Raw genomic sequence first — 56792 nt, forward strand, 5'->3', positions numbered from 1 at the left:
TGAGATCGAGCAGGGGATTGCGCACGCGCAGGCAGTAGAAGGAGGCGGCCGTCAGGATGATGAGCGCCAGCGCAAGCTCGGCGGCGATCATGCTGCCGGCGGCGTCTTTCGCCGCGAGCGAGTCCATGCCGAAGACCAGCAGGACCATGCCGCCGCCGACCAGCACAAAGCCTGGAAAATCGAACCGCGTGCGCACCGGCTTGGTCATTGTCGGAAACAGTGAGGCGGCAAGAATAGCCGCCGCGAGCGCGAACGGCACGTTGATGAAGAAGATCCAGCGCCAGGAGATGTAGGTGGTCAATGCGCCGCCGACGAGCGGACCGACCAGCGGCCCGGACTGCCCGGCCAGTGAGATATACATGTTGATCTTCAAGGTCCGGCTTCGCGGGAAGGTCGACAGGATCACGACCTGGCCGAGCGTGCCCATCAGAGCGCCACCGAAGCCCTGCAGCGCGCGGGCGCCGACCAGCATCCAGATGTCGTTCGACAGCCCGCACAGGGCCGATGAAGCGGCAAACACCAGCAGGGCAAAGCAATAGACATTGCGCAGGCCGAAACGGTCGGCGGCCCAGCCGCCGAGCGGCATCGAGATGATCAGGCTGGCGACGTAGACGGTGATCAGCAGGCCGAGCTGGCTGGGCGGACGGCCAAGGCTTTCGCTGATGCCCGGCAGCGCCGTCACCACGACATTCTGGTCGAGGCTGGTCATGAACACGCCGCAGGCAACGGTCAGCGGCAGCAGGAGCAAGGCTCTGGCCGACACATCGGCGCGATCGGTGGCGCCGGCGGATAGTTCAGCGGTCATGGGGATGTTCGAACCAAATATGCCGACCCTGAGACGGGATTTTCATCCCCTTGGACCGGTTGAACGGGCCACGTTTTCCATCATGGGCGCCCGCGGCGGGATTCTCTAGCGGCAGAACCAGCCGGCGTTGAGGCCAGAGGTAGCGGCTCTAAGGTCGCACCGCCTACTGCACCTCATAGCCGACTTCCTCGCTGGCGTGGCAGAGCGCCTTCCAGAACGAGCGCGCGAAGGAGCGGAAGACATAGATGTCGAATTGGTCGGTGCCGGTACGCTGGATTTGGGCGAAGACATCGTGATGCGTTGTCGAGCGGCCGGCGCCGACCGGAAAAGCGGGCAGGGCGAAGTCGATGGCGAAGAATTTCGACAGCACCCATTCGGCTTTCGGCCCGGCGATGCGGATGGCGGTGCGGCCATGCGACAGGTCCGTCACCGTGCCGATGGCAGGCGTTACCGACTTGGCGAAGGCCGCGGCCAGTCCTTCGGCCTCATCGGTCACCGTGAACTTTCCCGGTGCGAAGCCGAACACCGATTTCACGCCGTCGCTCAAGCCGCCGCCAGCTCCGTCGGGCAGCGCAAGCCCGGTGACGCCGCGGATGGCCGCGATCAGTTTCTTCTCTTCGCCCGGCCATGCCGCGAGCTGCACGATCGAGCCCGGCCGGGTTTCGGTGAGCAGTATCTCGACGCCATGTTCGAAATTCCCGTGCGAGCCGACATGGAACTCCGGCTCGAGGGGCGATTGACGCTCAGCCATGCATGCGGGTCCCTTCCGGATCGTAGAAATGGTTGGAGACGATCTCCACGGGACCGAAGCGGTTGCGCAAGGGATCGGAGACATGGGCGCGCGTGCCGTGCCTGGCCTTGCCGCCCTTGACCAGCGCCAGCGCGATATGCTTGCCGAGCGCCGGCGAATAGCAGCAGGCGGTGATGTGCCCGACCGAGCCGTGCGGATTGGCTTCGTCGACCTCCTCGACAATGTGCGCGCCGCCATTGAGCGGCCGGTTGTCGAGCGCGATCAGGCCGACCAGTTCCAGCCGCTCGGACGCAACGAGACCTTCCCGGTCCATCATCGCCGAGCCGATGAAGCGCTTCTTCTTCGACAGCATCCAGTCGAGATGCAGGTCGCGCGCCGTTGTGCGGCCATCGATCTCGGCGCCGGTGACATGGCCCTTCTCGATGCGCATCGTACCCAGCGCCTCGAGCCCGTAGGTGACCAGCCCGAACGGCTTGCCGGCCTCGATCAACGCTTCCCAGACATGGCTGCCGTGGCCGGCGCCGCAATAGACCTCGAAGGCCATTTCACCGGAGAAGGATAGCCGGCAAATCATCACCGGCACAGCTGAAATCTCGCCGTGCACGATGCCCATGAAGGGCAGCGTCGCATTGTCGACGGCCGTGCCGGTGACACAGGCGGCCAGGATCTGCCTCGCTTTCGGCCCGCCGATCGCGGCTCCCGCCCATTCGTCGGTCACCGAGGTGACGTGGACCTTGAGTTCCGGCCAGATCACGTCGAGGAAATATTCCAGATGCTGCATCACCTTGCCGGCATTGGCCGTGGTGGTGGTCATCAGGTAATCCTGTTCGCCGAGCCGCCAGGTGGTGCCGTCGTCGAAAGCAAAACCGTCCTCGCGCAGCATCAGACCGTAGCGCGCCTTGCCGACGGCGAGGGTCGAGAACATGTTGGTGTAGACACGGTCGAGGAACGTGGCGGCGTCGGGGCCCTGCACAGCGATCTTGCCCAGCGTCGAGACATCGACGATGCCCGCACTTTCGCGCGTCGCCTTGGCTTCGCGCACATAGGCCTGTTCGATGGTTTCGCCTGAAAGCCGGTAGATCATCGGCCGGTACCAGAGGCCGGCCGAATACATGGTCGCGCCATTGGCGACATGCCAGTCATGCATCGGCGTCAGCCGTTCGGGCTTGAGGTCGCCGAAGCGTTCGGCTGCCAGCGAGCCGATCGACACCGGTGCGAAGGGTGGCCTGAAGCGCGTCGTGCCGACTTCCGGGATTGGTTTGCCGAGTGCTTCCGCCATGATGGCAAGGCCGGGGACGTTGGAGCTCTTGCCCTGGTCGGTGGCCATGCCGAGCGTGGTATAGCGCTTCAGGTGCTCGACGGAGACGAAGCCCTCGCGATGCGCCAGGCGGACATCCTCCGCCGTGACGTCGTGCTGGAAGTCGACAAAGCTCTTGCCGCTGCCCTTGATTTCGAACACGGGCGCGGGATCTGGATCTCCGGGGGTTGCCTCGACAGCGGGCAATGCCAATGGCGCGGCGGTTCCGCCAGCCGCGGCAAGGCCTGCGGCGCGCCCTTCGGCGATCGCCTCGACCGTCGAAAAGCTGCCGGTGAACGCGCCCGCGCCGATCCAGTTTTGTGTCGGCTTGGGCGGCAGGAAGGCCTGCCGGGCAGCGTTCCATTCCGCCCTGGCGCCGGCCTGGCTGGCCAGATGGATGGTCGGCGACCAGCCGCCCGACATCAGCAGGCAATCGGCATGGATGCTGCGCGCATCGCCGCTCAGCGCACCGGCGAACATGTCGAAACGCTGGACCTTGAGGCCGGACAACGACTTGCCGCCTTCCGTGGCGACCACCGCATGACCGGAAAGCAATTCCGCCTCGGCTTCGCCGGCCAGGGCGCTCATCTCGGCGGACGGTTGCTGGCGCACGTCGACAATGGCAACGATCGCCGCACCTGCCTGCTTCAGCGCCAGCGCCGACCGGTAGGCGCTGTCATTGTTGGTGAACACCACGACCCGCTGCCCCGGCAGCACGCCGAATTCGTTGGCGTAGCGCTCCGCCGCATGCGCCAGCATCACGCCGGGCCGGTCATTCCCGGGAAACACCAGCGGCCTTTCGAAGGCGCCGGTGGCCAGCACGACGGATCCCGCGCGGATCGCCCAGTAGCGATGGCGCGGCTCACCCTTGGCGGGCTGTGCCTTGTGGTCGCTGACCCGCTCGAGCGCGGCAAGCGTGTTGTTGTCGTAGTAGCCCCAGACCGTGGTGCGCGGCAGAAGCCGGACATTGTCTCGCCCTTCGAGCTGGGCGACGGTGCGCCGCACCCAATCAGCCGCCGGTGCGCCTTCGATGGTTTCGCCGGACCAGTTGGCCGAACCGCCGAAACGCGGCTCGAGATCGGCCAGCATGACGCGGGCACCTTGGTCCGCGGCGGCCTTGGCGGCCATCAGGCCGGCTGGGCCGGAGCCGACCACAAGCACGTCGCAGAAGGCGTTCATGCGCTCGTAGCGGGCCGGGTCCTTTGCCGATCCGGCGCTGCCGAGGCCGGCGGCGCGGCGGATGAAATGCTCGCAGAACATCCAGAAGCGTGTGCCTTTCAGCGGGCCGACAACCGGCCCCATGAAGGTCTTGTAGTAGAAGCCGGCCGACAGCAGCTTGCCACCGAGCTGGTTGACGGCATGGATATCCCAGGTGAGCGAGGGGAAACGGTTCTGGCTGACGGCAATCAGCCCGTCATGGATCTCGACCATGGTCGCAGGAATGTTGGGTTCCCGCACCTCGCCCTTCAGCACCGTTACCAGCGCGTTGGGCTCCTCGACGCCTGCGCTCAGCAGGCCGCGCGGGCGATGGTATTTGAAAGAACGCCCGAAAAGGGTGACGCCATTGGCCAGCAGCGCGGACGCCAGCGTGTCGCCGCCATGCCCGGTATAGGCAACGCCGTCGAACGTGAAGCGGATCGTCTTCAACCGGTCTATGCGGCCGCCGGTGACGGCGCGGCGCGGGCTCATGGCTTGTCCTCCGCCTTGCGGCGCGCGGCCGAGCTGTGATCGCCACGCACGAAGGCGACGCTGGAAATCTCATGCGTCAGCGTGTTGCGCACGACCCTCAGGTGAGCCCGGCAGCCGCCGGAATGCTGCCAGATCTCGTTGTGGTCGCCGGCCGGGTTCAGCCGGTCGTAGACGTAGGCGTTCCAGGCCTCGAAATTCTGCGAGGCAGGGTCGGGGCGTTCGCGGTTGCCGTCACCCTGATAGGTGAACTCGATGACGTCGCGCGGGCCGCAATAGGGGCAAGTGATCAGCACGGAATGTTCCTAATGAAGCCGCGGGTTCGCGCCCTGGCCCTTGTCGTCGATCACCAGGCCGCGATGAAAGCGGTCCAGCGTGAAAGGGGCGTTGAAATCGTGCGGCTGGTCCTTGGCGATGGTCCAGGCAAAGCACCACCCGGAAGCCGGCGTCGCCTTGAAGCCGCCATAGCACCAGCCGCAATTGAGATACATGCCAGGCAGGGGCCCAATGGTGATGATCGGCGAACCGTCCATCGACATGTCGCAGACGCCGCCCCAGGAGCGCAGCATGCGTACACGCGCTAGGCCCGGGAAAAGCGCCAGCATCTCGCTCATGACCTCATCTACGATGGGCAGGTTGCCGCGCTGGGCGTAGCTGTTGTAGCCGTCGATGTCGCCGCCATAGACAAGGCCGCCCTTGTCGGACTGCGACATGTAGAAATGGCCCATGCCGAAGGTCACGACGGTGTCGATGAAAGGTTTCAGGGATTCGGTGACGAAGGCCTGCAGCACATGGCTCTCGATCGGCATCGTCTCGACGCCGGCCAACTGCATGACGCGGCCGGTGCTGCCGGCCACCGCGACCGCTACCTTCTTGGCCCTGACATCGCCGCGCGATGTGGTAACGCCAGTGATGCGGTCGCCGTCGCGCAGGAAGCCGGTGACCTCGCAATTCTCGACGATGTCGACGCCGCGCCGGTCGGCGCCGCGCGCATAGCCCCAGGCGACCGCATCGTGCCGCGCGGTGCCGGCGCGCCGCTGCATCAGGCCGCCAACGACGGGAAAGCGTGCATCATTGGAGATATCGAGCGCCGGGATCAGGCGCTTGATCTCGGCTGGCGTCATCAGTTCCGCATCGACGCCGAGATGGCGCATGGCGTTGCCGCGTCTTGCGTAGTCGTCGAACTGAGCCGGCGTGTGCGCCAGGTTCAGGCAGCCGCGCTGCGAGAACATGACGTTGTAATTGAGTTCGTGCGACAGGTTCTCCCACAGCTTCATCGAATGTTCGTAGAAGCGGGTGTTGGCGGGCAGGAGATAGTTCGAGCGAACGGCCGTCGTGTTGCGGCCGACATTGCCGGAGCCCAGCCAGCCTTTCTCCAGCACCGCGACATTTGTGATGCCGTGTTCCTTGGCTAGATAGTAGGCGGTCGCCAGGCCGTGACCGCCGCCGCCGATGATGATGACGTCGTAGGATGCCTTCGGATCCGGCTTGCGCCAGGCCGGCTTCCAGTCCTTGTTTCCCTTGAACGCGTTCGCGAGCAGCGAAAGGGCCGAGTACTCTGCCATGTGTAAGGTGTCCGTTGCGGGCGATGCGGCAGACTATAGAGCAGGGGGCTGATAGAAAGCCAATATTGCGCCATCGCCTTTCGACTGGCCGACGCTTGATGTGTGCGATCGGTCGCGGTGACTTGCCCCATGATATGGCCGTCTTTATCAAGGACAGGCTTTTTGAATGCCTTTGCCGCCCGCGAGTCGCCGATCCATCATGTTTTTTCGATTGCTTCGCCTCATTCTGGTCCTGGCGCTTGTCGTTGCGGCGCCGCTGTCGTTCGAGGCGGCGGCGCAAGGCGTTGGCCAGGCGCCCGCCGGACTGGTCGCCGACCAGCAAAAGATCATCCAGGGCCTGACGACCAAGGCCGACAATTTCGAGAAGCAGACACAGCAGGATGGCGAGGACGACAGCAACCTCGTCGATATCCGCCTGCAGCTCGAGGAATTGTCGCGGCAATCGCTGACCAGCGCGCTGGCGTTCCGCACGCGCCTGGGCGAAATCAACAGCCGGCTCGAACAGCTCGGGCCGCCGCCTGCCGCCGGCCAACCGGCGGAGCCCGACATCGTCAGCGGCGAACGCCAGGCGCTGACGTCTGAAAAGGCGGAGATCAACGCGGTCATCGCGCAAGCACAGACCTTGTCGATCCGCATCAGCGGACTGATCGACAAGATCGGCAACATGCGCAGCGCGCTGTTCCGGAATCTGTTGACCAAGCGCTACGTGCTCTCGGACGCCTTGAGCCCGCAGGTGTTTTCCGATGCGCGCGACGAGTTCGGCAATTTCTACAAGGCGGTGTCGTCCTGGCTGAGCTTCGCCATCAAGTTCAAGTTCCAGGCCATCCTGGCGGCAACCTTCGTGGCGCTCGGCCTTGCGCTGGTGCTGCTGGTCGGCGGGCGGCGCCTGTTCGGGCGGGTGTTCGAGGCCGAATCCAGCAATGAGGACCCGTCCTATCTCAGCCGCCTTTCGGTGGCCTTCTGGTCGACCTTGCTGCCGACGCTGGCGGTTGCCGCCTTTCTCGGTTCGACTATTTTCTTTTTCAATTATTATAATGTGTTGCGCGGCGATATCGGGCTCTTCCTGAATGCGCTGGCGGCCGTCATCGGCGTGGTGTTTTGCGTCAATCGGCTGACCAATGCTGCGCTCGAGCCGCGCCTACCGAACTGGCGGCTCATTCCCGTCGAAACCGGCCCGGCGCGCTGGCTGGTGCGGCTAGCGACAGCCATGGCCGTGGTCATTGGCGCCAACTATTTCCTGTCGATCGTCAACGACAAGATGGGCTCGCCGCTGTCGCTGACCATCGCCCGCAGCTTCGGAGCCGCCATAACCGTCGGCGTCATCCTGATGCTGATGGCGATGCTGAGGCCGTTCAGGGCGCGTGACGGAAGCTGGCGACCATGGCCGGCATGGCTGCGCTATACATCGCTCGCCCTTGGCCTGTTCACCATCGTCGCGGCGCTGCTCGGTTATATCGGCCTTGCGCTGTTCGTCTCGCAACAGGTCGTGGTCACCGGCACCGCGCTGATAACAGCCTATATCGGCTTCCTGTCGGCGCAGGCGATCGGCGAGGAGGACGCTTTCGCCAACACGTCGGTCGGGCGCTGGCTGTCGGCCAATTCCAGCTACGAGGATACCGCACTCGACCAGCTCGGCCTTGTCGTCAGCATCGCCATCAACGTGATGATCGTGCTGGTGTTCCTGCCGCTGATCCTTTTGATGTGGGGCTTCCAGCCCGGCGATATCGAGGCGTGGGCGTACAAGCTCGCAACCGGGATCAATATCGGTTCGGTGACGATTTCGGTCACCGGTATCCTGTCGGGCATCGTCGTCTTCGTCATCGGCTATTTCCTGACGCGCTGGTTCCAGGGCTGGCTCGACGGCTCGGTCATGGCGCGCGGCAAGGTCGATACCGGGGTCCGCAACTCGATCCGGCTGGCGGTCGGCTATGCCGGTGTTGCTCTTGCGGCGCTGGTCGGTATTTCGGCGGCCGGCATCGACCTCTCCAGCCTGGCGCTCGTCGCCGGCGCTCTCTCCCTCGGTATCGGCTTTGGCCTACAGAATGTGGTGTCCAATTTCGTCTCCGGCCTGATCCTCTTGGCTGAGCGGCCGTTCAAGGTCGGCGACTGGATCGTGGCCGGCGACGTCAGCGGCACGGTCAAGAAGATCAGCGTGCGTGCCACCGAGATCGAGACTTTCCAGCGGCAGTCGGTGATCCTGCCCAATTCGAACCTGATCAACAATGCCGTCGGCAACTGGACGCACCGCAACAAGCTCGGCCGCATCGACATCAAGGTCGGCGTCGCCTATGGCAGCGACGTCAAGCATGTCCACGCCGTGCTGCTGGATATCGCGCGCAGCCATCCGCTGGTGCTGAAGAACCCCGAGCCGTTCGTGCTGTTTTCCAATTTCGGACCCGCCGCGCTCGAATTCGAGATTCGTCTGTTCCTGGCCGATGTGATGAACGGCAACATCGTGCAGAACGACATCCGCTTCACCGTGCTGGAGAAATTCGACGACCAGCACATCGAAATCCCTTCAACGCCTCGCGCGGTCGTCGAGGCCAAGAAGCACGTGGCATGGCCGACCGATGACGACAAGATCGAGGCCGATTTCGCCGAACAGCAAGAGGCCAAGGCGCAAGCCGAGGCCGAGGCGAAAAAGCTGCCTAGGCAGCGTAAGTCGAAGAAGCCCGATCCGGATTAGACTGAAATTTCAGGGTTGCACGTCGCCAAGACCAATTGCGGCATGAATGCGGCATTCAGTTGCGGTTCAGCTTCCATCTCATATAAGCTCCATGCAAAGGCGAAAATGCCTTGTGAAATGCAACAGAGGCGGTGGGAACACCGATATTGCAAATGTGGAAGTCTCTCGTCGCCGTCGTGGCTTTGCTCGCCGTGAGCGGCTCGGTCCATGCCGCAAGCGCGGTCAACAAGGACGCCGAGACGCGCACGCTGGTCGTGACCGAGGGCGGCAGCAAGACCGAGCTTGCGCTGGCCGGCGGCGAAACCGTCGAGTTCTGCCAAAACGGTTGCTTCGTCACCTTGCCCAATGGTGACCTCGAAGCCCTGACCGGTTCGGAAACCGTCGAGATTTCCGGCGGCGTCGCCCGCATCAAGTAATCTCGGTGGCATGATTGGAAAGGCCGGGCGTTTGCTCGGCCTTTTATCGTTTCCGGTAGCTGTCTAACAATGACGCTGAAAATCCCGCCGCTATCAGCTTGGCTTCCAGGCCGAGGACGTGTCGGCGTTTGCCTGATGGGTAGCTGTTTTCCCTGATTTGGGAAGGGTCGCGCCGCATCTTCGGCGTGTCGCAAACAGGCGGTAGCGCCGTGCCCGTCGCCTGCATATTGTGCGCCGATCAAACGGGCGTCGGCGCCGCCCGCAACAGCATTCTGGAGTCGCGGGCAATGGCAGAGTTTCCGAAAAAGGCGAAGGTCGTCATCATTGGCCTCGGCGGCATCGTCGGCGCATCGATCGCCCATCATCTGATAGAACGCGGCTGGGACGACATTGTCGGCATCGACAAGTCAGGCATCCCGACCGATATCGGCTCGACCGCGCATGCGTCGGACTTCTGTTACACCACGAGCCATGATTTTCTGTCCTGCTGGACGACGCTCTATTCCATCGATTTCTACGAGAAGATGGGCCATTACGCGCGCGTCGGCGGCCTTGAGGTCGCCCGTGTCGGCGACGACGGCCGCATGGATGAGATCAAGCGCAAGATCGCTTCGGCCAAGGCTTTCGGCACGCGCGCCCGTTTGATCGAGCCCGCCGAGATCAAGGAAAAATTCCCGCTGATCGAACAGGATCTGGTGCAGGGCGGCCTGTGGGATCCGGACGCCGGTCTCGTCATTCCGCGCTCGCAGACCGTTGCCGGCAAGCTGGTCGACCAGGCCGAAGCGTCCGGCAAGCTCAAATCTTTCGCCAACACGCCGGCGAAGTCGCTTGTCGTCAAGGATGGCCGCATCAGCGCCGTGGTGACGGACCGCGGCACGATCGAGGCCGACTACGTCATCGTCTGCGCCGGCATCTGGGGCCGGCTGATCGCCGAGATGGTGGGCGAAGACCTGCCGGTCATGCCGATCGACCATCCGCTGACCTTCTTTGGCCCGTACACCGAGTTCGCCGGCACCGGCAAGGAGATCGGCTGGCCGCTGCTGCGCGACCAGGGCAACTCGGCCTATATGCGTGACACTGGCGATCCCAAGACCGCCGAGGGCGGCCAGATCGAATGGGGCTATTACGAAGAGACCAATCCGCGCCTCTGCCACCCGCGCGACCTGCTGGAGAAGGACCAGGCGCGGCTGTCGCCGTCGCAGCGCGATCTCGACATGGAGCAGATCCTGGCGCCGCTCGAACGCGCCATGGAACTGACGCCGATCCTGGGTGAACTCGGCTATAACGAAAGCCATTCGTTCAATGGCCTGCTGCAGGTGACGGCCGATGGCGGCCCGTCGATGGGCGAAAGCCAGAAGGTGAGGGGGCTTTGGTATGCCGTCGCCATCTGGGTCAAGGACGGCCCGGGCATGGGCAAGCTGATCGCCGACTGGATGACGGACGGCCGCACCGAGATCGACCACCACGCGATCGACTATGCGCGCTTCTATCCGCACCAGACCAAGGAACAGTTCATCTGGGATCGCTGCACCGAGACGGCGATGAAGGTCTACAATCCGGCGGTGCATCCGCGCGAACCCTTCTCCAAGGCCCGCAACATCAGGCGTTCGCCGTTCTGGGAACGCGAGAAGGAACTCGGCGGCTATTTCATGGAACTCGGCGGCTGGGAGCGCGCGCACGGCTACGCCGCCAACGAGCATCTGCTTGAGAAGTATGGAAACCGTGTGCCGGTGCGCGAGAACGAATGGGACAACCGCCACTTCTGGCGCGTCTCCAACGCCGAGCATCTGGCGATGAGCGAGGATTGCGGCATCGTCAACCTCTCGCATTTCTCCATGTATGATATCGAAGGACCCGACCATGTCGCGCTGCTGGAATGGCTGTGCGCGGCCAAGATCGGCGGCGACAACAACGTCGGCAAGGGCATCTACACCCACTTCCTCGACGAGGAAGGCATGGTGCGCGCCGACTTCACCGTGATCCGCATGGCCGACCGCTGCCGGCTGATCGACGGCGCCGACGCGGGGCCGCGCGACTTCCAGTACATGCGCCGTACGGCGCAGGACAAAGGGTTCGACGTCACGATCACCGATGTGACCGAGAAGTACGTCACCATCGGCATCTGGGGGCCGAACGCGCGGGCGACGTTGCAAAAGGTGGTCGAGAAGCCGGATGGGCTTTCGCCGGAGAATTTTCCTTTCGCGGCGATCAAGCCGGTCAAGATCGGCGGCAAGGACATCACTGCGTTCCGCATCTCCTATGTCGGCGAGCAGGGCTGGGAACTGCATATGCGCTACGAGGATGGTCTGGCCGTCTGGGACGCGCTCCGCTCGACAGGCGTCATGCCGTTCGGCGTCGAGACCTACGCCAATACGCGCCGCATGGAGAAGAGCCTGCGGCTGCAGAACGCCGACCTCTTGACCGAGTATAATCTGCTCGAGGCCGACCTTGCCCGACCGAAGGTCAAGGAGAACGATTTCTGCGGCAAGGCCAAGCACGTGGAGTATCGCGAACGCGCGCACCAGCCCGCCATGCTGTGCACGCTGGTGATGACCGAGAACAAGGATTCCAGGGGTGTTGCCCGTTATCCCGTCGGCATCATGCCGGTGATGGACCCCGAGAGCGGGGATACACTGGTCGACGAACTCGGCCGCCGCTCCTTCACGACATCGGTCGCCTATGGCCCGACCATCGGCAAGAACATCGCGCTCGCCTATCTGCCCTGGGCCTATGCCCAGGAGGGCCGCACGCTCAAGGTCGAGTATTTCGGCGAGACTTATCCGGTTGAAGTCGCCAGCGTTGGCTATAAGCCGCTTTACGACCCGGAGAATCTCAAGCCGCGGAGCTGATCGCCCGCGGCCGGGCTCGCTATTGGATCAGCGCAGCCACGGCCGGGCTTTTCTCTTTTTCGGTGGGCGATTCTGGCTTAACCTTGCGCAATGTCTGGTTTGCCCTGCGCGAGACATCTGCTTTCCGCCGCTGCCGCACTGGCGCTGACGCTCTGGCTGGCGCCGAGATCCCACGCCGACGAGCCGGTCGATGTCGAGCTGGTGCTGGCGGTGGACGTTTCGCTGTCGATGTCGGCGGAGGAGCTGGAGATACAGCGCCATGGCTACGCGGCGGCGCTGACGCATGACAATGTGCTGCAGGCGATCGCCGATGGCGCCTATGGCAAGATCGCCGTCACCTATGTCGAATGGGCTGGCACCGGCTGGCAACACGTCATCGTACCGTGGACGGTGATCGCAAGCCGGCCCGACGCCGAGCGGGTGGTGGCGCAATTGTCGGCCCAGCCGCCCAACAGCGCACGGCGCACCTCGATCTCCGGTGCATTGGAGTTCGGCAGCGACCTTTTCGCCGAAAGCGGCTACCAGGGAACCAAGCGCGTCATCGACATTTCGGGCGACGGGCCAAACAACCAGGGCGCGCCGGTCAATCTCGTCCGCGACGGGGTGGTCAGCCAAGGCATCGTCATCAACGGCCTGCCGCTGATGACCCGGGGCGGCTTTTCCGGCGTCTATGACGTGAACGATCTCGACCGCTACTACAGCGACTGCGTCATCGGCGGCGCCGGCGCCTTCATGATCCCGGTCAATGACTGGACACAATTTCCCGAAGCCATCCGCCGCAAGCTTGTGCTTGAGCTTGCCGGTCCGGCGTCATCCTATTGGGTGGCGGAGGAGGCGGACCATCCGCCAGTGGAGCTGGCGCAGGACAAGCCCGCCGCCGACTGCCAGGTCGGCGAGAAAATGTGGCGCAACCGCAACTGGATGCCCGACAGCAGGTAGAGCAATTCCAAACCGGGTTGCCGGCTGCTTTATGCGCAAACACGTTCCTGTTGATTGACAAGCTCATCGGCCTCTGTGAACAATTTCCCCCAGAAAAACAAAAGGGGAACTGACATGAACAGGATAACCGTCTTTGCTGCGACATTGACGCTTGCCGCGGGGTTGGCCGCGCCGGCGATGGCCGCCACGTCACTCACCATCGGCATCAGCGGCTGGACCGGATTCGCGCCGCTGACACTCGCCAAGCAGGCAGGGCTGTTCGAGAAGCATGGCCTCGACGTGACCTTGAAGAAGGTGCCGCAGGCCAGCCGACCGCTCGCCATCGCCAGCGGCGACCTGCAATGCGCCGCCACCACGGTCGAGACCTGGCTGGTCTGGAACGCCAGCGGGGTGACCACCAAGCAAATCTTCCAGCTCGACAAATCCTATGGCGCCGACGGCATTGTCGTGCGCAACGACATCAAGACCGTCGCCGACCTCAAGGGCAAGAATGTAGCGTCCTCCGCGCCGGGAACGTCGCCCTATTTCATGCTGGCCTGGGTGCTGAACAAGAACGGCATGTCGACCAAGGACGTGACCGTCGTCAATCTCGAGCCTGACGCGGCGGCGCAAGCCTTCCTCGCCGGCCAGAATGACGCGGCCGTCACCTACGAGCCTTTCATCTCGGCCGTGCGCGACAAGGCCGACCAGGGTCATATCCTGGCGACCACGCTCGACTATCCCATGGTTCTCGACACGGTCGGCTGCACGCCCGAATTCCTCAAGACCAATCCCGACGCCGCCAAGGCGCTTGCCGACAGCTATTTCGACGCTCTCGACATGATCAAGAAAGATCCGCAGAAATCCTACGAGATCATGGGCGCCGACGTGAAACAGTCTGCCAAGGAATTCGAGGATTCGGCGAAGTACCTGAAATGGGCCGACAAAGCCGCGAACAAGCAGTTCTTCACCAAGGAATTCCAGGACTTTTCCAAGACCGCCGGCGACCTGCTGCTGCAGATGGGGCTGATCAAGGAGGCGCCCGACGTCGCCACGCTGGCCGACACCAGCGCCGTGGCGAATTGACGGTTCAATCCTCCGACACCGTGCGGCGGCGCGGTGCGCCGCCACTTTCCCGCTGACAAAGGATGAAGATGCGCCCCTTGCATCCTGTCTCACCGAGCCTGCGAACAGTGCTCGGTATTTCCTTCTTCGTGCTGTTCGTGGCCTTCTGGGCCTGGATCACACTTGGCGGCCACGTCAACCGCATCTTCCTCGCCGACCCGCTGTCGATGCTGCGGGACGGCTGGCGGCTGCTGGTCGAGGACCGTTTCTGGCTCGACATACTGATCACCATCTGGCGGGTCTTCGGCGGCTTTGTGCTGGCCTCGGTCGTCGCCGTGCCGCTCGGCATCGCCATGGGCGCCTGGAAGCCGGTGGAAGCGTTTCTGGAACCCTTCGTCTCCTTCGCCCGCTACCTGCCGGCCTCGGCTTTCATTCCGCTGCTCATCTTGTGGGCCGGCATTGGCGAGCTGGAGAAGCTTCTCGTCATCTTCGTCGGCTCGGTGTTCCAGGTCATCCTGATCATTGCCGTCAAGGTCGGTTCCACACGGCGCGACCTGGTCGAGGCCGCCTATACGCTGGGCTCGACCAACAATGGCATCGTCAGGCGGGTCATCATGCCGGCCAACGCGCCCGAGATCGCCGAGACGCTGCGGCTGGTGCTCGGCTGGGCTTGGACCTATGTCATCGTTGCCGAACTGATCGGCTCGTCGTCGGGCATCGGCTATATGATCATCAACAGCCAGTCGCGGCTGGCGACCGGGCAGATCATCTTCGGCATCATCGTCATCGGCCTGATCGGGCTGTTGTCCGATTTCGCTTTCAAGGCGTTCAACCGCTGGCTCTTTCCATGGAGCCTGGCGTGAGCAAGCTTCTCATCGAGGGCGTTGCGCGCACCTTTGCCGGCGTGCGCGGCGGAGAGCCGGTTAGGGCGCTGATGCCGGTGGATCTTGCAGTTGCGGCCAATGATTTCATCACCATCCTGGGGCCGTCGGGTTGCGGAAAGTCGACGCTGTTGAGGATCGTCGCCGGCCTGGAAGCGCCAAGCGAAGGCCGCGTTCTGCTCGACGGCAAGGCGGTGACGAGACCCGGGCCGGATCGCGGCATGGTCTTCCAATCCTATACGCTTTTCCCCTGGCTGACGGTCGCCGAAAACATCGCTTTCGGCCTGCGCGAACGCGGCATGGCCGAGGAGGAGAGGGACGGGATCGTTGCCTCCTATGTCGCTCTCGTCGGGCTGAAGGGGTTCGAGAACCATTGGCCGAAGCAGCTTTCCGGCGGCATGCAGCAGCGCACGGCGATAGCGCGGGCACTGGCCAACGATCCGGAAATCCTGCTGCTGGACGAGCCGTTCGGGGCCCTCGACAACCAGACGCGCGGGCTGATGCAGGAATTGCTGCTCGGCATATGGGAACGGCGCAAGAAAACGGTGCTGTTCGTCACCCACGACATCGAGGAGGCGATCTTCATGGCCTCGCGGGTCATCGTGATGACGGCGCGGCCCGGCCGCATCAAGTCGGATGTCGCCATCGACCTGCCGCATCCGCGGCACTACACGCTGAAGACCAGTCCGGAATTCTCGGCGTTGAAGGCACGGCTGACCGAGGACATCCGCGTCGAGGCGATGCGGACCGCAGAGGTGCACTAACCGCTCACGGCTCGGTCGTCTGCGCGTATGGTTGGGCTCAAGCCGCCAGCAACTGCTTGCGGTCTACGCGCTCCTGCTGCGGCGAGCGGGCGTAGAGCTCGCGGTAACATTTTGAGAAATGCGAGGCCGAGACGAAGCCGCAGGCGACCGCCACCTCGACCACCGGGAGCGACGACTGGATCAAGAGATGCCGGGCGCGGTCGAGGCGGATTTCGAGATAGTAGCGGGCTGGGGAGCGGCCCATCTCGGTGCGGAACAGCCGCTCGATCTGGCGGCGCGACAGGTCGACATGGTCGGCGATCTCGATCAGCGAAAGCGGCTCGGACAAATTGGCCTCCATCAGTTCGATGATGGTCAACACTTTCGAGTTCTGCACGCCAAGGCGGGCGCGCAGCGGCAGGCGCTGGCGGTCGGTGGGGCTGCGCACACGGTCGGTCAGCACCTGCTCGCACACGCGGTTGACGAGGTTCTCGTCGAAATCGTCGCCGATCAGCTTCAGCATCATGTCGAGCGCGGCGGTGCCGCCGGCGCAGGTGTAGATGTTCTGGTCGATCTCGAACAGGTCGGCAAAGACATTGGCCTTCGGGAAGGCCTCGGAAAAGCCCGGCAGGTTTTCCCAATGGATGGCGCAGCGCTTGTTCGACAACAGCCCGGCGGCGGCCAGGATATGCGCACCGGTGCACAGACCGCCGACGGCGACGCCGCGGTTGTATTCCTCGCGCAGCCAGGCAAAAGCCGACTTGTTCTGATAGCGCTCGACATTGGTGCCGCTGCAGACGATGGCCATGTTCGGGCGGTCCGGCCCGGCCATCTTCTTGCGTTCCTCCTCCAGCGAGGTGTTGACCGCACACTCCACGCCGTTGGAGGCGCGCACCGGCTTGCCGTCGATGCTGGCAAGGCGCCAGCGATAGGCCTCGTAGCCGAGCATCCGATTGGCGGAGCGCAACGGGTCCAGCGCGGTCGCAAAAGCGATCATGGTGAAATCGGGAACAAGGAAGAACACAAACGACCGCTTGATCGGATGCTTGACGGCGTTCACGGGGAACCTCATCTGGCCATGACGCGAACAGGATGTCGCGAATAGCATAGCGTCATCAGGAAAAACCATTCCTGTCAATCGGCTAGGCGGCTTTAGCAGGATTAAATTTGCGACATGGGTCGCAAATGGGCAATCGCCGCGCGGTGCTGCTCAAACCAGGCCACCGTCAGGTTGTGAAAAGGCGATGGAAGCGCAACAGATAAACGCCGCCTCGGCGGAACCGAAGCGGCGGCAGTCAACTCTGAAGCCGTGGCAGGGAGCGCGGCTGTGGAGGTATCAGGCGACGAAGCCGAGACGCGCCGCAGCCATGGCGCCGGTCTGGCCGGGCATGGTGTTGGCGAGGCGCTGACGCTCGAGAGCGGTGGTCAGGTTCATTTCGCGGCGGGCGAAGAGGCGGGCAAAAAGCTTCATGATCATCTCCAATCGGTTGCTCAGACGGGTCGCCTTCGCTTGATGGAGTGGGGCAGCTCGTTTGCTGACGGGGATATAGGCTTGTAGAAGCAGAAACTAAATCGCAAAAGCGAAGCGCTTGATATGAAAAGCGACACCGATTGCGACAGATTTGGGCAGGTTGCCGGTGTTGTGCCCAATATTTACGAACATTTACAGTTGGTTGGCTTCAAAAACGAGCTGCCATGCGGCTTGCTCATATGCGCCATGCAGCGGCAGCATGGCTGCTGAATTCGTTTGAATACAAATAAAATAGAGAAGGCCTGCCGGGCGGGTTGCGCGGCAGGCCTTCAGCACGGGGTACACACGATCTACTTTGCTCCAGCCCAGGATCCGACGCCATTGCGAATGCCGGTCTTGGTGTCGGAAGCTTCCGGCCAGCCGATATCCTTCTGCAACTCGATCGGCAGGGAACGGATGGCGCGTTCGGTCTGGTAGCGGGCGCGGGCGGCGTTGAATTCGGTCGCGATGCGGCCGAGGGACGACAGGATAGACATTTCGATCTCCTTTGCTGCGGCGCGGGAGGCGCCGGCAATGCATTACGTCAGGTCTGTTTTCAGCTTCATTACATGTCGAATGCAGGTCTGCGTCGTGGTCGTTTCGTGGCCGCTTTTGGCGGCATGCTGCTTCGATGGAGTTGACTATGCTCCTGATCTGATGTTCAATCAAACGAAATGGAATGATGCTTTGTATCAGAAAAATTGAAGGCCGATCGTCATGAACGCCCCACTCAATCACCCGCTGCCGCTGCTCGACCTCGACGTTTTGCGCACTTTCGTGGCGATTGCCGAGACGGGCAGCTTCACCACCGCGGCCAATGCCGTTTTCCGCACGCCGTCGGCCGTCTCCATGCAGATCAAGAAGCTGGAGGACATTCTCGGCCGCTCGGTGTTCGCGCGCGATGCGCGTTCGGTGACGCTGACCACGGACGGCGAAATGCTGCTCGGCTATGCCCGGCGGCTGTTGTCGATCAACCGCGAGGTGGTGTCGAAGTTCATTATCCCCGATATTGTCGGCGTGGTGCGGCTCGGCTCCCCGGATGATTATGGCGAGCGCGTGCTGCCGCATGTGCTGAAGCGTTTCGCGCAGTCGCATCCCTCGATCGCGGTCGACGTCACCATCGACCAGAGCAGCAATCTGCGCCGGCGCATGGACGACCGCGCGCTCGACATCACGCTGTTGACGAACTCCTATAAGACCAGCGCGCTTGGCGCCGAGGTGCTTTTGACCGAGCCGATCGTGTGGGCCGGCGCCAAGGGCGGCTGCGCGCATCTGCGCGAACCGCTGCCGGTCTCATTGTGGGAAGAAGGCTGTGCCTGGCGGGCCGGTGCGCTCGAGGCATTGGGCCGCGAGGGCCGCAACTATCGCGTCGCTTACATGAGCGCCCATACCGCAGGCCAGCGAGCCGCGATCATGGCAGACCTTGCGGTCGCGCCGCTGCCGCGATCGTTCCTCGGCAACGACATGGTCGAGCTCTGCCCGAAGGACGGCATGCCCGATATCGGCACTTACAATCTTGCCATGGTGGTGGCGCCGGACGCCAGCGCACCGGTCAAGGCCGTCGCCGACCACATCCGCGCGACTTTCGAAGTGTTCAGGGAAACCGGCAAGTTCTGATCATCCGGGATACTCGGACCGAAGGCGCTGCTCCGCCGCCTCTGCGGAGGCGGCGATCGGCGAAGGGCTCTGGCTCAGGAAAGCAACGATGTGTTGGCGCGCGCGCCGCGCTTCCGGCATATCAATCAGCGGCCAGACGTGGAACATGCCTTCCTCGTAAACCAACTCCACCTCGACACCGGCGGTGCGGGCTTTTTGTGCAAAGATCAGATTGTCGGGCGTGAGAAGATCGCGGGAGCCCGTCAGGAGCAATGTCTTCGGCAATACCGACAGATCGCCATAGACCGGGCTGATGCGCCAGTCGGTCGGATCCATACCGGCACTATAGAGCCGGATTGCCTCCCGCCCACCGGCAATACCCAACCATGGATCGTTCCGCTCCGCCTCGAATACTTCGGGGTTTGCGAGCGAGACGTCGAGCCCGGGTGAAATCAGCACATGACGCGAGGGTACGGACAAACCCTCTTCCGCCGCCATCATGGTCAGCACCACGGCCATGTTGCCGCCGGCGGAATCGCCCATGAAGATGATGTCTTCCGCTTCTGTCTCCTCGAGCATCCGGCGATAGACAGCGCCGACCATGCCGAACATGGCGTGGAAGTTGTGCTCGGGGGCGATGGGATAGATCGGCACGGTGATGCCGTAGCCCAGCCGGTCGGCCATATCGGCGATCAGATACCAGTGATAAGGCGTGATCTCAAAGACATAGGCGCCGCCATGCAGGTAGAGTATCTGCTTGTGCTCTCCGGCCCTGGGCGCGATTTCGTAGACCGGAAAGCCGTCCACGCTGCGCGTCTGGATATCGTAACGCTGCTGCAGCAAGGCCGGCGGACGGTGATCCTCGGTCTTGCGCGCGGCCGCTATCCAGCGCTGCAGGTTTTCCGGGCTGGAAAAGGCCTGCTTGCGGCTGTGCCTGAGCACGAAGGACACGACGTGGCTTTTCAAACTTGGCATGCGGATACACGGACTTCGGCGGCAGCCGACTAAGAGAATTCCCCTTCATTCTTGAAGATCGTGCCCTGGCCAAAGATGTCAAGATCAGCACCGTGTCCACACGCTGGTGTGATCAGTGGCGCGGCAGAAGTGCCGCGCGCAGCCGGTTGTTGGCGATCGGTGACGTACGAGGTCCCCGGCGAAGGCCGAGCAATTTGCATTTGTCGGTGAAGGTCATCAGCGCGTCGTACCCAGAAGCAGCGAGGCGAGCGTGGCCTGCGGATCGTTCGGCGGCGATGCCGGCCACCCGATGTCCTTCCGGACATGCGCCGGCAAGCTGTTCAGCGCGCGGATCGCCTTATTCCTGGCATGAGCTTGCCTGATGGTCACACCGAAGCGGCCGAGATTTTCGAGCATCGACATTTTCATCTCCCTTGAAGAACGGCGGTGGCCAAGGACTTCTTGGCCGCCGTTCGATGCGGGGTAAATGCGCCTGCCATGTATCGGATGGATATCGCGAAAATAGCGCGTTCGTTTCCAGATCGGCCTAATCTGGAAACATTGCATACAAATGAGTTTTCGAGGCGTCGAAGTCGTTTTCAGATCCCGATAAATTGGACGTCCTCGGGCGGTGGTGCGCTGCCACTCGAATAGAAAATGGTTGACAAGTCGCCCCGCAACTGCCTGTAATTGTGCAGCGCAGCAGCAGAAGTGTGCGTTGCAGCACAGCGCGGAAACCATGACCGGGGTCATCGTGCCGAGTATCCACAGCATTCAGTATCTGCGGGCGCTAGCTGCGAGTGCTGTGGTCTGCTTCCACGTCAGCGAGCAGTTCGACGGCCCGTTCTCTGTCGGTGCCGCAGGGGTCGACGTCTTCTTTGTGATCAGCGGTTTCATCATGTGGGTGACGACGGCGAGCCGCCCGGCGGATCCAGTGGGCTTCATCGGCCGCCGGATCACCCGCATCGTGCCGCTCTACTGGATCGTCACCTTCATGACTGCCGCAGCCATGCTGATCAAGCCACAGTTTTTTTACGATCAGTTGCTCAGCCCGCTGAGCCTCGGCCGCTCGCTGTTCTTCTTGCCGCTTCTGCAAGACGGCGCATTGCATCCCGTCGTCCTCCAGGGTTGGACGCTGAGCTACGAGATGATGTTCTATCTCGTTTTCGCCTTGACTCTTTTTCTGGGCGAACGACGGCGTCTGGGCGTGCTCGTCGGCAGTCTCACCATCATCGTCGCGCTGCATTTTGTCTTGCCCGACGGATATGCGCGTTCCTTCACCAGCCCAATCGTGCTCGAATTCGCTGCCGGCGTCATTCTCGGACGCCTGTGGCTCCAGGACGTTCGGCTCTCGTTGGTGCTGGCCCTGACGCTGCTTGGTGGTGGGTTTCTTCTGCTCGCCGTCATCCCGTTGGTCGACGCCGATATGCCGCGCGTATTGCGCTGGGGCATCCCGGCCATGCTGATCGTGGCGGGCGCGGTCTTTGCCGAACGCGCTCGGCCGTTCAGGCCCGTGGCGTTGTTCAGCTTCCTCGGCGAAGCCTCCTATTCGATCTATCTTTGGCACGCCCTGGTGGCCGTCGCGGTGACGGGCATCACCTTGCGGCTCGGCGTGCTGCCGGCATTGCAGCCGGCGCTGATCGTCGTTCTCAGCCTGGTGTTCTCGGCGATGCTTTATCTGGTCGTTGAAAAGCCGCTCATCCGGGCGCTGCACCCCTCACGCCCCAAAGGCATCAAGCGCGGAAAAGAGACCCCGCTTACCCAGGCCGCAGACACATGAATCCGATCGCAACGGCCTGAAGCGGTTTGTCAGTCGCGGCTGCGCCGTGCGGCGTGGCCTTCGCGCGAGCGCCTTCGCGGTGCTGAATCTCCGGCGATGCCATCCTCGCTGACCGTCTTGCGTGGCGGCAGTTTCACCGCCGCCGACAGTTTCGGGAACGGATCGACCTTGTTGGGCAGCGCCATGGCATAGACGAAATGCTCCTGGAATTTCGGCTCCAGCGCGGTCTCGATCTTCTCGATCTGGCTCACCGTCTGCTCGATCTCGCGACGATAGCCGCGATTGAGCAGCGCCATGCGGGCACCGGCGCCGGCGGCGTTGCCGACGGCCGAGACCTTGTCGAGATCGCAATCGGGGATAAGGCCGAGCACCATGGCGTATTTCGGATCGATGAAGGAGCCGAAGGCACCGGCGAAATGGATGCGGTCGACATGCTCGGTGTTCTGCTTTTCCATCAACAGCTTGGTGCCGGCATAGAGCGCCGCCTTGGCAAGCTGGATGGCGCGCACGTCGGTCTGGGTGATGGTGATCTTGGGTTCGCCTTCCTTCAGCACGTAGGAGAAGGTGCGGCCGTTGGCGACGACGCGCGGCGAGCGCGCGGCCAGCGAACCGTCGACGACACCATCCTCCGAGATGATGCCGGCGAGATACATTTCGGCGACGATCTCGATGATGCCGGAGCCGCAGATGCCGGTGACGCCGGTCGCCTGCACGCTATCGAGGAAGCCCGGTTCGTCGGACCACAATTCCGAGCCGATGACGCGGTATTTCGGCTCCAGCGTGTCGGGATCGATGCGCACGCGCTCGATGGCGCCGGGCGCGGCCCGCTGGCCACCGGAGATTTCGGCACCTTCGAAGGCCGGACCGGTGGGCGAGGAGGCAGCCACGACACGCGCGCGATTGCCGAGTACGATCTCGGCATTGGTGCCGACATCGACGATCAACATCATCTCGTCCTGGCGATGCGGACCTTCCGACAGCGTCACCGCCGCCGCATCGGCGCCGACATGGCCGGCAATGCAAGGCAGCATATAGAGGCGCGCGCCCTGGTTGAGCTTCAGCCCGATATCGGATGCCTTGATGCGCACGGCGCCCGAGACGGCAAGCGCGAAGGGGGCTCCGCCGAGCTCGGTCGGATCGATGCCGAGGAACAGGTGATGCATGATCGGATTGCCGACGAAGACGGAATCCAGGATGTCGTTGCGCTGGACATTGCCTTCCGCGCAGACCTTGTCGACGAGGCCGGAGATCGCCTCGCGCACGGCCACCGTCATGCCCTCGCGGCCATCCGGGTTCATCATCACATAGGAGACGCGGCTCATCAGATCCTCGCCAAAGCGGATCTGCGGGTTCGACGTTCCGGACGAGGCGGCGACGCGGCCCGACAGCAGCGATACCAGATGCATGGCGATGGTGGTCGAGCCGATGTCGCAGGCCAGCCCATAAGCCTCGTTCTTGAGGCCCGGCCACAGCGCGATGACGCGCGCGATGTCACTGTCGGCATCCTTGTGGATGGCAGCGGTGGCGGTCCAGTCGCCCTTGCGCAATATGCCTTGCACCTGCGGCAGCAGATAAAAGTCGAATTCGAGGTTTTTAAAGCCCCAGTCCTTCATCAGCGCGATCTTGAGCCGGTCGAGGTCGCCTGATGGGTTGTGCATGTCGGGTTCTTCGATCTCGACATAGCACATGCGGATCGCCGTATCGCGGGCGATCACCCTGGTGTCGGCATCCTTGCGGATAGTCTGCGCGTTGATGACGGTGTCCTGCGGCACGTCGATGACGAGATCGCCCAGGATCTGAGCCGAGCAGGAGAGGCGGCGCCTTTCGGGCAGGCCGCGCACGCGTTCGTAGCGCTCTTCCTTGGGACCCTTGGGCGAGATGTGGTCGTTTGAGGAGGTGATCTTGTGCTTGGCGAAATTGCCTTCCTGCACCTCGATCTGGCAGCGCCCGCAAGTGGCGCGTCCGCCGCATACGCTCTCGACATAGACGCCGAGCTGGCGCGCGGCGTCGAGCACCGGCGTGCCGACAGGGAACCGCCCGCGCTTGCCTGACGGCATGAACAGCACGAGCGGATCGGTAATGTTTGCAGGTGAATTCACGATTGCGCGCTTATCCCCGGCCCATCCGGGCTTCACGACCGCCGCGCCGGCGGCTGCCATTGCCGCCGCCTTCGCCCGGTGCATTGACCGCTGTCGGCGCCGCCACCGCGTGGCCGCCTTCGGCCGGCTTGTAATCCTTGTAGGTCTTGATCCATTTGGTGCAGTTCTCGTCGGTGCCGTTCAGCACGTTGGCGCCGCGCACGGCTTCCATTTCCTGCGGCCGTACTGGGTTCATGATCGCCGAAGTCATGCCGGCGCCGATCACCATCGGGATGAAGGCGGCGTTGATGCCGTGGCGGTGCGGCAGGCCGAACGAGATATTCGACAGGCCGCAAGTGGTGTTGACCTTGAGCTCTTCGCGCAGGCGACGCAGCAGCGCGAACACTTGGCGGCCGGCATCGCCAAGCGCCCCGATCGGCATGACCAGCGGGTCGACGACGACGTCGTGCGCCGGGATGCCGAAATCGGCGCAGCGCTGCACGATCTTCTTGGCGACGGCGAAGCGCACGTCCGGGTCCATCGAAATCCCGGTTTCGTCGTTGGAGATGGCGACGACGGGCACGTTGTATTTCTTGACCAGCGGCAGGATGGCTTCGAGTTTTTCCTCCTCGCCGGTGACGGAGTTGACCAGCGGCCGGCCCTTGGCGACCTTCAGCGCGGCCTCGATCGCGGCGCTGACGGAACTGTCGATCGACAGCGGCAGGTCGACCAGGCCCTGGACGATTTCCAGCGTCTGCACCAAAAGACCAGGTTCGGTTTCGTTCGGGTTGACCGAAGTGACGCCGGCATTGACGTCGAGCATGGTGGCGCCGCAGGCGGCCTGCTCCAGCGCGTCCTTGATGACGGTCTCGAAATTGCCGACCACCATCTCGGCGGCGAGCTTCTTGCGGCCGGTCGGGTTGATGCGTTCGCCGATCACGCAGAAAGGCTGGTCGAAACCGATGATGATTTCTCGTGTCGCCGAGGCAACGATGGTCCGGGTCATGAAATCTCTCCGTCGTGATATAAAGAGTTCTTTATATCGTTATCTCTTGTCGATCAAGCGAATGGTGGTCGTTCCGCGCGGGTCAATGCGCGGTCTTCACCATATCCACCTGGGTTTCGGTAATCTCGTCGTGCAGGATGTGGTCCAGCCGGTCGGCGACCATCTGGTCGTCGCGGCGGATTTCACGCTTCCATGGCTGGCGGCCCTTCAGCACACCCGATTCATCGACGATCTCGGCGACATATTCCTCCTGGCGATAGGCCATCACGTGGATGCCAGAGACGCCGGGAATTTCCTTCACCTCGTTGATGATGTCGGTGCAGAGCTGCTTGCCTTCCTTCTTCTGGTCCTGGGCGCCTTCCAGCCGCTTGATGATGGCGTCGGGGATATGGATGCCGGGCACGTTGGAGCGGATCCATTTTGCCGTCTTGGCCGAGGCCAAGGGGCCGACCCCGCACAGGATGAACACCTTTTCGGTATGGCCGAGATCGCGGGCCTTCTGCATGAAGGTCTTGAACATCGGCACGTCGAAGCAGTACTGCGTCTGCACGAACTGCGCGCCGGCGGCGATCTTCTTGCCGAGATGGATGGGGCGAAAGTCGAAGGGCGGCGCGAACGGATTGACGGCAGCGCCCAGGAACAACTGCGGAGGCGTCGTCAGCTTGCGGCCGGACAGAAACTTGCCGTTGTCACGCATGATGCGGCAGGTCTCCAGCAGCGACATGGAATCGAGATCGAACACCGGCTTGGCGCCCGGCTGGTCGCCGGCCTGCACGCCGTCGCCAGTCAGGCACAGCATGTTGGCGACGCCCATTGCAGCACCGCCCAGCACATCGCCCTGGATGGCGATACGGTTCTTGTCGCGGCACGCGATCTGCATGATCGGGGCGTAGCCCATGCGGGTCAGCAGTGCGCAGATGCCGACCGACGACATATGGCAATTGGCGCCGGACGCATCGACCGCGTTGATGGCATCGACCCAGCCGTCGAATATCTTCGCCCTGTTGTAGACATCCTCGGGGTCGGCGCTGTCGGGTGGGTTGAGCTCGGTGGTCACCGCGAATTCGCCGCGCCTGAGCACGCGCTCCAGCCGACCGCGCGAGGTGTGGCCGGGCAGGGGATCGAGCGGCAAATGGATGCCGGCCGGATTTTCATCGAGCTGGCGGCCGATCATGCGGAGGCTCCGGTCTTCGCGGCAGCGGCGGCTTCACGGGCTGCCGCGGCCTGCGCAGTCACCCGCAGCCAGGCCGAAGTTTCGCGCAACGACTGGTCTACCGGCTTCTGCACGGTGAGAATCCTGTCGGAGTTGACCATGTTCTGCGAACCTTCCCAGGCCTTGACCCAGACGCAGGGCATATCGGGCTCGACCTCGCAATTGCCGTTGGCGCGCACGCCTCCGCAGGGGCCGTTGCGCAACTGCTTGGGGCAATTCATCGGGCACGACATGCCGGTCGAGGACAGGATGCACTGGCCGCACATGCGGCAGTCGAACATGAAGCCCTTGACGCGCTTTTCAACGAATTTGATTGGAGCCTCGACACGGCCGTAGCCGATGCCCTTCCACAAGGGATGCAGCAGCAGGAACGTGTCGGCAAAACGGGCATAAAACCATTCGAGCAATCGCGAGTGACGAATGGACCATAGTCTCACCGCGAACGAGCGCTGCACGCGGCGCTGCGGCGACACGTCGGCTGGCTTGTAGTCGGATTTCGGCGCGGCCTTCTTGACCAGCGTGGCCTGGGTAACCGCCGGGTTCTCGTCAGACATTTTCTTTTCCGCCCGCCTTGACCAGAGCGACCAGCCGCTCGCGGTCGTATTTCGTGTCGAGCTCGTGGAATGCTTTTTCGACCTCGGCTTCGAGATCGTCACCGACCGGAACCGGTTCGGCCTTGCGCCATTCGGCGAGATAGTCGTCAGTGCCACCGGCGCCGGTGCGCATGGCACACATGTCGATCGCCTCGGTGAAGCGCAACGGCAATTCGCGCTTGGCGTTCTGCCGGCCTTTCCTAACGATGACCTGGGCAGGGATGTCGCGCCAGTAGACGACGATAAGATCGGCCATGAATTCTCGCTCCTCGATATTCCGAGCATTGCCGCAAGCGTCGTAAGGCTGCTTGTTATGGGACGACGCGCGCGCATTCAAAAGCGACGCATTTGGATGTCGTAAAATGAAAGGCGGGTTTATTCGTTTGCGACCCATGTCGCGACGGGGGCGATGCAGCAGTAATGGCGGCGGAGTTTGCGCTGTTCCCGACGCTGGATGCGTTACCAGATGCCGGTTCTCAGCCCTGTCCAGACGTAGAGCCAGATCGTTGGGTGGTACCATTGTTTCGATGGCAGCCCTGGATCGAACGTCGCGACGCTGCCCATTGATCTTGCCATGCTCCAAGGGCCGGCTGACGTGGCCGGACCTTAGGGCGGGCGGGTTAATCCTTGGTATGCCCGAAGCCTACCAGGGCATGAAGACCCCGGTCAGCGCTTGAACTCCATGATGTCGAGCTTCGATTCGTAGTAGGGCGCGGGGAATTCGATGCGCCATTCCTTGGCGCTGTTGCGGAAGGCGTAACCGACCTGGTCGGTTTGCGGACCGCTGCCATAGGGCTTTGCCCGGTCGTCGTTGACGGAGCCGGAGCCAAGATAGATCGAGCGCTTGTCGCCGTCGTCGAAGAAGCGGCCCTGGGTGCGCTGCGAACCGCTGATCTTTTCCAGCCGCCAACCGGAGCCATCATCGGTGACCCTGCATTTGAACCAGCCATAGATGACGAGCGGGCTCGGCCCGCCGACCTTGATGGTGCGGCACCGCCAATTGCCGGTGAGATCCTTGTCGGAGAAGGCGACCAGCGGCCTGGCCAGCAGCGCGTCAAGCTGCTTGAGCTCGGCGGATGCGCCCGCCTTTGCCTCGGTGAGCGCCGCCTTGCGGGTGTCGCCATATTTGTCGAGCCGCGCCTTGTCGGCGGCGGTGATCAGTTTCTGCAGCTGGCCGTCGGCAAGGGCGGGCAAAGTGCAGCAGAGCAGGCCGACAACGGCAAGCAAGGGGCGGAGGTTCATCAAAGGATTCCCTGTTTTTGTCTGGGGCATAACTTACCGGGTCGCTGGCGCCTGTCATCCGTGCTTAACAGCGTCACGGTCAAAATTCATGGTGTGACGAATGCGAATCTTGCTTACGGGGTCGTCGGGTTGGCTGGGAAGCGCGTTGGCGCCACTCCTGCGCGGGCTTGGACATGAGGTGATCGGGATCGATCCCGTTCCATCGGCCGAAACGCGGATCGTCGGTTCGATTGCCGACCGTGATCTCATCATGCGTGCCGTCGGGGAAAACCGGATAGAGGCCATCATTCACGGCGGTGCGCTGCACAAGCCCAACATAGAAAGCCACGCCAACAGCGATTTCATCGCGGCCAATGTGCAAGGCACGCTAAACCTGCTCGACGCGGCGGTGGCGGCCAATGTGCAACGCTTCGTCTTCACGTCAACGACGTCGCTGATGATCTCGCAGGCGATACGCGACGGCTTCAAGGGTGGTGCGCGCAAGGCGGCATGGCTGACGGAGGCGATGTCGCCCGAGCCGCGCAACATCTATGGGGTGACCAAGCTCTCCGCCGAGCATCTCTGCCGTCTCTACCACCTCCGGCACCGGCTGCCGGTGGTGGTGCTGCGCACGGCACGTTTCTTCCCCGAGCCCGATGGCGCATGCGATCGAGCAGTCGGACGCCAACACCAAGGCGAACGAACTGCTGTTTCGGCGGCTGACGGTGGACGATGCGGCGCGGGCGCATGTCGCGGCATTGGAGAAGGCACCGGAGCTCGGCTTCGACATCTTCATCGTCTGTGCGCAAACGCCGTTCCAGCCCGATGATTGCGCGGACTTGATCGCCGACGCTCCATCGGTGGTGGCGCGTTATTTTCCCGGATTTCCGGCACTTTATGCGCGCAAAGGCTGGACGATGTTTTCCTCGATCGACCGGGTCTATGACGCGTCACGGGCGAGGGACAGGCTGGGCTTTGCCTGCAGGACAAGTTTTGCCGACGTGCTGGCGGCGCTGGCGGCCGAAGACGGGGCCTGAGCCGTCAGGCGTTCGCGGCCGCCCGCGCCAGGCCTGGCGTCAGGTCGCCAAAACCGGTGGAGCGGCGCTCATAGGCAAGGCCAAGCAGGGCGGCGGCCTTTTCCGCGACCTTGTCGAGCTCCGGATCATCGGTCTGCGCGAGATAGATCAGCTTCTGGTAGTTGCCGAAATAGTCCTTGATCAACTCCGGGTGCTTGTCCAGGCCGAGCGGCTTCATGAAGAAGGCATCGAATTGACGGCACAGGAAGTCCGTCATGTAGAACGACATCATGTCGTCGTCGCCGACCTTGTCGTAGGCCTCCATGCCTTGATAGAAAGCGAAGCAATGCGGGCCGGCCATGCGCTCGACGCCATGCTTCTCCAACACACGGTCAAGCAGGCCGCCAGTGCCGCAATCGGCATAGCCGACGAAGATGTGCTCGTAACCCTCCGCCTTGGCCTTTTCGATCGCCTTGTCCATGGCCGGCGCGATGCGGTCGGGATAGAAATGAAATTCCGCCGGCAAACACGTCAATTCGAGGTGATCCAGCCCGAGCCGTTCCTTGACGGCCAACACCTCGCGCGCAATCATCCCGCAGGCGATGACGAGCAGCCTGTCTGTCTGATTCGGTTTCGTTTTTTTTATCTTGACCAAGTCGAGCCGGCTTTTCGCTGCGGGGTTAATTTATCTGTCGAGGGAGACACCGTCCATGAAACTGCTACGGGTAGCGCCGATGGTTATCCTTGCCTGCGCGCTTGCACTCACGGCCTGCGCCAACACCATTCGGGGTGTCGGCAAGGATGTCAAATCGACGGCGAGGGCGGTCAAAGACACTGTCGCCAATTGATCGGCAGCCACTTCCTTCATCTGGGAACAAAAAAGCCGCGCTGCAAGGCGCGGCTTCTTTTTCGTCGTCCTGATGCCTTGGATCAGGCCGAAGCACGCACGTTGTGCTTGCGCTTCATAAAGTCCTTCGCGGTCTCGACCGCCACCGCGGCGTCGCGGCAATAGGCGTCGGCGCCGACGGCCTTGCCGAATTCCTCGTTGAGCGGCGCGCCGCCAACCAGCACGACATAGTCGTCGCGAATGCCCTTTTCCTTCATCGTGTCGATGACGACCTTCATGTAGGGCATGGTGGTGGTGAGCAGCGCCGACATGCCGATGATGTCGGGCTGGTGCTGCTCGATCGCATCGAGATATTTCTCGACCGCGTTGTTGATGCCGAGGTCGATGACGTCGAAGCCAGCACCCTCCATCATCATGCCGACGAGGTTCTTGCCGATGTCGTGGATGTCGCCCTTGACCGTGCCGATCACCATCTTGCCCTGTTTCGGCGCGCCGGTGGCGGCGAGCAGAGGGCGCAGGATGAACATGCCAGCCTTCATCGCATTGGCCGACAACAGCACCTCGGGAACGAACAGGATGCCGTCGCGAAAATCCTCGCCGACGATACGCATGCCTTCGACCAGCGCCTCGGTCAGCACCTTGTAGGGCACCCAGCCGCGATCGAGCAGGATGCGCGTGCCTTCCTCGATTTCTTCCTTCAGACCGTCATAGAGATCGTCGTGCATCTGCTGCACCAACTCGTCGTCGGAAAGCTCGGAAAGGATGATCTCGTCGTCGGACATTTTAATCCAGCTCCTCACGGCATCGCGACTGTGTCGCAAGGCACAAAATAATGGCGTTCATACCTAACCCGCAACGGGCGGGTATCCATAGCTGATTTGCGACTTCCCGCAAAAGGAAAGCGACTGGAAAATCTATCGGATTTCTTGTCGATTTTGCGACAGGCGTTGGCGCGGACGGGCCGTTTCGAATAGGGTGCTTGGCTACGATCCGGCGAAAGCCGCGCCATGCGGCCGCAACGGTTACGGACCGGCCATAGTCAGGCAGGCCATATTCAGGGAAGAGCGATCATGAGCGAACACGCGGCAGTCGACCAGGAAGCGTCCAACGCGCGGCGTGGGCGCGGCGCCAGCGGTGGAGCGGCGGCAAGGCGCGCGGCGCGTTCTGGCGGCGGCCCGGGCACACAGCTCACTTACATCAAGCGCAAGATCAACGTCTACGAGGTGCTGAACGAGGAAGGCCTGGCGCTGATCGAGAAGAACACCGACACGGTGCTGGAAGAGATCGGCATTATTTTCCGCGATGACGCGGAAGCGTTACAGTTGTGGAAAGAGGCCGGCGCCGACGTCAAGGGCGAGCGCGTGCACTTCCCGAAGGGGCTCTGCCGTTCGCTCTTGAAGACCGCGCCATCCGTCTACACGCAGCATGCCCGCAACTCAGAACGCTCGGTGCAGATCGGCGGCAATGCGACCGTGTTCGCGCCGGTCTATGGTCCGCCCTTCGTACGCGATCTCGACGGCGTCAGGCGCTACGCGACGATCGAGGATTTCCAGAATTTCGTGAAGCTCGCCTATATGGCGCCATCGATCCACCATTCGGGCGGCACGGTGTGCGAGCCGGTCGACGTGCCTGTCAACAAGCGCCATCTCGACATGGTCTACGCGCACATCAAATATTCCGACAAGCCGTTCATGGGTTCGGTGACCGCGCCAGAGCGCGCCGAGGACACGGTGGCGATGGCCAAGCTCGTCTTCGGCGACGACTTCGTCGAGAACAACACGGTGCTGACCAGCCTGATCAACGCCAATTCGCCGATGGTGTTCGACGAGACCATGCTTGGCGCCCTGAAGGTCTATTCGCGGCATAACCAGGCCTGCATCGTCACGCCGTTCATCCTGGCCGGCGCGATGAGCCCGGTGACGGTCGCCGGCACGCTGACGCAGGTCCTGGCCGAAGTGCTGGCCGGCGCGTCGTTCACGCAGCTGATCCGTCCGGGCGCGCCGGTGCTGTTCGGCACCTTCGCCTCGTCGATCTCCATGCAGTCGGGCGCGCCGACCTTCGGCACTCCGGAGCCATCGCTGGTCTCCTATGGCGCGGCACAACTCGCACGCCGTCTCGGCTTGCCGTTCCGCACCGGCGGCTCGCTCTGCGCCTCGAAAGTGCCGGATGCACAGGCAGCCTATGAGAGCGCCAACACGCTGAACTCGACCATTCTCGCCGGCACCAATTTCGTGCTGCATTCGGCTGGCTGGCTCGAAGGCGGGCTGGCGTCCTGCTACGAAAAATTCATGATGGATATCGACCAGCTCGGCATGACCCAAAAATTCTCCGAAGGCGTCGATCTTTCGGAAAACGGCCAGGCGATGGACGCCATCCGCCAGGTCGGTCCGGGCAGCCATTATCTCGGTTGCGACCACACCCAGGCCAATTTCCAGACCGCCTTCTACCGCTCGTCGATCGCCGACAACAACTCCTATGAGCAGTGGCTGGCCGAGGGTCAGAAGACCGCGCCGCAGCGCGCCAATGATCTGGCGCGGCGCTGGCTGGAAAGCTATGAGGCGCCGCACCTTGATGAAGGCATCGACGAAGCCCTGAAGGACTTCATCGCCAAGAAGAAGGGGTCGATGCCCGACGCCTTCACCTGAAAGGAGCCCGAGTCAGGCGGGGCTAAAGTCGCCAACATCATCCACAAGGAAGTCTGGCGGAGCGCCTTCTCCGATCCGGACAAGAAGGGATGATTGCGTGCGCGGCGATCGAGGAGATCACGGCCGCGCTTGGCGCCAACGGCCTCATCCTGCGTGGCGGCTTTGTTTTTCCTCATCACGACGGTGCCCCTAATGGCGTCTCGGGCGCGCCGGCAAAGTCCGTCCTGCTGGTAGGGCAGGCGGGTGCGGCACCCTGGCCGCATTTCCTGCGCTGGCGGCGGCAGCAGCCAAAGGTGATCGCCAATCCTCTCGACACCTGGTCGCGGCAGGTGATTGGCGCTGTGGCAGAAAAGTTTGGCGCGCGCGCTGTTTCGCCGTCGGACAAGCCTTACCTGCCGTTCCAGCAATGGGCTGTTCGGGCGGAGGGGCTGAAGCCGTCCCCGCTCGGCATCCTCATGCATCCGCAATACGGGCTGTGGCATGCCTATCGCGGCGCGTTGCTGTTCGAGGAGGAGATAGCGCTTCCGGAGCCGCGCGAGGCGATCCATCTCTGCGACACGTGCGTCGACAAACCCTGCCTGAAATCCTGCCCGGTCAATGCGTATTCCACGGAAGGGTTCGCCTACCAGCCCTGCCTGACCCATGTGCGCGGGGCGAATGGCGGGTCGTGCCGCACTGGCGGTTGCCTTGACCGCAATGCCTGCCCGTATGGCACAAGCTACCGCTATCCGGCAGAGGTTCAGGCCTTCCATATGGCTGCATTCGCTGGTCTTTAGCGCGTCACGCGATCCCACGAAATGTTGACTGGCGGGTTCAGGCAACCGCCTTGCCGTGGCCGCTTGCGCGGATATGTATCGCCCATCTGATCAACGGAGCAGGCAATGGCGAAGCAGGACCTTCAGATCAAGACCCGTGACGGCGTGGCGAAGGCTGGCCTGTTTCGCTCGGCCAAGGTCTCTCCAGCCAAGGCCGGCATCATCCTCTATCAGGACGCTTTCGGTCCACGGCCGGCGCTTGACCAGATGGCGGAACGGCTGGCGGGCGAGGGCTATGCGGTGCTGCTGCCCGACCTCTTCTATCGCAATGCGCCTTACGGGCCGTTCGACGCCAAGACCGCCTTCACCGTGGAAAAGACCAAGACAGCGCTGATGGCCCTGGTCACCGGCACGACGCAGGAGATGACCGTCAGCGACAGCGGCGCGTTTCTCGAGGCAATGTCCGCCGAAGGCGTCACCGGGCCGATCGGCACCGTCGGTTATTGCATGGGCGGAGCGCGGGCGCTCAACGCCGCTGCGACGTATCCAGACACGATCAAGGCCGCCGCCAGTTTCCATGGCGGCAATCTCGCCAGCGATGCCGCCGACAGTCCGCACCGCAAGGCGGCTTCCATCAAGGCGCGCGTCTATGTCGGCATGGCGGGCGTCGACCGGAGCTTTCCGCCGGAGCAGTCGACGCGGCTGGGAGAGGCACTGCGGAATGCTGAAGTCGACCACGCGATCGAGAATTATGTCGGCATGGCACATGGTTGGTGCGTGCCCGATCATGGTGTCTTCAATGCAGCCGGTGCCGAGCGGCATTGGAAGCGATTGACTGACTTGTTCGCCGAAACGCTGGTCTGAGCCTTCGCCACCCTGTTGGCCGCGCGGTACATTGGAGGTATCAGGGCCGAATGAGCGGCTCGCCCGGCTAGTGCGGCGCGGGGTCATGCGGGAACGATCAGCCTGATGCAATCCTATGATGTCGTGATCATCGGCGCGGGTGCCGCCGGAATGATGTGCGCCGTAGAGGCCGCCAAGCGCGGCCGTTCGGTGCTGATCCTCGATCATGCGGCGGCACCTGGCGAAAAGATCCGTATCTCCGGCGGCGGTCGGTGCAATTTCACCAACCTCCATACGAGCCCGAAGAACTTTGTCTCGAGGAATCCGCATTTCTGCATCTCGGCGCTCAGCCGCTATACGCAACGCGACTTCATCACGCTCGTCGAACGCCACGGCATTGCCTATCACGAGAAGACACTAGGGCAGCTGTTTTGTGACGGCTCCGCGCGGCAGATCATCGACATGCTGGTCTCGGAAATGCGGGGCAGGGGCGCCGAGCTGGTATTGTCGACCCGCGTTGAGACTGTCGGGAAAACCGAGGAAGGGTTCGAACTCACGCTCTCCACCGGCTCGATCTCTTGCCAGTCCCTAGTCGTGGCCTGTGGCGGCAAGTCGATCCCCAAGATGGGCGCGACGGGCTTCGGCTACGAGATTGCCGAACAGTTTGGCCTTGTCGTTGTCGAAACACGGCCTGCCCTGGTGCCGCTGACCTTCGATGCAAAGACGCTTGAGCGGCTTTCGCCCCTAGCCGGGAACGCCGTCGACGCCGAGATTGCCTGCCGCAAGACGCGGTTTTCCGAGGCGATGCTGTTCACGCATCGCGGCGTCAGCGGGCCATCCATCCTGCAGATCTCCTCCTATTGGCGCGAGGGTGATGAAATCCGCATCGCCATGCTGCCGGGCACGGATGTGGCTGAGCTCGTCCGCGCCGCCAAGCGTGACAATGGCCGGCAAGCGGTGCAGACCGTGCTGGCAAATCATTTGCCGAAACGGCTGGCCCAGGCGATAGCCGAGCGAACCGGGCTCGACGGCAATCTCGCCGATCTTTCGGAGCCCCAGATCAAAACCGTCGAGGCCGAGGTCAACGACTGGCGCATCAAGCCAGCCGGTTCGGAAGGCTACCGTACGGCCGAAGTGACGCTTGGTGGGGTAGACACCAATGGCCTCGACCAGAAGACGATGCAGGCGAAATCGATACCTGGTCTGTTCTTCATCGGCGAAGTCGTCGACGTCACCGGCTGGCTCGGCGGCTATAATTTCCAATGGGCTTGGTCGTCGGGCTGGGCGGCGGGCCAGGCGTGTTGACATTCAGGTGAGGCCGGCCTGACCTGAATCTCGAATTCGAAAAAAATCTTTCCATCACCCCAAGGATTAGCCATTAGCCTTCGTCCAACAGGCAAATGATGGCGATGATGCTGGATGTGAGCGAAGCCTCCGACGCCGAACTGATCGGGCGGGCGAAGGGCGGAGACAGGGGGGCCTTCGGCAAATTGCTGGAGCGTCACTACGACTTCGTCTATCGCGCAGCCTATCGCTGGTGCGGCAGGAAGGCGGATGCCGAAGATATCGCCCAGGAAGTCTGCGTCCGGCTCGGCAAGGCGATCCGCGATTATCGCGGCGGCGGCGCGTTCACGACATGGCTCTATACCATGACGATGAACGCCGCGCGCGACATGATGCGCAAGACCACGCGCGAGACCGTCAAGACCGAGGCCTATGGCGTCCATGCGCTGATTTCGGGCGAGGCCCCGGCCGAGAGCGAAGACCCCGCCGAGGCGCTGTGGGCGGCGGTGCGGCAATTGCCGGACAAGCAGCGCGACGCCGTGATGCTTGTCTATAGCGAAGGCTTGAGCCACGCGGCCGCCGCCGAGGCGATGGCGATCTCGGAGACGACGGTTTCCTGGCACATCCATGAAGCGAAGAAACGGCTGAAGACGTTGATGCGTTCAGCCGGGGAAGTGTGACCATGGTCGACGACAACGAACTCAGAAAACTGCGTGACGCAGCGATACCGGCGCCCGGCGAGAGCGCGAAGGCACGTGCCTTCGAGGCCGCCCTGCGCGCCTATGACCAGCAGAATATTTCCGCCGTCACCCAAGGATCGGTCGGCGGCCTTCGTCTCACAGAGCGAGCACGAAAGCTCTGGAGCGAGATCATGCAAAAGAAACTCATTGCCACGCCGGCCATCGCCGGGCTCGTCGCCGTGCCGATCGCCGGATACGCCACCTTCCATATGCTGAGGGAACAGCCGTCGCCGTTCGGCGGCGACGAGAAGATCACCGAGACGCTGGCCGACAAGCCGGCGACGCTGAAGCCATTGGCCAAGCAGGCACCGGGAGATCAGGCCGTCAACGAGCCGACCGTGACCACCGCGCCGGCCAAGGACAAGAAGGTCAGCGCGGATGTGGAAGATCGCGATGCCAGCGACGCCCTTGCGTCGGCCGCACCGCCGAAATCCGAATCGGTCCAGGCCGGCGGGACAGCTCTGCAGACCGCGACGGAGCGTGGCGTGTTGGCCGAGCCAGCACCGCCGGCGCCGACCGGTGAATTCGCTCTGGATGGCACCACTGGTGCGCCCAGCACATCGCGGATGGCCCGCATGCCTGCCGCAGAGTCCAAGCTTATGGCCCCGCAGCAGCCGGCCACGGCGCCGGCTGACCAGATCGCGCCGCAGGAGGAAAACCGCGACCGCGTCCAGGATTTCAAGACCAATCCGTTGCACGCCGCATTGGAAGAGCCGGTCTCGACCTTCTCGATCGATGTCGACACCGCTTCCTATTCGTTCGTGCGCGGCTCGCTGAAGCAGGGATACCTGCCGCAGGCCGATACGGTACGCGTCGAGGAGATGATCAATTACTTCCCCTATGACTGGAAGGGGCCGGACTCGGCATCGACGCCGTTCAATTCGACCGTCAGCGTCATGCCGACGCCATGGAACACGCACACCAAGCTGATGCATGTCGCCATCAAGGGTTTCGACATCAAGCCGACCGAGCAGCCGAAGGCCAATCTGGTCTTCCTGATCGACGTGTCAGGGTCGATGGACGAACCGGACAAGCTGCCGCTGCTCAAGTCGGCGTTCCGGCTGCTGGTCAGCAAGCTCAAGGCCGACGACACCATCTCGATCGTCACCTATGCGGGTGACGCCGGCACCGTGCTGATGCCGACAAAGATTGCCGAGAAGGACAAGATCCTCAATGCCATCGACAATCTGCGGCCCGGTGGCTCGACGGCAGGTGAGGCCGGCATCAAGGAAGCCTACAAGCTTGCCCAGCAGTCCTTCATCAAGGACGGCGTCAACCGGGTGATGCTTGCCACCGACGGCGACTTCAATGTCGGCCAGACCGATGACGACGACCTGAAGCGGCTGATCGAGAGCGAGCGCAAGACCGGCGTGTTCCTGTCGGTGTTCGGCTTCGGCCGCGGCAATCTGAACGATGAAATGATGCAGACCATTGCCCAGAACGGCAACGGCACCGCCGCCTATATCGACACGCTGGCCGAGGCCGAGAAGGTGCTGGTCGAGGATGCTTCCTCGGCGCTGTTCACCATCGCCAAGGACGTGAAGATCCAGGTCGAGTTCAATCCGGACAAGGTCTCCGAATATCGACTGATCGGCTACGAGACCCGGGCGCTCAACCGCGAGGATTTCAACAATGACCGCGTCGATGCCGGCGATATCGGCTCGGGCCATTCGGTCACCGCGATCTATGAGATCACGCCCAAAGGCAGTGGCGGCGAGCAGATCGACCCGCTACGCTATGGCCAGGCCACGGTGAACAATGGCGGCGTTGCCAATGCGGACGAATATGCCTTCGTCAAGATCCGCTACAAGCTGCCGAACGAGGACGTCTCGAAGCTGATCACCACGCCGGTGACCTCGGCCAACGAGGTGGCCTCCTTCGACCAGGCGAGCACCGACCAGCGTTTCTCCGTCGCGGTGGCGGCCTTCGGCCAGAAGCTGCGCGACGAGGATGCGACCGCGAAGTTCGGCTACGACAAGATCATGGAGATTGCCACTGCCGCCCGAGGAGCCGACCCGTTTGGGTACAGGTCCGAGTTCCTTTCGCTTGTGCGCCTTGCCTCGGCGCTGGGCGGCAACCGGTAGTGGCGATGAAGGCCGGTTTCTTTCAGATGATGGGATCGTTCTGATAACCGGCCCACGGGCGGGTGAGGCAGGCCGGCGAGGGATCTTTCCCTTGCCGGCCTTTTTCGTTGCGGTGCGGCCTGCCGCCAATCATTCTCGGTGAAGCGAAAGGGCGGGGCCATGACCAACCGTATTATTCTGGTGCGACACAGCGACGAACCCGCGGACGACCGTGTATTCGCCTATCTCCGGCAAAGCGGCTACGACCCGGTCTTGCGTCGGGCCCACGCTGGTGAGGCGCTTGATGTCGATGGAGCTGTCGCGGGTGGCGTGGTCTACGGCGGAATGTACAACGTCTACGATACGGCGCTGCATCCATTTTTGCTGGACGAGTACCGTTTTATCGACTTCTGCATGACTTCCGATATCCCGCTGCTCGGCATCTGCCAGGGCGCGCAGCAGATTGCCTGGCATCGTGGCGCGCATGTCGGCCCGCCGGCGAGCGATGTGCATGAATTTGGCTATTATCCACTTTATCCGACCGCTGGAGCGGAAGATTTCCTGCCCGAGCCGATCCATGTGGTGCAGTCACACTGGCACGGCTTCGAATTGCCTGATGGCGCCCAGCACCTTGCCTCGAGTGCCCTGTTTCCCAACCAGGCTTTCCGCATCGGCGACAAGGTCTACGGCCTGCAATTCCACGCGGAAGCCACGCCGGTCGGTTTCAGGCGCGTGCAGAACCGTCCTGGTGCGAACTATGACAAGCCGGGCGCACAGACGCGCGAGGAACAGGATCGGCTCATGAGCCTGCACGATGCCGCGCAAGCTGCCTGGTTTGACGGGTTCCTGCGCAAGCTCTTTCCGCCTTTGATCTAGCTGCTCGACAAAGTACTGCCGCAAGTTTGGAGCTGTCTGCCGGATCGTTAAATTGCGCTGCATTTCCGGTACCGGATCGCAATTTCCTCTCGCTACACCGGTCATGTCCAAGGCTTGAGGGAGCCCGAATTGCAGATCATAACCATCGCCAACTCGACTCCGCCGGCACGGGATGCTTCGGCGGTTTCAACAGCCCCGTCAGCCGAATCCAGACGCATCAGCGATGATGTCGCGCAGGCCCGTCACACCGCCATGTCGGCACTGACCAACGACCGCTTCCGCGCCATGCTGGAGCATATTTCTGATCCCGGCGCATCGGGTGCGCTTGCAACAATGCGCGGCGACAATGTCGTCGATTTCAGGTCGGCGCAGTCGAGCTACGCCGACAACAGCGAATAACCGCAAAAGAAATCGCGTCAGGCGCGGGTGCGCCGCCGCTCGCGGCGGGCTTCGCTGGTCTCGGCCGTGTTTGCCGTCGCCACCTTGTTGCGCATCGGGCCGATGCGCTCGACGATTTTTTCGACCGTCGGACGATCCGCTTTGGTGTGGGCGTCGAGTGCCTTGCGCATCGCGGCAAGATGCTGAAACGAGGTGCCGCAGCAGCCGCCGATGATCTTGGCTCCGCCGTCCACGGCGAGGCGGACATAGTCGGCCATCAATTCTGGCGTGCCGGAATAGTGGATCTCGGTGCCACGGAATTCAGGGATTCCGCAATTGCCCTTGACGATGACGGTCGCCTCCGGCTTCGCCTCGGTCATGTCGAGCAGCGAGGCCAGGATGTCGGAGGCACCGACACCGCAATTGGCGCCAACGCCGAGCGGGGCTTGCGACAGGCCATCGGTGACGCCGTGGATATCCTTCGGCAGCAGGCCCATCATGGTGCGGCCTGCGGTGTCGAAGGAGCCGGTATAGGTGTAGGGCAGGCCGACGCGGATGGCGGCTTCGGCGGCGGCGCGGATCTCGTCGGGCGCCGACATGGTCTCGATCCAGGCGACTTCGGCGCCACCTTCCTTGAGGCCCTCGATCTGCTCGGCGAAGGCGTCGACCGCCTCGTCATAGGTCATGGCGCCAAGCGGCACCAGCAATTCCCCGGTAGGGCCGACCGAACCGGCAACGATCACCTTGCGGCCGGCCTTGTCGGCAACGGCCCGCGCAATCTCGGCCGCGCGCTTGTTCAGCGCATGCACGCGATCCTGCGCATGGTGCAGCTTGAGCCGGTGGCGGGTGCCGCCGAAGGAGTTGGTCAGGATGATGTCGGCGCCGGCGTCGACAAAATTCTGGTGCAGGCGGGTGATGGTGTCGGGCGCTGTTTCGTTCAGCAGTTCCGGCGCCTCGCCGGCCTCCAGACCCATGGCGAACAAATTGGTGCCCGTGGCGCCATCGGCCAGCAGCACGCCCTTTTCAGCCAGCAGCGCATCGATCGGATTGGGCGTCGTCATCGGATTGGCTTTCATGTCCTGGAATTCGAATAAGGATATAAAGAAGTCTTTATGTCTAGTCAATCAAATTGCGACGTCGGAATGGCAGGCATAGAGGCGGATCTGACGATCCCGCGGTATCCAGCGCGCTCAGACAGTGCCTGCTGCGAACGACATGCCGGCCAGATTGCGTGCGAAGGCGGCCGCTTCGTGCGGGTTGATGTCGGCGGCGCGGATCAGATTGTCGAAATGCTTGGTCAGCGCCTGGACCGGCTGGGTGGCGTTCAGCACCACATACATGTCTCCGACATAGATGGCGGCGCGATAGGGGCCGAAGATGGTGAGCGGGATGGAATAGCGCATGCGGCCGTCGTAGAGGAACAGGCGGAAGGTCGGATAGAGGTCGTCGAGCAGCGTCGCCATATGGGCAAGTTGCTGCTGGCGGTCGGCCGCCGGGAAGCGGTCCCACACACCGAGGCCGCGGGCGAAGATCTCCAGCGTGTGGCGCGGCATGCAGACTTCCATGTCGGTTTCCGGACGCCGGTTGTATTCGATGCGGTATTGCGTCTCGCTGGCCTGCGCCAGGCGGCTCCTATTGGTGATGTTGGCCTCGTAGTCGACGAGCGCGCGAGTGCGCAGGAGATCGGGAATGCCGGCCGGCACATAACGGATCTTGGTGCCGGCCGCTTCAGCGAACCATTTTGCCAGCAGCGTGCGGTCGAAGCCGTCGGGCGCTTCCTCGATCTCGAGGCTTTCGCGGATTTCGCCGGTCACGCCTTCGTCCTGGCTGAGGCCAAGCAGCCAATCCAGTGACACCTTGAATTCGGCGGCGATGTTGAGCAGCGTTTCAGCGCGCGGCAGGCGCGTCGAGGCGCCCGACATTAGTTGCGACAGCGCCGACCGATCGATGCCGACTGCTGACGCGAAAGCCGACTGGTTGAGGTCGGACCTTGTCAGGAGGAGCTTCAGACGCTCCCGGAAGATCGTCGACAGATCGCGCTTGTCCATGCCTTTGCTTCCGTCTTCTGGAGGAAAAATTTGCGCTCGAGCCAAGTGAATAGGCGCTTGAGGCGTAAACGAATCCCTAAGTCTGTTCACAATGTGCAACATATGCGGTCAAAAATGCGCAATCGCAACATTTTGTGCACTTTGTCGCGTTGAGTGGAATCACTTCTCCTGACACAATGCTGTCAGGAACCAGTTGGGGTTCCGGCGACTGAGGGACAGTGGTCGATAGCATGACTGGCAAGAGCATTCGGCGAAGCAGCAAACCGGCCATCGAATGGCCGACCGTGGTTCTCGCTTTCTTCTGCTACGGTGTCTGGTTCGTTGCCGGTCTCTTCCTCTGGCCATCCTATCCCATCCTGGCCCTTATCGTTATGGCCGTTACGCTGGCTCTGCAGTCCTCGATCATGCATGAAGTGCTGCACGGTCACCCGACCCGCAACGCCCTCGTCAACGAAGCCTTCGTCTTCCTGCCGATCGGCCTTGCCTGGCCGTTCCGTCGCTTCAAGACCATTCACCTGCGCCACCATGCCGATGAGCGGCTGACCGACCCGCTGGACGATCCCGAGAGCTACTATAAGGCTCTGTGGCATCACGAAGAATTGCCGCCGCTGATGAAATTCGTACTGAAGATCAACAACACCATGGCCGGTCGCCTCGTGCTTGGGCCATGGCTGTCCTGCATCGGCTTCTTCATCGATGACGCCAAGCAGGCGATCGCCGGAGACAAGGCGATCCGCAAGGCCTGGCTGCTGCATGCGATCGGCCTTGTCGTGGTGCTGCCGGTCGTACAGTTCGGGTTCGGCATGCCGGTCTGGCTCTATGTGCTGGTGCCGGTCTGGCTCGGCCAGTCGCTGATCTCGATCCGCACCTATGCCGAGCATCAGTGGTCGGAGCATCCGGAAGGCCGCACGGTGATTGTCGAGCGCTCGCCGCTGTCGTTGCTGTTCCTCAACAACAATCTGCACTTTGTCCATCACAAGAGCCCGACCATCGCCTGGTACCGGCTGCCGAAGCTGTTTCGTGATCGGCGCGAGGATTGGCTGCGGATGAACAATGGCTATGCCTACCCGAACTATTTCGCGCTGGTCAAAGCCTATGCCTTCAAGGCCAAGGAGCCGATCGTGCACCCGGTTCTGCGGCGCGCGCCCGAGCCGGGCAGGGCGTTCAAGCCACGCGTCAGGGCGCGCAACATCAATGGGCTTGGCACGGTGCCGGTCCCGGCCGAACCGCCCAAGGAATAGCATCCGCGGATGGCGTGGATACCGTGTCGGCCAATTCTGATCGGGCGCCGCGTTTTTGCGATCCTTTCTCCGGACTTCGTGGTTTGATATCGGCATGAGCGAATTGATTGCGGCTTTGCCAATGTACGACTGGCCCGAAGTGCGTGGGGAAGTCGATGCGCAGTGGACGTCGTTGCGCGATGCCTTCCGGCGGAAGGGTATCGATGCGCCGCAAAGCATTGTGCGCCGCAATGGCGACCTCCCGGTCGTGCCGGGTGGTATCCATGAGGCTCAGGGGGGCCTGATTGCTCCGGATCCTGCGACGCTGCCGCCGGACGAATTCGATTCCCATAAGCTCTGGCTGCATCCGGCACTGTTGTTCGCGCAGGCCTGCTGGGGGCCGATGGAACTCGGCCTGTCCCGGCATGTGCAGGTGGTTGGCCAGCCAAGCTATGACGCCTATGCGGGCGGACAGGGCGAACTCTATTCGAGCGCGCTGGTTATGCGGGCAGGCGAGGGACCGGAGGTTCGGTCGCCCGCCGACGGCAAGGCCTTGCTGCCGCTCGATCTCATCCGAGGCAGGCGCTTTACCTTCAACAGCCTCGATTCCATGTCGGGCATCATCGCGCTGACGCGCGACCTGGAAGCCGCTGGCGAAAACCTGGACATATTTTCATCGAGCGGCGAAAGCGGCGGCCATCGCGACTCGATCGTGGCGGTCGCCGAAGGCAGAGCGGATATCGCGGCGATCGACTGCGAAAGCTGGGCGCTGGCGCAGCGTTTCGAGCCGGCGGCGGGCAAGGTCGTGATCGTCGGCTGGACGGCACGACGCAAAGGCCTGCCTTACATCACCGCCAGGACGACGCCGGAAAAGACCGTGCGCTCGATGCGCGAAGCGCTTGCCGGACTAGCCGAGCAGCCTCGCATCCAACGGGTAGGTTGAAAGCTTCTCGTTGCCGGTCTCGGTGATCAGGATCTGCTCCTCGATCTTGACGCCTTCGCGGCCGCCCAGCCGGCCGATATAGCTTTCCACGCACAGCACCATGCCTGGTTCAAGCACACCGTCCGGCGTGTCTGACGTCCAGTCACTGGCATGCGGCAAGGTTGGATATTCGTCGGCCAGTCCAACGCCATGGTAGAGCACGCCGTAGCGAGTCGGGAAGCAGTCTCCCGGCGGGATGGCTGAGCGTTCGACAAGGTCGCGGAACGAGACGCCGGGCTGCATCAACGCGATGTTGTGTTCGATCTGATCGGCGGCGATGCGGAACAGGTCGCGCTGTTCGTTGGTCGGCTTTGTATCGCCGCACAGCCAGGTGCGCGAGAGATCGGCGCAGAAGCCGTAGGGGCCGATCAGGTCGGTGTCGAAGGCGACGAGGTCGCCCGTCTCGATGTTCCGCGACGAGCATTCCTGGAACCACGGATTGGTGCGCGGTCCCGACGTCAGCAGCCGCGTTTCGATCCATTCGCCGCCGCGCGCGATGTTGCCGCGATGGAGTTCGGCCCACAATTCGTTTTCGGAGATACCGGGCTTGAGCGCATGTTCCATCTCGCCCATGGCCGCCTCGCAAGCGACGATGGCGCGGCGCATGGCGAGGATTTCGTCCGGCGATTTTAACAAGCGGGCGTTCTCCAACACCGCTTCGCCATTGCCGATTGAAACACCAAGGCGCGCCAGTTCCTCGACGCCTTCCGGGTTGATGTGGTCGACGGCGATGCGGCTGTTGCCGCCACCGTGCTCCCTGACCAGATCGGCGACACCGGCCGCCCAACGGCGGACTTTTTGCTCGGTCAGTTCGCCGCTGTAGAGATACATCCAAGACACCGCCGGCCGCACTTCGTCGACCATGCCGGAATGGTCTGACAGGTGCTCGCAGGAAAAGTAGTCGAACAGCACCACCGGCCCGTCGGTGGCGACGAAGCAATGCCGCGTCGGGTTGTGCGCGACCCAGAGCTGCATATTGGTAGAATCGGTCGCGTAGCGAATGTTGACGGGGTCATAGAGCAGGGCGCCGGCATAGCCGCGGCGCCTCAGCTCGGCGCGGATACGCTCGAGCCGGTATTTTCGCATCGCCGACAGGTCGGGCGCGGCGATACCTGCCGCCGCCCATTCCGCTTCAGCTTGTGAACCATAACCCAGCACATGCTGGTTGAGCGATGCCGCCTTCTCGCGGGAGGCTTCGCGCAACGCTTCGATCGAGCCTGATACAAACGGCATGATCTTGCGGTGGCGGCCGAAGCTTCCCTTTGGCGCCCCGCTATCCATGACGAAACCTCAGGTTCGCATCTTCTCGCCGCTGGGGTCGAAAGGCGCTTCGACATTGATGCGGGCCGGGCGGCGGGACCCAAGAATCTCGATCTCGAACAGTCCGGCACTTTCATCCTCGGCGAGGGCTGCCGGCACATAGCCTTGTGCCATCGACTTCTGCACGTAATGCGCATAGCCGCCCGACGTCACCCAGCCGACCACGCGCCAGTCGCCATCGACGATGCCGCGCACGGCGGACGCGCCTTCGGCGGCCTTTGAACCGCGTATTTCCTGGCCTGATGTGTCGAAGCGCGGCGCACCGTAGCCATGTGGCTTTTCCACCGTGCCATAATCCTTGCTGACCTTGGCCCAGATCGGCTCGTCGCCCATTACGTCGGCGTCCGCTGCATCGACGATGAAGGAGACGCGGCGCAGTTTTGGCCCTTCCGCCTGTTCCTTGGCGGCCGCTTCACGGCCGATGAAGTCGTTCTTCTCGAGCTTGATGAAGCGGTCCATCGAGCCTTCGAACGGCCCGTAGATCGGCCGCAGCTCGCGGAACCAGGTAGGGAAGTTCTTTTCGAGACGCATCGACAGCAAGGCGCGCATCCCGAAATCGATGATGCCGAATTCTTCGCCGGCATCCTTGATCGCCTTATAGACGAGGCGCTCATAGGTCGGCGCCATCCATATCTCATAGCCGAGGTCGCCGGTGTAGGTGATGCGGTTGACTAGGCAGGGCGCGCCGCCGACCGCCATCTCACGGAAATCCATGAAGCGGAAAGCCTTGGTCGAAATGTCGACATCGACCAGTTTCTGCAAGAGGTCGCGGGATTTCGGACCGGCGATGGAGAGGCCGACCAGTGTCTGGTCGAAACGGTGGATGCGCACCGATCCGTCTTTGGGCAGGTGCTTTTCGAACCAGCGCATGTGGTACTTCTGCGCCGCCGACGAACCCCAGATCATGAAGCGGTCCTCGCCGGCCTTGGCGATGGTGAAGTCGCCGATCAGCTTGCCGAACTCGTTGATCATCGGCGTCAGCACGATGCGGCCGGTCTTCGGCATGCGGTTGGTCATCAGCCGGTTGAGGAACTCTTCCGCACCCGGTCCCGACACTTCGTATTTGGCGAAGTTGGCGATCTCGGTGACGCCGACGCGCTCGCGCGTGGCGCGCACTTCCTCGCCGATCGGCCCGAAATCGTTGGAGCGGTGGAAGGAGACGACGTCTTTCGGCTCCTTGCCCTTAGGCGCGAACCAGAGCGGGGTTTCGAGGCCCCACGAATCACCCATGACGGCGTTGTTGGCGAGCATGGTGTCGTAGAGCGGCGTCGTCTGCGCCGGGCGGGCGGCCGGCAGTTCTTCGTTGGGGAAGCGGATCGAGAAGCGGCGCGAATAGTTTTCGCGCACCTTGGCGTTGGTATAGCGCAGGCCGGCCCATTCGCCGAAGCGGGCGACATCCATGCCCCAGACGTCGAAGCCCGGGTCGCCGTGGACCATCCAGTTGGACAGAGCGAGACCAACGCCGCCGCCCTGGCTGAAACCGGCCATCACGGCGCAGGCACACCAGAAATTGGTCAGTCCCTGAACCGGGCCGACCAGCGGGTTGCCGTCGAGCGCGAAGGTGAAGGGGCCGTTGATGATCTGCTTGATGCCGGCCTTCTCGATGCCGGGGAAATGCTTGAAGCCGATTTCCAGCGACGGTGCGATGCGGTCGAGGTCGGGCGGCAGCAGTTCATGGCCGAAATCCCACGGCGTGTTGACCGGCGACCACGGCTTGCAGGCCTTTTCATAGGTACCGAGCAGGATGCCGTTGCGCTCCTGGCGGGTGTAGATCTCGCCCTTGAAGTCGAGCACGCCGATCATTTCGCGGCCGGTCGACTTGTTGAACTCCTCAACCTCCGGCATCGGTTCGGTAAGCAGATACATGTGCTCCATGGCCAGCACCGGCAGCTCGACGCCGACCATGCGGCCGATCTCGCGCGCCCACAGGCCGCCGCAGTTGACGACATGCTCGGCGTGAACCGTGCCCTGTTCGGTGACGACATTCCAGGTGCCGTCCGGCTGCTGCGTCAGGTCGACCACGCGGTTGCGCAGCACGATTTCGGCGCCGAGTTTTTTCGCCGCCTTGGAATAGGCAATGGTGGTGCCGGAGGGGTCGAGATGGCCTTCAACCGGATCCCACATGGCGCCGACGAAATTGGTCTCGTCCATCAGCGGGAACATCGCCTTGGCTTCGGACGGCGTGATCAGTTCGGTGTCCATGCCGAGGTAGCGGCCCTTGGCGTGGGCAAGGCGCAGGAAGTCCATGCGCTCGGGCGTATCGGCCAACATCACGCCGCCCGTCAGGTGCAGCGAGCAGGATTGGCCCGAGATCTCCTCGATCTCCTTGTAGAGTTGCACCGTGTAGGCCTGCAGCTTGGCGACGTTCGGGTCGCCGTTCAGCGTATGGAAGCCGCCGGCCGCGTGCCAGGATGAGCCCGAGGTGAGCTCCGAGCGCTCGATCAGCATGATGTCGGTCCAGCCGGCCTTGGCCAGATGATAGAGCACCGAGCAGCCGACGACGCCGCCGCCAATGACAACCGCTTTTACATGGGATTTCATGAAGATAGGTCCGTTTTTGAAGAGATTGAATCGAATGGATGGGGCGTGAAAACAAAGTTGAGGTCGGATGCAGCAATGTTTTCGGAGAGCCTGCCATCAAGCGCGGCAAGGATGGTCTCACAGACGGAAGTACGATGTTTCAAGACATCGTGGCTCCAGACACGCAGGATCGAATAGCCCTGCGCGCGCATAAAATCGTCGCGGCGGCGGTCATGGGGACTGTCGGCGTGCTGGGATCCATCGACCTCGATGACGAGCCGATTTTCGCGGCAGGCGAAGTCGGCGTAGAAGGGGCCGATGGAGAGCTGACGGGTAAAGCGATGACCGCCAAGCTTGCGCGCTTTCAGTTCAAGCCAAAGCAATGCCTCTGCTTGGTTGCCCGCTTGGCGGAGCTTTCGCGCTCGCTGCGTTGTGCCAGCTTTGCGGCGGCTGCGCGTTCGGGGGGCGCCTTCCCCCACTCCGTCGCTGCTTCGCAGCGCCACCTCTCCCCCCTCCGGAGGGAGAGGAAGGGCGCCAGACGGCCTAAGCTCGCGCCTTTCCTCTCCCCCGTCGATCGGGGGAGAGGTGGCGAGCGAAGTTCGACGGAGTGGGGGTCGACTATTCATCAAATCAATACAGATCAAAAGTCGGTCGGCGCGCCGCCTTCGGCCGTGCGCTTCTGGACGAAGGCGTTGAGCTCCTCGCGGATGGCGGGATCCATGTAGGGCTCGTCATAGGAGGCCAGCCGCTCCTTCCAGACCTTGTTGGCCTTTTCCAGCGCCGTCGGCGAGCCGGCTTCCGCCCAGGTCTCGAAATTGCGCCAGTCCGAGAGGATCGGCGAATAGAACGCGGTCTTGTAGCGGTCCTGCGTGTGCTGGGTGCCGAAGAAATGGCCGCCGGGGCCGACCGACTGGATGGCATCGAAGCCAAGTGCCTCTTCGGAGAGGTCTAGCGGGGTCAGGAATTCGGCCACCATCTGCAAGAGGTCGATATCCAGAATGGTCTTCTCGTAGGAGCAGCGCAGGCCGCCCTCGAGCCAGCCGGCGGCATGCATCATCAGATTGCCGCCACCCTGGATGGCGCCCCACAGCGAGAACACGCTTTCATAGGCGGCCTGCGCGTCGACCGTGTTGGCGGCGCAGGTGTTGGAGGTGCGGTAGGGTATGTTGTAGCGGCGGGCAAGCTGGCCACCGACCAGCTGCGCCTTCATGTATTCGGGCGTGCCGAAGGCCGGCGAACCGGACTTCATGTCGACATTGGAGGTGAAGCCGCCATAACCGACCGGCGCGCCCTTCCTGACCATCTGGGCGAAGGCAATGCCGGACAGTGCTTCGGCATTCTGCTGCACCAGCGCGCCGGCGATGGTGACGGGCGCCATCGCACCCGACAGGGTGAAGGGCGTGACGATGACGACCTGGCCCTTGCTCGACATCTGGATGATGCCTTCCATCATCGGCACGTCGAGCTTGAGCGGCGAATTGGTGTTGATGATGGTGAAGACAGATGGCTCTTCGAGCAACTGTTCATGGCTGATGCCGCGCGCGATGCGGGTGATCTCGATGCCGTCGACATTGCGCTCCTTGCCGAGCGAATAGATGTGGAACACCTTGTCGGTCAGCGTGGCGAGGTCGCGGATGCATTCGAGGTGGCGCACCGACGGGTGGATGTCGGTCGGCTCGACCGGATAGCCGCCCGTGCAATTCAGGATGTTGTGCATCTGGGCCAGCCGCAGGAAATTGCGATAGTCCTGCTGGTTGCCCGGCCGGCGGCCACGATCGATGTCGGAGCAATTGGGCGCCGACGCCATCATCGAGATGATCAGATTGTCGCCGCCAAAGCGCACATTGTGGGCAGGGTTGCGGGCATGGATGGTGAATTCGGACGGGCAGTTCGACACCAGCTCCAGGATCATGTCGCTGTCGAAGCGCACGCGCTCCGAGCCCTCGCGCACATCGGCGCCATGCGCCTTCATGATGCTGCGGGCTTCGTCGTGCAGAACGTCGACACCGATTTCGCGCAACACCCGCAAGGAAGCGAGGTGGATCGATTCCAGCTCGTCCTCGGAAACCAGCTTGGTCGGCGTCAGCGGATTTTTCAGCTGGCGGAAAGCCGGCTGCTCGAACGCGGCCGAGCCACCGGCGCGCTTTCCGGCGCGACCGCCACGGCGGGCACGGTCGGGTGCCAAAGCCGGCTCTGAGGGTTGTAGGGCGGCGGTCATGATGGTCCTCGTAGGATGCGATAACGGGCGGCATAATGGACCGGCGCCCGCCCGACCATTGCGGAGGCGGCGACCACTAGGGCGAGGGAAGCGACATGCCGGAACGGCAGTTGCGTGGACGCGACATCCGCCTTGATCATCCACCCGTTGGCGCAAGCGGATCTTGCTCGCCGGCCCTTTCTTTCCGCCGATCGAACCCGTAGCTAGTGGGGCCTGTCGGCAGGGAGGTCAGCCGGCACCTCACATGGAATGAAAGCATGGTCGCAACCGGCTCGAGCGAAGGCGAAGCGGGAACAGCGATCGGACCACTGGGATTGCCGGCACCGTGATCGTCGCCCTCGACGCTTTGCTGGTCGCCTTCGCGCTCTATAGATCAGCCAGCCGCAGAGGCTCCTGGCAGGGTCTGGCTGGAGCCGGGCGTCGGTTCGGGCCGCGGGGCTTACCGACGTCTGACCAAACCGCTAAGTCTGCAACCACGACAGCATTATGGATCATGGACTTGGTGGACACGAGAAGCGACGAGACGATGCAATGGGCGGCGATCACCGGTGTGATCGCAACCGTGTCCGTGTTCGCCATCGCGCAGGGCCTGTCCTATCCGCTGTTGAGCTTCATCCTGCAGCGCCAGGGTGTCTCGCCGGCGATGATCGGCCTGTCGGCGGCAATGACGCCTGTCGGCTTCATCCTGTCATCGCCACTGATACCTGGCCTGGCAAGGCGGTTCGGGGCAGGGCGCACGGCGCTCACCTGTGCCGCACTCTCGGCTGTCGTGCTGGCGCTGATCGGCTGGACGCAGAACGTCTATCTCTGGTTTCCGCTGCGCTTCCTGATCGGCGTAGTGACCAACCCACTCTATGTGCTCAGTGAGATCTGGGTGATCGCGCTCGCACCGCCGGCCCGGCGCGGCCGCATCATGGGTCTCTATTCGACGATCATTTCCGCTGGCTTCGCGACCGGCCCGCTTTGCCTGCTTGCCGTCGGCACGGAAGGCTGGCCGCCGTTCCTTGTCGGCATTGGCGCCTTCGTGCTCTGCGGCTTCTGCCTGGCATCGGTTCTGCCGCGGCTGCCCAGGGTGGACGAGGCAGGGCATCAGGTTTCGGTGATGGGTTTCATGCCTCTCGCCTGGCTGCTTCTGTCGGCGGTGGTCGTGGCCGCCGGCTTCGAGCAGGCGGTGCTGGCGCTGCTGCCTGTCTATGGCACGTATCATGGCATCGCGGAGGCTCGCATGTCCGCGCTGCTGTCGGTCATGATTGCCGGCAACATTGCCATGCAGGTGCCGCTTGGCCTGCTGGCCGAGCGGCTGACGGCCCGCCTGGTGCGCTTCCTCTGCGTCTCGCTGACGCTGTTCGGTTGTGCGCTGCTGCCGGTGCTGATCGATACCCCGCTGGTCTGGCCCTGCGTCTTCGTGTGGGGCGCGGTGTCCTACGGCATCTACACGATGTCGATCATCGAGCTTGGCGAGCGCTTTACCGGCTCGGCGCTGGTTGCCGGCAATGCGGCATTCTCCCTGATGTGGGGCATCGGCGGCATTCTGGTCCCGCCGCTTACCGGCGGCGTGATGGATGTGTTTGGCGCGGTCGGCCTGCCGGTCACGCTTGGTGCGATCTGCGCCACGTTGGCCTTGGCCACGATCATCCGCCGGCGGGTGCTGTGAAGCAACGTGACGCGGACCGCAAACGACCATATCGCATCTTGAATGTCAGCGCCGCCAACGCGATGTAGGCAAGGCCGCCCAGAATCCCCCGGAGACCTGCATGACCTTTTCGACGACCAAAGCCCAGCCCTCTCAGAAGGCCGGCGATCCCTTCCTCTGGCTGGAAGACAGGACCAGCAAACAGTCGCTCGACTGGGTGCATAGCCAGAACGAGGTCACGGTGGCGGAATTGCAGGGCGATCCATCCTATCAGGCGTCGTTCCAGACGGCGCTCGACCTGATGACGGCCGAGGACAATATCGCGGTTGGCGCGGCAATCGCTGGCCATGTCTACAATTTCTGGCAGGACAAGAACAATGCGCTCGGCCTGTGGCGGCGCACGACGGTCGCTTCCTACAAGACCGACAAGCCCGACTGGGAGACGATCATCGACTTCGATCAACTGGCGGCGAAGGAGGGGATAAAGTGGGTGTTTGGCGGCGCTGTCAGGCTTTACCCAGATTTCAATCGCTGCCTGGTCTCGATGTCGCCCGATGGCGGTGACGCCAGCGCGATGCGCGAGTTCGACATTGCGGCCAAGTCCTTCGTCGAAGGCGGTTTTCAGGCGCCGGCCTCGAAATCGGGCTTCGGCTGGCTGGACGAGGATACGGTGATTGTCTCGGCCGCATTCGAAGAGGCCGACAAGACCGAGTCCGGATATCCGCGCGTGGTCAAGCTCTGGAAACGCGGCACCAGGCTGGAAGAGGCGACGCCGATCTTCGAGGGAAAGACCGAGGATCTAGCCGTGGGCGCCGGTGTCGAGTTCGACGGCGAGAAGCGTCACCTGTTTCTGGCGCGGACACTCAACTTCTTCGCGTCGCACAGTTTCCTGCGCCTCCCTTCGGGCGAGAACCGCCGGATCCCGCTGCCCGACGACGTCACCGACACCGCGCTCTTTAGGGATCAACTGGTGTTTGGAGTGCGGACGCCATGGACGGCGCCGGACGGCACCGCATGCCAGCCGGACGGGCTTTATTCGATCGATTTCGCGTATTGGATCGAAACCGGCAGTTTTGGCCCGATCGAGACGTTGCTGGCGCCGGCATATCGCGTCTCGATCGCCGGTATCAGCCGCACGCAGGACCGACTGTTCATCAACCTGATGGACAATGTGCGTGGCAAGGTTCTCGTTTGCGAGCGTCGGGACGACGCCTGGTCGCTGAAACCTGTCGCGCTGCCCGAAAACGGCACTGTCGGCATCAGCCATGCCGAGCATTTCGGCTCCACCGTCTCCTTCTCCTTCACCGATTTCTTGACGCCGAGTTCGATCATCTGGTCCGATGACGATGGCGAGACGCTCGCCACCGTGAAGTCGCAGCCGGCGCGCTTCGATGCCTCGCCGCTTGTCTCGGAACAGTTCGAGGCGCGCTCGAAGGATGGCACGATGATCCCTTACTTCGTCGTCAGGCGGCGCGACCAGAATGGGCCGGTGCCGACGCTGCTCTACGGTTATGGCGGTTTCGAAGTGCCGCTGTTGCCCGGCTATGCCGGCGTGCGCGGCAGGCTTTGGCTTGAGAAAGGCAATGCCTATGTGCAGGCCTGTATTCGCGGCGGTGGCGAGTTCGGCCCGGCCTGGCACCAGGCAGCGCTGAAAGGCAAGCGCCAGACCGGCTTCGACGATTTTGCCGCGGTGGCTGAGGATGTCGTCAGGCGTGGCATCGCAACGCCTGCCTCGCTTGGCATTCAGGGCGGCTCCAATGGCGGCTTGCTGACGGGCGCTTCCCTGACGCAGCATCCCGAGCTTTTCGGCGCAGTCATCATCGATGTGCCGCTGCTCGACATGCTGCGCTACACCGAACTGCCGCCGGGCGCTTCGTGGATGGCCGAATATGGCGATCCGTCAAAGCCTGAAGACGCCAAATGGCTTTCCGCCTATTCACCCTACCAGCATGTCAAGGCGGATGCCGCCTATCCGCCGGTGCTGCTGACCACCTCGACCGCGGACGACCGGGTGCATCCGGGCCATGCGCGCAAGATGGCGGCCCGCCTGCAGGAAGCCGGACACGGCAAGACGCTGTTCTTCGAGGAGACCGAAGGCGGTCATGGCGGGCGCGGCGACCGACGGCCGCAGGCAGCGCAGACGGCGATGAAATATGTGTTCCTGCAGCGGGCGCTGAGCGGCGAAGCCTGACATCATGCCATGGCGCCACTTGAGCAAAGGGTGGTTCACCTCGACCGCCCTTTGCTCTAAGGTGCCTTCATGGCTCTCGCTAGATTATCAGCTCGCGCATTCCGGGTCGCGGTGACGCCATCGTCACGCACGCTGCGCGCCGAGCTTTTGCGGCTGTGCGCCCGCATCGGCTATTCGCCACCTGGCGTCCTCTGACGAATTCGCCCCGGCATCGCCGGAATGATTTCAGAGGAAAGATCAAATCAATGACCTATCAGAATTATTCGCTGAAGCAGCTTCAGCAGATCGATGCCGCGCATCACTTGCATCCTTTCACCGACCATAAGGAGCTGCGTGAGGCCGGCGCGCGCGTCATCACCCACGCCAAGGGCCCGTTCATCTACGATTCCGAAGGGACGGAACTGCTGGACGGCATGGCCGGCCTGTGGTGCGTCAATATCGGCTACGGTCGCGACGAACTGGCCGAGGCCGCCTATGCCCAGATGAAGGAATTGCCTTACTACAATTCCTTCTTCAAATGTTCGACGCCGACGCCGGTGCTGTTGTCGAAAAAGCTGGCCGAGATCGCGCCACGCAACGTCAACCAGGTGTTTTATGGCTCGTCCGGTTCGGAGGCCAACGACACCGCGTTGCGCCTTGTGCGCCACTATTGGGTGCTGGAAGGCAAGCCGGAGAAGAACCGCGTCATCTCGCGCAAGATGGCCTATCACGGTTCGACCATCGCCGGCACTTCGCTCGGCGGCATGGATGCCATGCACAAGCAGCTCAACGGCGCGGTGCCCAATATCGTCCATGTGATGATGCCCTATGCTTATGAGCTGGCTCTGCCTGGCGAAAGCGATCACGATTTCGGCCTGCGCGCGGCAAAGTCCGTCGAGGATGCCATCCTCGAGGCTGGCGCCGACAAGGTCGCGGCTTTCATCGGCGAGCCGGTGATGGGCGCGGGCGGCGTCAAGATCCCGCCGGCGAGCTACTGGCCCGAAGTGCAGCGCATCTGCCGCAAATACGATGTGCTTTTGATGCTGGACGAGGTCATCACCGGCTATGGCCGCACAGGTGAGTGGTTCGCGGCCCAGACCTTCGGCATCGAACCGGATACCATCACCACGGCCAAGGCGCTGACATCGGGCTATCAGCCGCTCTCGGCGCTGCTGGTTGGCGATCGCATTGCCTCGACGCTGGTCGAGAAGGGCGGCGAGTTCAACCACGGCTACACCTATTCGGGGCACCCAGTGGCCTGCGCCGTGGCGCTGAAGAACCTCGAGATTATCGAACAGGAAGGCCTGGTCGATCGCGTCAGGAACGACACCGGACCCTATTTCGCCAGGGCTTTGCAGGAGCGTATCGCCGGGCATGATCTGGTCGGCGAGGTGCGTTCGATCGGCCTGATGGGTGCCATCGAGATCGTCAAGGACAAAGCGACGAAGGAACGCTTCCTGCCGTCGGGAAGTGCTGCGGTGACGGTGCGCGATCATGCGATCGCCAATGGCATGATGCTGCGCGCCACCGGCGACACGATGATCCTGTCGCCGCCGCTGATCTGGACCCGCGACACCATCGACATGGCCTGCGAGCGCATCGGCAAGGCGCTCGACCTGGCGCAGGCCGACCTGCGCAGGCGATAGGAGCAAACCTCGATTGGGCGTTTCTACGAAGAGACGCCCAATCCCCCGGAAATATGCGTCGTGGCCGGGAACGAATTTCGCCGCGGCCGAACGGTCGATCAGCGCCGCGCTGAAACCGGCCAGCCGCGCCGTGAAGGCAAATTTTCGCCGGCTTTCGACAAAGGGTTGAAGCGGACGCCGCGGAACTTCTTTGCGCATCGTCGAAGTCATGCGCTAGAACCAATCGGCATACGCACCGATGGGGGACAACATGGCCGGACAACCGCTCAACCAGCCGGCTGAAATTCCAGCCGAACTCGATCGCTGGAACTGGGGCGCCTTCTTCCTCAACTGGATTTGGGGCATCGGCAACAGCACCTTCATCGCGCTGCTGGCGCTGATCCCCGTCGTCAACCTCATCATGATCTTCGTGCTCGGCGCGCGCGGCAGCCGCTGGGCCTGGCGGAACCGTGCCTGGCGCGACGCCGAGCAGTTCCGCAAGACGCAGCGCAATTGGGCGATTGCCGGCCTTGCCGTCTGGGTGGTCAGCATCGGCGGCTGTGCGACCATGGTCGGCAGCATCCCCTTCGTGCTCAAAGGCAGCGACGCCTTCCGGATGACCATGGACGCCGTCCGCGCCGACACCCGGGTGAAGGCCGCCATTGGCGACGATGTGACCGACAATTTCTGGGTCGGAGGCCACCTCAACGTTAATGCGAATGGGGCGGGCGATGCCCAGTTCAGCATTCCCGTCCACGGCGCCACGGGCAAGGGCACCGTGTTTTCCCATCTGGTTCGCAATGCGGGCACTTGGACCACGCGCCTGCTCGTGGTCCGCGTGGACGGCGTCGATGCACCGATCGTGCTGACCAATGAAGATCACGTGCCGATCCCGGGCGCGGCGATCGGAATATAGACGGATCGTCGATGATAAAGGGGGCGGAAACGCAAAAACCGCGCCCCATCGGGAACGCGGCTTTGCCAGATACGCATGGCGTTTCGCTACGAAGACACTTGCGAAACTTACGGGCTCCGGTACGCGAGACCTGATCCGGAGCGCCGGGCGGATGCGATATATCCGCCTCGCAATCCGTTTTATAGGGACATCGTTACCGCGGAGTTATCGAGAGCTTAAGCAAATCTAAATTTGCCGCTCTTTCTCTGGGAATATCCGAAAAAACTCTATTGAATCCGCCGCTTACGCTGAATTGCCGCGCAGAAAATTAATTATGCCGGAGAAATCCGCGCCGCCATGTCCCTGGGCGTTGAACAAGGCATAGAGCTGCGCCGCTTCGGCGCCGAGCGGCGTCACCGCGCCGGCGCCAAGCGCTGCTTCCTGGGACAATTTCAAGTCCTTCAGCATGAGAGCCGCAGCAAATCCCGGCTTGTAATCCTTGTTGGCGGGCGAAGTGGGAACCGGGCCGGGCACCGGGCAATAGGTGGTCAGCGACCAGCACTGGCCTGACGACGTCGAGGCGACGTCGAACAGCGCCTGATGCGACAGGCCGAGTTTCTCCGCCAGCACGAAGGCCTCGGCGACGCCGATCATCGAAATGCCGAGGATCATGTTGTTGCAGATCTTGGCGGCCTGGCCGGCGCCATCGCTGCCGCAATGGACGATGCGCCCGGCCATCGCGTTCAAGACCGGCTCGGCGGCGGCGAAGGCACTATCGGATCCCCCGGCCATGAAGGTCAATGTGCCGGCTGTGGCGCCGCCAGTGCCGCCCGAAACCGGCGCGTCGATCGACAGCAGGCCATGCTTCGCGGCAATCGCATGCGCCTTGCGTGCCGATTCTACGTCGATGGTCGAGGAATCGATGAACAAGGCATTTTTCTTCGCCTTGGGAGCGATGTCCTCATAGACCGACAAAACATGCTTGCCGGCGGGCAGCATGGTGATCACCACGTCGGCATCCTTCACCGCCGCGAGTGCATTGGCCATGACGACGACACCATGCTCGCGCGCGATGGTGAGGTTTTCCGGCATCAGATCGAA

51 protein-coding genes (2 of these 51 running past the window's edge) are annotated in these 56792 nt (G+C 62.8%); 26 read left to right on the top strand and 25 right to left on the bottom strand.

The genetic code is table 11. From position 1 onward, the window contains the following. From O7B34_RS10135 to O7B34_RS10155, 5 genes are all read right to left on the bottom strand, one after another. Positions 1 to 805, bottom strand: the 5' portion of a protein-coding gene (locus O7B34_RS10135; RefSeq protein WP_337145935.1) for an MFS transporter. It extends 638 nt beyond the left edge of the window; 805 of the gene's 1443 nt are visible here — the first part of the coding sequence; it begins with the start codon at positions 803 to 805; its stop codon lies off the left edge, out of view. A 163-nt stretch (positions 806 to 968) separates the two neighbouring features. After that, positions 969 to 1556, bottom strand: coding sequence for a sarcosine oxidase subunit gamma (locus O7B34_RS10140; RefSeq protein ID WP_337145937.1), 588 nt, complete (start codon positions 1554 to 1556; stop codon positions 969 to 971). Then, positions 1549 to 4542, bottom strand: coding sequence for a sarcosine oxidase subunit alpha (locus O7B34_RS10145; RefSeq protein ID WP_337145939.1), 2994 nt, complete (start codon positions 4540 to 4542; stop codon positions 1549 to 1551). The genes O7B34_RS10140 and O7B34_RS10145 overlap by 8 nt, the downstream gene beginning before the upstream one ends. After that, positions 4539 to 4835 (bottom strand): sarcosine oxidase subunit delta, encoded by a 297-nt coding sequence (locus tag O7B34_RS10150; RefSeq protein ID WP_027145874.1) that lies wholly within the window; start codon positions 4833 to 4835, stop codon positions 4539 to 4541. The genes O7B34_RS10145 and O7B34_RS10150 overlap by 4 nt, the downstream gene beginning before the upstream one ends. A gap of 9 nt (positions 4836 to 4844) precedes the next feature. Next, positions 4845 to 6104: a sarcosine oxidase subunit beta gene (locus O7B34_RS10155; RefSeq protein ID WP_140718090.1), complete on the bottom strand. Its 1260-nt coding sequence runs from the start codon at positions 6102 to 6104 to the stop codon at positions 4845 to 4847. Positions 6105 to 6303: 199 nt separating this feature from the next. Between O7B34_RS10155 and O7B34_RS10160 the strand changes: the two genes are divergently transcribed. The 7 genes from O7B34_RS10160 (at position 6304) to O7B34_RS10190 (ending at position 15683) form a co-directional block, all read left to right on the top strand. Continuing rightward, positions 6304 to 8790: a mechanosensitive ion channel family protein gene (locus O7B34_RS10160; RefSeq protein ID WP_337145940.1), complete on the top strand. Its 2487-nt coding sequence runs from the start codon at positions 6304 to 6306 to the stop codon at positions 8788 to 8790. Between the two features lie 152 nt (positions 8791 to 8942). Next, complete coding sequence (locus tag O7B34_RS10165; RefSeq protein WP_337145941.1) at positions 8943 to 9206, top strand: hypothetical protein; 264 nt, start codon at positions 8943 to 8945, stop codon at positions 9204 to 9206. A 287-nt stretch (positions 9207 to 9493) separates the two neighbouring features. Further along, the gene (locus O7B34_RS10170) at positions 9494 to 12055 is read left to right on the top strand and encodes a GcvT family protein (protein ID WP_337145942.1); all 2562 of its coding nucleotides are present in this window, start codon (positions 9494 to 9496) and stop codon (positions 12053 to 12055) included. A gap of 90 nt (positions 12056 to 12145) precedes the next feature. Next, positions 12146 to 12994, top strand: coding sequence for a DUF1194 domain-containing protein (locus tag O7B34_RS10175; RefSeq protein ID WP_337145943.1), 849 nt, complete (start codon positions 12146 to 12148; stop codon positions 12992 to 12994). A 114-nt stretch (positions 12995 to 13108) separates the two neighbouring features. Beyond that, positions 13109 to 14059 carry an ABC transporter substrate-binding protein gene (locus O7B34_RS10180; RefSeq protein WP_337145946.1) on the top strand — a complete coding sequence of 317 codons (951 nt, stop codon included), beginning with the start codon at positions 13109 to 13111 and terminating at the stop codon, positions 14057 to 14059. A 68-nt stretch (positions 14060 to 14127) separates the two neighbouring features. Next, entirely contained in the window at positions 14128 to 14901 is a 774-nt protein-coding gene (locus O7B34_RS10185) for an ABC transporter permease (RefSeq protein WP_140502780.1), read from the top strand. Beyond that, positions 14898 to 15683 carry an ABC transporter ATP-binding protein gene (locus O7B34_RS10190; RefSeq protein ID WP_337145948.1) on the top strand — a complete coding sequence of 262 codons (786 nt, stop codon included), beginning with the start codon at positions 14898 to 14900 and terminating at the stop codon, positions 15681 to 15683. The genes O7B34_RS10185 and O7B34_RS10190 overlap by 4 nt, the downstream gene beginning before the upstream one ends. A gap of 37 nt (positions 15684 to 15720) precedes the next feature. Here the strand turns inward: O7B34_RS10190 and O7B34_RS10195 are convergent, their stop codons facing one another. From O7B34_RS10195 to O7B34_RS10205, 3 genes are all read right to left on the bottom strand, one after another. Beyond that, positions 15721 to 16659, bottom strand: coding sequence for a GlxA family transcriptional regulator (locus tag O7B34_RS10195; RefSeq protein WP_263485819.1), 939 nt, complete (start codon positions 16657 to 16659; stop codon positions 15721 to 15723). Positions 16660 to 16998: 339 nt separating this feature from the next. Further along, positions 16999 to 17133, bottom strand: coding sequence for a hypothetical protein (locus tag O7B34_RS10200; protein ID WP_013894968.1), 135 nt, complete (start codon positions 17131 to 17133; stop codon positions 16999 to 17001). Positions 17134 to 17483: 350 nt separating this feature from the next. Next, positions 17484 to 17669, bottom strand: a complete 186-nt coding sequence (locus O7B34_RS10205) for a hypothetical protein (RefSeq protein ID WP_027145885.1) — start codon at positions 17667 to 17669, stop codon at positions 17484 to 17486. A gap of 220 nt (positions 17670 to 17889) precedes the next feature. On the opposite strand from O7B34_RS10205, the gene O7B34_RS10210 reads away from it, so the two are divergent. Continuing rightward, positions 17890 to 18789, top strand: coding sequence for a LysR substrate-binding domain-containing protein (locus tag O7B34_RS10210; RefSeq protein WP_015317416.1), 900 nt, complete (start codon positions 17890 to 17892; stop codon positions 18787 to 18789). Here the strand turns inward: O7B34_RS10210 and O7B34_RS10215 are convergent, their stop codons facing one another. Both O7B34_RS10215 and O7B34_RS10220 read right to left on the bottom strand, forming a co-directional pair. Beyond that, on the bottom strand, positions 18790 to 19743 hold the full coding sequence (locus O7B34_RS10215) for an alpha/beta hydrolase (protein WP_337145950.1): 954 nt from the start codon (positions 19741 to 19743) through the stop codon (positions 18790 to 18792). Positions 19744 to 19959: 216 nt separating this feature from the next. Further along, positions 19960 to 20145: a hypothetical protein gene (locus O7B34_RS10220; RefSeq protein WP_337141737.1), complete on the bottom strand. Its 186-nt coding sequence runs from the start codon at positions 20143 to 20145 to the stop codon at positions 19960 to 19962. A 316-nt stretch (positions 20146 to 20461) separates the two neighbouring features. Between O7B34_RS10220 and O7B34_RS10225 the strand changes: the two genes are divergently transcribed. Next, positions 20462 to 21502 carry an acyltransferase family protein gene (locus O7B34_RS10225; RefSeq protein WP_337145951.1) on the top strand — a complete coding sequence of 347 codons (1041 nt, stop codon included), beginning with the start codon at positions 20462 to 20464 and terminating at the stop codon, positions 21500 to 21502. Positions 21503 to 21531: 29 nt separating this feature from the next. Here the strand turns inward: O7B34_RS10225 and O7B34_RS10230 are convergent, their stop codons facing one another. The 6 genes from O7B34_RS10230 to O7B34_RS10255 all read right to left on the bottom strand — a co-directional run bounded on the left by O7B34_RS10230 (position 21532) and on the right by O7B34_RS10255 (position 27634). Continuing rightward, positions 21532 to 23661, bottom strand: coding sequence for an ASKHA domain-containing protein (locus O7B34_RS10230; protein ID WP_337145952.1), 2130 nt, complete (start codon positions 23659 to 23661; stop codon positions 21532 to 21534). Continuing rightward, positions 23612 to 24586: a methyltetrahydrofolate cobalamin methyltransferase gene (locus O7B34_RS10235; protein WP_027145888.1), complete on the bottom strand. Its 975-nt coding sequence runs from the start codon at positions 24584 to 24586 to the stop codon at positions 23612 to 23614. Before O7B34_RS10235 ends, O7B34_RS10230 begins: the two co-directional genes overlap by 50 nt. Positions 24587 to 24668: 82 nt before the next feature. Next, positions 24669 to 25760, bottom strand: coding sequence for a methylenetetrahydrofolate reductase (locus O7B34_RS10240; RefSeq protein ID WP_027145889.1), 1092 nt, complete (start codon positions 25758 to 25760; stop codon positions 24669 to 24671). After that, positions 25757 to 26353 carry a methylenetetrahydrofolate reductase C-terminal domain-containing protein gene (locus tag O7B34_RS10245; protein WP_027145890.1) on the bottom strand — a complete coding sequence of 199 codons (597 nt, stop codon included), beginning with the start codon at positions 26351 to 26353 and terminating at the stop codon, positions 25757 to 25759. The genes O7B34_RS10240 and O7B34_RS10245 overlap by 4 nt, the downstream gene beginning before the upstream one ends. Continuing rightward, entirely contained in the window at positions 26346 to 26648 is a 303-nt protein-coding gene (locus O7B34_RS10250; RefSeq protein ID WP_027145891.1) for a virulence factor, read from the bottom strand. The genes O7B34_RS10245 and O7B34_RS10250 overlap by 8 nt, the downstream gene beginning before the upstream one ends. A gap of 410 nt (positions 26649 to 27058) precedes the next feature. Then, on the bottom strand, positions 27059 to 27634 hold the full coding sequence (locus tag O7B34_RS10255) for a DUF4893 domain-containing protein (RefSeq protein WP_337145954.1): 576 nt from the start codon (positions 27632 to 27634) through the stop codon (positions 27059 to 27061). A 100-nt stretch (positions 27635 to 27734) separates the two neighbouring features. Between O7B34_RS10255 and O7B34_RS10260 the strand changes: the two genes are divergently transcribed. Continuing rightward, the gene (locus O7B34_RS10260) at positions 27735 to 28442 is read left to right on the top strand and encodes an NAD-dependent epimerase/dehydratase family protein (RefSeq protein ID WP_337145956.1); all 708 of its coding nucleotides are present in this window, start codon (positions 27735 to 27737) and stop codon (positions 28440 to 28442) included. Positions 28443 to 28452: 10 nt separating this feature from the next. Beyond that, positions 28453 to 28650 (top strand): hypothetical protein, encoded by a 198-nt coding sequence (locus O7B34_RS10265; RefSeq protein WP_337145958.1) that lies wholly within the window; start codon positions 28453 to 28455, stop codon positions 28648 to 28650. 4 nt (positions 28651 to 28654) lie between these two features. Here O7B34_RS10265 and O7B34_RS10270 read toward each other — a convergent pair whose 3' ends face one another. Then, the gene (locus O7B34_RS10270) at positions 28655 to 29284 is read right to left on the bottom strand and encodes a DUF1638 domain-containing protein (RefSeq protein WP_337145960.1); all 630 of its coding nucleotides are present in this window, start codon (positions 29282 to 29284) and stop codon (positions 28655 to 28657) included. Between the two features lie 55 nt (positions 29285 to 29339). Here O7B34_RS10270 and O7B34_RS10275 point away from each other — a divergent pair, with 55 nt between their 5' ends. After that, entirely contained in the window at positions 29340 to 29477 is a 138-nt protein-coding gene (locus tag O7B34_RS10275; RefSeq protein ID WP_140758252.1) for an entericidin A/B family lipoprotein, read from the top strand. An 82-nt stretch (positions 29478 to 29559) separates the two neighbouring features. Here O7B34_RS10275 and O7B34_RS10280 read toward each other — a convergent pair whose 3' ends face one another. After that, positions 29560 to 30258: a corrinoid protein gene (locus tag O7B34_RS10280; protein ID WP_140502640.1), complete on the bottom strand. Its 699-nt coding sequence runs from the start codon at positions 30256 to 30258 to the stop codon at positions 29560 to 29562. 288 nt (positions 30259 to 30546) lie between these two features. On the opposite strand from O7B34_RS10280, the gene O7B34_RS10285 reads away from it, so the two are divergent. The 8 genes from O7B34_RS10285 to O7B34_RS10320 all read left to right on the top strand — a co-directional run bounded on the left by O7B34_RS10285 (position 30547) and on the right by O7B34_RS10320 (position 39081). After that, positions 30547 to 32121 carry a trimethylamine methyltransferase family protein gene (locus O7B34_RS10285; RefSeq protein WP_140502641.1) on the top strand — a complete coding sequence of 525 codons (1575 nt, stop codon included), beginning with the start codon at positions 30547 to 30549 and terminating at the stop codon, positions 32119 to 32121. Between the two features lie 89 nt (positions 32122 to 32210). After that, positions 32211 to 32897 carry a hypothetical protein gene (locus O7B34_RS10290; protein ID WP_337145963.1) on the top strand — a complete coding sequence of 229 codons (687 nt, stop codon included), beginning with the start codon at positions 32211 to 32213 and terminating at the stop codon, positions 32895 to 32897. 105 nt (positions 32898 to 33002) lie between these two features. After that, positions 33003 to 33740: a dienelactone hydrolase family protein gene (locus tag O7B34_RS10295; protein WP_337145965.1), complete on the top strand. Its 738-nt coding sequence runs from the start codon at positions 33003 to 33005 to the stop codon at positions 33738 to 33740. A gap of 105 nt (positions 33741 to 33845) precedes the next feature. Continuing rightward, entirely contained in the window at positions 33846 to 35024 is a 1179-nt protein-coding gene (locus tag O7B34_RS10300) for an NAD(P)/FAD-dependent oxidoreductase (RefSeq protein WP_337145967.1), read from the top strand. Positions 35025 to 35122: 98 nt separating this feature from the next. Continuing rightward, positions 35123 to 35683 carry an RNA polymerase sigma factor gene (locus O7B34_RS10305; protein ID WP_337145969.1) on the top strand — a complete coding sequence of 187 codons (561 nt, stop codon included), beginning with the start codon at positions 35123 to 35125 and terminating at the stop codon, positions 35681 to 35683. Positions 35684 to 35685: 2 nt separating this feature from the next. Further along, on the top strand, positions 35686 to 37827 hold the full coding sequence (locus O7B34_RS10310; protein ID WP_337145971.1) for a vWA domain-containing protein: 2142 nt from the start codon (positions 35686 to 35688) through the stop codon (positions 37825 to 37827). 159 nt (positions 37828 to 37986) lie between these two features. Then, complete coding sequence (locus O7B34_RS10315) at positions 37987 to 38682, top strand: glutamine amidotransferase-related protein (protein ID WP_337145973.1); 696 nt, start codon at positions 37987 to 37989, stop codon at positions 38680 to 38682. Positions 38683 to 38811: 129 nt separating this feature from the next. Further along, positions 38812 to 39081: a hypothetical protein gene (locus tag O7B34_RS10320; protein ID WP_337145975.1), complete on the top strand. Its 270-nt coding sequence runs from the start codon at positions 38812 to 38814 to the stop codon at positions 39079 to 39081. 17 nt (positions 39082 to 39098) lie between these two features. On the opposite strand, the gene bmt is transcribed toward O7B34_RS10320, so the two are convergent. Together bmt and O7B34_RS10330 are read right to left on the bottom strand one after the other, a co-directional pair. Further along, positions 39099 to 40121 (bottom strand): betaine--homocysteine S-methyltransferase, encoded by a 1023-nt coding sequence (bmt, locus tag O7B34_RS10325; RefSeq protein ID WP_337146129.1) that lies wholly within the window; start codon positions 40119 to 40121, stop codon positions 39099 to 39101. 129 nt (positions 40122 to 40250) lie between these two features. Beyond that, the gene (locus O7B34_RS10330; RefSeq protein WP_337141752.1) at positions 40251 to 41108 is read right to left on the bottom strand and encodes a helix-turn-helix domain-containing protein; all 858 of its coding nucleotides are present in this window, start codon (positions 41106 to 41108) and stop codon (positions 40251 to 40253) included. A 230-nt stretch (positions 41109 to 41338) separates the two neighbouring features. Between O7B34_RS10330 and O7B34_RS10335 the strand changes: the two genes are divergently transcribed. Together O7B34_RS10335 and O7B34_RS10340 are read left to right on the top strand one after the other, a co-directional pair. Beyond that, positions 41339 to 42349, top strand: coding sequence for a fatty acid desaturase (locus tag O7B34_RS10335; protein ID WP_337145977.1), 1011 nt, complete (start codon positions 41339 to 41341; stop codon positions 42347 to 42349). A gap of 94 nt (positions 42350 to 42443) precedes the next feature. Then, a complete protein-coding gene (locus O7B34_RS10340) occupies positions 42444 to 43271 on the top strand; it encodes a phosphate/phosphite/phosphonate ABC transporter substrate-binding protein (RefSeq protein ID WP_337145979.1) in 828 nt (275 codons plus the stop codon). On the opposite strand, the gene O7B34_RS10345 is transcribed toward O7B34_RS10340, so the two are convergent. From O7B34_RS10345 to O7B34_RS10360, 4 genes are all read right to left on the bottom strand, one after another. Beyond that, positions 43236 to 44591, bottom strand: a complete 1356-nt coding sequence (locus O7B34_RS10345) for a M24 family metallopeptidase (RefSeq protein ID WP_337145980.1) — start codon at positions 44589 to 44591, stop codon at positions 43236 to 43238. The genes O7B34_RS10340 and O7B34_RS10345 overlap by 36 nt on opposite strands. A 9-nt stretch (positions 44592 to 44600) precedes the next feature. Then, positions 44601 to 47171 (bottom strand): GcvT family protein, encoded by a 2571-nt coding sequence (locus O7B34_RS10350; RefSeq protein ID WP_337145985.1) that lies wholly within the window; start codon positions 47169 to 47171, stop codon positions 44601 to 44603. After that, positions 47168 to 47653 carry an endonuclease domain-containing protein gene (locus O7B34_RS10355; protein ID WP_337145987.1) on the bottom strand — a complete coding sequence of 162 codons (486 nt, stop codon included), beginning with the start codon at positions 47651 to 47653 and terminating at the stop codon, positions 47168 to 47170. The genes O7B34_RS10350 and O7B34_RS10355 overlap by 4 nt, the downstream gene beginning before the upstream one ends. Before the next feature lie 137 nt (positions 47654 to 47790). After that, positions 47791 to 49368 carry a trimethylamine methyltransferase family protein gene (locus tag O7B34_RS10360; RefSeq protein WP_337145989.1) on the bottom strand — a complete coding sequence of 526 codons (1578 nt, stop codon included), beginning with the start codon at positions 49366 to 49368 and terminating at the stop codon, positions 47791 to 47793. Between the two features lie 493 nt (positions 49369 to 49861). Here O7B34_RS10360 and O7B34_RS10365 point away from each other — a divergent pair, with 493 nt between their 5' ends. The 4 genes from O7B34_RS10365 (at position 49862) to O7B34_RS10380 (ending at position 55712) form a co-directional block, all read left to right on the top strand. Beyond that, on the top strand, positions 49862 to 51022 hold the full coding sequence (locus tag O7B34_RS10365) for an MFS transporter (RefSeq protein WP_337145991.1): 1161 nt from the start codon (positions 49862 to 49864) through the stop codon (positions 51020 to 51022). A 100-nt stretch (positions 51023 to 51122) separates the two neighbouring features. Next, on the top strand, positions 51123 to 53192 hold the full coding sequence (locus O7B34_RS10370; protein WP_337145993.1) for a prolyl oligopeptidase family serine peptidase: 2070 nt from the start codon (positions 51123 to 51125) through the stop codon (positions 53190 to 53192). Between the two features lie 245 nt (positions 53193 to 53437). Then, a complete protein-coding gene (locus O7B34_RS10375) occupies positions 53438 to 54817 on the top strand; it encodes an aspartate aminotransferase family protein (RefSeq protein ID WP_337145994.1) in 1380 nt (459 codons plus the stop codon). Positions 54818 to 55067: 250 nt separating this feature from the next. Then, on the top strand, positions 55068 to 55712 hold the full coding sequence (locus O7B34_RS10380; protein WP_337106408.1) for a cytochrome c oxidase assembly factor Coa1 family protein: 645 nt from the start codon (positions 55068 to 55070) through the stop codon (positions 55710 to 55712). A gap of 282 nt (positions 55713 to 55994) precedes the next feature. Here O7B34_RS10380 and mmsB read toward each other — a convergent pair whose 3' ends face one another. After that, a protein-coding gene (gene mmsB / locus O7B34_RS10385) for a 3-hydroxyisobutyrate dehydrogenase (protein ID WP_337145995.1) crosses the window boundary here: on the bottom strand, positions 55995 to 56792 show its 3' portion. It continues 87 nt past the right edge of the window; the window shows 798 of its 885 coding nt (coding positions 88–885); the start codon falls outside the window, past its right edge; its stop codon occupies positions 55995 to 55997.

The organism is Mesorhizobium sp. Cs1299R1N3 (assembly GCF_037179625.1).
In the GTDB taxonomy this organism is placed as follows: Bacteria; Pseudomonadota; Alphaproteobacteria; order Rhizobiales; family Rhizobiaceae; genus Mesorhizobium; species Mesorhizobium salmacidum.

What these genes read in the sequence shown, in the direction of transcription:
- O7B34_RS10155 (WP_140718090.1), bottom strand. Translation starts at nt 6,104, where the DNA reads ATGGCAGAGTACTCGGCCCTTTCGCTGCTCGCGAACGCGTTCAAGGGA.
- O7B34_RS10280 (WP_140502640.1), bottom strand. Translation starts at nt 30,258, where the DNA reads ATGTCCGACGACGAGATCATCCTTTCCGAGCTTTCCGACGACGAGTTG.
- O7B34_RS10260 (WP_337145956.1), top strand. Translation starts at nt 27,735, where the DNA reads ATGCGAATCTTGCTTACGGGGTCGTCGGGTTGGCTGGGAAGCGCGTTG.
- O7B34_RS10210 (WP_015317416.1), top strand. Translation starts at nt 17,890, where the DNA reads ATGAACGCCCCACTCAATCACCCGCTGCCGCTGCTCGACCTCGACGTT.
- O7B34_RS10350 (WP_337145985.1), bottom strand. Translation starts at nt 47,171, where the DNA reads ATGAAATCCCATGTAAAAGCGGTTGTCATTGGCGGCGGCGTCGTCGGC.
- O7B34_RS10335 (WP_337145977.1), top strand. Translation starts at nt 41,339, where the DNA reads ATGACTGGCAAGAGCATTCGGCGAAGCAGCAAACCGGCCATCGAATGG.
- O7B34_RS10360 (WP_337145989.1), bottom strand. Translation starts at nt 49,368, where the DNA reads ATGACCGCCGCCCTACAACCCTCAGAGCCGGCTTTGGCACCCGACCGT.
- O7B34_RS10140 (WP_337145937.1), bottom strand. Translation starts at nt 1,556, where the DNA reads ATGGCTGAGCGTCAATCGCCCCTCGAGCCGGAGTTCCATGTCGGCTCG.
- O7B34_RS10295 (WP_337145965.1), top strand. Translation starts at nt 33,003, where the DNA reads ATGGCGAAGCAGGACCTTCAGATCAAGACCCGTGACGGCGTGGCGAAG.
- O7B34_RS10375 (WP_337145994.1), top strand. Translation starts at nt 53,438, where the DNA reads ATGACCTATCAGAATTATTCGCTGAAGCAGCTTCAGCAGATCGATGCC.
- O7B34_RS10165 (WP_337145941.1), top strand. Translation starts at nt 8,943, where the DNA reads ATGTGGAAGTCTCTCGTCGCCGTCGTGGCTTTGCTCGCCGTGAGCGGC.
- O7B34_RS10175 (WP_337145943.1), top strand. Translation starts at nt 12,146, where the DNA reads ATGTCTGGTTTGCCCTGCGCGAGACATCTGCTTTCCGCCGCTGCCGCA.
- O7B34_RS10225 (WP_337145951.1), top strand. Translation starts at nt 20,462, where the DNA reads ATGACCGGGGTCATCGTGCCGAGTATCCACAGCATTCAGTATCTGCGG.
- O7B34_RS10195 (WP_263485819.1), bottom strand. Translation starts at nt 16,659, where the DNA reads ATGATCGCTTTTGCGACCGCGCTGGACCCGTTGCGCTCCGCCAATCGG.
- O7B34_RS10365 (WP_337145991.1), top strand. Translation starts at nt 49,862, where the DNA reads ATGGACTTGGTGGACACGAGAAGCGACGAGACGATGCAATGGGCGGCG.
- O7B34_RS10145 (WP_337145939.1), bottom strand. Translation starts at nt 4,542, where the DNA reads ATGAGCCCGCGCCGCGCCGTCACCGGCGGCCGCATAGACCGGTTGAAG.
- O7B34_RS10250 (WP_027145891.1), bottom strand. Translation starts at nt 26,648, where the DNA reads ATGGCCGATCTTATCGTCGTCTACTGGCGCGACATCCCTGCCCAGGTC.
- O7B34_RS10200 (WP_013894968.1), bottom strand. Translation starts at nt 17,133, where the DNA reads ATGAAGCTTTTTGCCCGCCTCTTCGCCCGCCGCGAAATGAACCTGACC.
- O7B34_RS10220 (WP_337141737.1), bottom strand. Translation starts at nt 20,145, where the DNA reads ATGTCGATGCTCGAAAATCTCGGCCGCTTCGGTGTGACCATCAGGCAA.
- O7B34_RS10340 (WP_337145979.1), top strand. Translation starts at nt 42,444, where the DNA reads ATGAGCGAATTGATTGCGGCTTTGCCAATGTACGACTGGCCCGAAGTG.
- O7B34_RS10370 (WP_337145993.1), top strand. Translation starts at nt 51,123, where the DNA reads ATGACCTTTTCGACGACCAAAGCCCAGCCCTCTCAGAAGGCCGGCGAT.
- O7B34_RS10245 (WP_027145890.1), bottom strand. Translation starts at nt 26,353, where the DNA reads ATGTCTGACGAGAACCCGGCGGTTACCCAGGCCACGCTGGTCAAGAAG.
- bmt (WP_337146129.1), bottom strand. Translation starts at nt 40,121, where the DNA reads ATGACGACGCCCAATCCGATCGATGCGCTGCTGGCTGAAAAGGGCGTG.
- O7B34_RS10185 (WP_140502780.1), top strand. Translation starts at nt 14,128, where the DNA reads ATGCGCCCCTTGCATCCTGTCTCACCGAGCCTGCGAACAGTGCTCGGT.
- O7B34_RS10215 (WP_337145950.1), bottom strand. Translation starts at nt 19,743, where the DNA reads ATGCCAAGTTTGAAAAGCCACGTCGTGTCCTTCGTGCTCAGGCACAGC.
- O7B34_RS10290 (WP_337145963.1), top strand. Translation starts at nt 32,211, where the DNA reads ATGATTGCGTGCGCGGCGATCGAGGAGATCACGGCCGCGCTTGGCGCC.
- O7B34_RS10330 (WP_337141752.1), bottom strand. Translation starts at nt 41,108, where the DNA reads ATGGACAAGCGCGATCTGTCGACGATCTTCCGGGAGCGTCTGAAGCTC.
- O7B34_RS10300 (WP_337145967.1), top strand. Translation starts at nt 33,846, where the DNA reads ATGCAATCCTATGATGTCGTGATCATCGGCGCGGGTGCCGCCGGAATG.
- O7B34_RS10380 (WP_337106408.1), top strand. Translation starts at nt 55,068, where the DNA reads ATGGCCGGACAACCGCTCAACCAGCCGGCTGAAATTCCAGCCGAACTC.
- O7B34_RS10315 (WP_337145973.1), top strand. Translation starts at nt 37,987, where the DNA reads ATGACCAACCGTATTATTCTGGTGCGACACAGCGACGAACCCGCGGAC.
- O7B34_RS10160 (WP_337145940.1), top strand. Translation starts at nt 6,304, where the DNA reads ATGTTTTTTCGATTGCTTCGCCTCATTCTGGTCCTGGCGCTTGTCGTT.
- O7B34_RS10235 (WP_027145888.1), bottom strand. Translation starts at nt 24,586, where the DNA reads ATGACCCGGACCATCGTTGCCTCGGCGACACGAGAAATCATCATCGGT.
- O7B34_RS10255 (WP_337145954.1), bottom strand. Translation starts at nt 27,634, where the DNA reads ATGAACCTCCGCCCCTTGCTTGCCGTTGTCGGCCTGCTCTGCTGCACT.
- O7B34_RS10205 (WP_027145885.1), bottom strand. Translation starts at nt 17,669, where the DNA reads ATGTCTATCCTGTCGTCCCTCGGCCGCATCGCGACCGAATTCAACGCC.
- O7B34_RS10180 (WP_337145946.1), top strand. Translation starts at nt 13,109, where the DNA reads ATGAACAGGATAACCGTCTTTGCTGCGACATTGACGCTTGCCGCGGGG.
- O7B34_RS10170 (WP_337145942.1), top strand. Translation starts at nt 9,494, where the DNA reads ATGGCAGAGTTTCCGAAAAAGGCGAAGGTCGTCATCATTGGCCTCGGC.
- O7B34_RS10345 (WP_337145980.1), bottom strand. Translation starts at nt 44,591, where the DNA reads ATGGATAGCGGGGCGCCAAAGGGAAGCTTCGGCCGCCACCGCAAGATC.
- O7B34_RS10240 (WP_027145889.1), bottom strand. Translation starts at nt 25,760, where the DNA reads ATGATCGGCCGCCAGCTCGATGAAAATCCGGCCGGCATCCATTTGCCG.
- O7B34_RS10310 (WP_337145971.1), top strand. Translation starts at nt 35,686, where the DNA reads ATGGTCGACGACAACGAACTCAGAAAACTGCGTGACGCAGCGATACCG.
- O7B34_RS10305 (WP_337145969.1), top strand. Translation starts at nt 35,123, where the DNA reads ATGGCGATGATGCTGGATGTGAGCGAAGCCTCCGACGCCGAACTGATC.
- O7B34_RS10275 (WP_140758252.1), top strand. Translation starts at nt 29,340, where the DNA reads ATGAAACTGCTACGGGTAGCGCCGATGGTTATCCTTGCCTGCGCGCTT.
- O7B34_RS10285 (WP_140502641.1), top strand. Translation starts at nt 30,547, where the DNA reads ATGAGCGAACACGCGGCAGTCGACCAGGAAGCGTCCAACGCGCGGCGT.
- O7B34_RS10230 (WP_337145952.1), bottom strand. Translation starts at nt 23,661, where the DNA reads ATGGCAGCCGCCGGCGCGGCGGTCGTGAAGCCCGGATGGGCCGGGGAT.